The organism is Aestuariivirga litoralis (genome assembly GCF_003234965.1).
Classification (GTDB): Bacteria; Pseudomonadota; Alphaproteobacteria; order Rhizobiales; family Aestuariivirgaceae; genus Aestuariivirga; species Aestuariivirga litoralis.
The window spans coordinates 55154-110002 of record NZ_QKVK01000010.1 but is presented as its reverse complement, the minus strand read 5'-3'; the positions used below and the strand labels follow the sequence as shown (position 1 = coordinate 110002).

General features: G+C 65.8%; 60 protein-coding genes (1 of these 60 running past the window's edge). 26 read left to right on the top strand and 34 right to left on the bottom strand.

Going from position 1 to position 54849, the window contains the following annotated elements:
• Positions 1–125: 125 nt before the first annotated feature.
• Genes DK847_RS18465 through DK847_RS18455 form a run of 3 tightly spaced genes read right to left on the bottom strand, consistent with a single transcriptional unit; the run spans position 126 to position 2444 of the window.
• The gene (locus DK847_RS18465; protein WP_111200020.1) at positions 126–581 is read right to left on the bottom strand and encodes a GFA family protein; all 456 of its coding nucleotides are present in this window, start codon (positions 579–581) and stop codon (positions 126–128) included.
• A 32-nt stretch (positions 582–613) separates the two neighbouring features.
• Complete coding sequence (locus DK847_RS18460; RefSeq protein WP_245414672.1) at positions 614–1231, bottom strand: LysE family translocator; 618 nt, start codon at positions 1229–1231, stop codon at positions 614–616.
• Position 1232: 1 nt separating this feature from the next.
• The gene (locus DK847_RS18455) at positions 1233–2444 is read right to left on the bottom strand and encodes an NADP-dependent isocitrate dehydrogenase (protein ID WP_111200018.1); all 1212 of its coding nucleotides are present in this window, start codon (positions 2442–2444) and stop codon (positions 1233–1235) included.
• 179 nt (positions 2445–2623) lie between these two features.
• On the opposite strand from DK847_RS18455, the gene tmpA reads away from it, so the two are divergent.
• From tmpA to murI, 5 genes are all read left to right on the top strand, one after another.
• A complete protein-coding gene (tmpA, locus tag DK847_RS18450) occupies positions 2624–3766 on the top strand; it encodes a 2-trimethylaminoethylphosphonate dioxygenase (RefSeq protein ID WP_111200017.1) in 1143 nt (380 codons plus the stop codon).
• Positions 3763–4359 carry a (R)-1-hydroxy-2-trimethylaminoethylphosphonate oxygenase gene (tmpB, locus tag DK847_RS18445; protein WP_111200016.1) on the top strand — a complete coding sequence of 199 codons (597 nt, stop codon included), beginning with the start codon at positions 3763–3765 and terminating at the stop codon, positions 4357–4359. The genes tmpA and tmpB overlap by 4 nt, the downstream gene beginning before the upstream one ends.
• Before the next feature lie 112 nt (positions 4360–4471).
• Entirely contained in the window at positions 4472–5713 is a 1242-nt protein-coding gene (locus tag DK847_RS18440) for an MFS transporter (RefSeq protein ID WP_111200015.1), read from the top strand.
• Positions 5714–5734: 21 nt separating this feature from the next.
• Positions 5735–6568, top strand: a complete 834-nt coding sequence (locus DK847_RS18435) for an RNA methyltransferase (RefSeq protein WP_111200014.1) — start codon at positions 5735–5737, stop codon at positions 6566–6568.
• A complete protein-coding gene (murI, locus tag DK847_RS18430) occupies positions 6565–7383 on the top strand; it encodes a glutamate racemase (protein WP_111200013.1) in 819 nt (272 codons plus the stop codon). The genes DK847_RS18435 and murI overlap by 4 nt, the downstream gene beginning before the upstream one ends.
• A 169-nt stretch (positions 7384–7552) precedes the next feature.
• Here the strand turns inward: murI and DK847_RS18425 are convergent, their stop codons facing one another.
• On the bottom strand, positions 7553–8386 hold the full coding sequence (locus DK847_RS18425) for a carbohydrate ABC transporter permease (RefSeq protein WP_111200012.1): 834 nt from the start codon (positions 8384–8386) through the stop codon (positions 7553–7555).
• Between the two features lie 329 nt (positions 8387–8715).
• Between DK847_RS18425 and rpsD the strand changes: the two genes are divergently transcribed.
• The 3 genes from rpsD (at position 8716) to DK847_RS18410 (ending at position 10237) form a co-directional block, all read left to right on the top strand.
• Positions 8716–9333: a 30S ribosomal protein S4 gene (gene rpsD, locus DK847_RS18420; RefSeq protein ID WP_111200011.1), complete on the top strand. Its 618-nt coding sequence runs from the start codon at positions 8716–8718 to the stop codon at positions 9331–9333.
• A gap of 87 nt (positions 9334–9420) precedes the next feature.
• Positions 9421–9948, top strand: a complete 528-nt coding sequence (locus DK847_RS18415; RefSeq protein WP_111200010.1) for a hypothetical protein — start codon at positions 9421–9423, stop codon at positions 9946–9948.
• A gap of 67 nt (positions 9949–10015) precedes the next feature.
• Positions 10016–10237 carry a hypothetical protein gene (locus DK847_RS18410; RefSeq protein ID WP_111200009.1) on the top strand — a complete coding sequence of 74 codons (222 nt, stop codon included), beginning with the start codon at positions 10016–10018 and terminating at the stop codon, positions 10235–10237.
• A 46-nt stretch (positions 10238–10283) separates the two neighbouring features.
• On the opposite strand, the gene DK847_RS18405 is transcribed toward DK847_RS18410, so the two are convergent.
• Positions 10284–11081 carry a phosphocholine cytidylyltransferase family protein gene (locus DK847_RS18405; protein ID WP_111200008.1) on the bottom strand — a complete coding sequence of 266 codons (798 nt, stop codon included), beginning with the start codon at positions 11079–11081 and terminating at the stop codon, positions 10284–10286.
• 71 nt (positions 11082–11152) lie between these two features.
• Here DK847_RS18405 and DK847_RS18400 point away from each other — a divergent pair, with 71 nt between their 5' ends.
• From DK847_RS18400 to DK847_RS18375, 6 genes are all read left to right on the top strand, one after another.
• Positions 11153–11890: a CDP-alcohol phosphatidyltransferase family protein gene (locus DK847_RS18400; protein ID WP_146256187.1), complete on the top strand. Its 738-nt coding sequence runs from the start codon at positions 11153–11155 to the stop codon at positions 11888–11890.
• Positions 11891–12016: 126 nt separating this feature from the next.
• Positions 12017–12313: a hypothetical protein gene (locus tag DK847_RS18395; RefSeq protein WP_111200007.1), complete on the top strand. Its 297-nt coding sequence runs from the start codon at positions 12017–12019 to the stop codon at positions 12311–12313.
• A gap of 100 nt (positions 12314–12413) precedes the next feature.
• Entirely contained in the window at positions 12414–13334 is a 921-nt protein-coding gene (locus tag DK847_RS18390; protein WP_111200006.1) for a heme-dependent oxidative N-demethylase family protein, read from the top strand.
• 82 nt (positions 13335–13416) lie between these two features.
• Positions 13417–14166 carry a trehalose-phosphatase gene (gene otsB, locus DK847_RS18385; RefSeq protein ID WP_111200005.1) on the top strand — a complete coding sequence of 250 codons (750 nt, stop codon included), beginning with the start codon at positions 13417–13419 and terminating at the stop codon, positions 14164–14166.
• A complete protein-coding gene (locus DK847_RS18380; RefSeq protein WP_245414673.1) occupies positions 14163–15959 on the top strand; it encodes a glycoside hydrolase family 15 protein in 1797 nt (598 codons plus the stop codon). The genes otsB and DK847_RS18380 overlap by 4 nt, the downstream gene beginning before the upstream one ends.
• Complete coding sequence (locus DK847_RS18375) at positions 15959–18196, top strand: alpha,alpha-trehalose-phosphate synthase (UDP-forming) (protein ID WP_425358701.1); 2238 nt, start codon at positions 15959–15961, stop codon at positions 18194–18196. Before DK847_RS18380 ends, DK847_RS18375 begins: the two co-directional genes overlap by 1 nt.
• Here the strand turns inward: DK847_RS18375 and DK847_RS18370 are convergent.
• From DK847_RS18370 to purC, 12 genes are all read right to left on the bottom strand, one after another.
• Positions 18193–18462 carry an usg protein gene (locus DK847_RS18370; RefSeq protein WP_111200004.1) on the bottom strand — a complete coding sequence of 90 codons (270 nt, stop codon included), beginning with the start codon at positions 18460–18462 and terminating at the stop codon, positions 18193–18195. The genes DK847_RS18375 and DK847_RS18370 overlap by 4 nt on opposite strands.
• A gap of 128 nt (positions 18463–18590) precedes the next feature.
• Positions 18591–18959 carry a hypothetical protein gene (locus DK847_RS18365; protein ID WP_111200003.1) on the bottom strand — a complete coding sequence of 123 codons (369 nt, stop codon included), beginning with the start codon at positions 18957–18959 and terminating at the stop codon, positions 18591–18593.
• On the bottom strand, positions 18959–20197 hold the full coding sequence (locus DK847_RS18360) for an MFS transporter (protein WP_111200002.1): 1239 nt from the start codon (positions 20195–20197) through the stop codon (positions 18959–18961). The genes DK847_RS18365 and DK847_RS18360 overlap by 1 nt, the downstream gene beginning before the upstream one ends.
• On the bottom strand, positions 20194–22020 hold the full coding sequence (locus DK847_RS18355) for a DMT family transporter (RefSeq protein WP_111200001.1): 1827 nt from the start codon (positions 22018–22020) through the stop codon (positions 20194–20196). Before DK847_RS18355 ends, DK847_RS18360 begins: the two co-directional genes overlap by 4 nt.
• Positions 22021–22023: 3 nt before the next feature.
• Positions 22024–22920, bottom strand: a complete 897-nt coding sequence (locus tag DK847_RS18350; protein ID WP_161957372.1) for a DMT family transporter — start codon at positions 22918–22920, stop codon at positions 22024–22026.
• A 201-nt stretch (positions 22921–23121) separates the two neighbouring features.
• Positions 23122–23442 carry a Grx4 family monothiol glutaredoxin gene (gene grxD, locus DK847_RS18345; protein WP_111199999.1) on the bottom strand — a complete coding sequence of 107 codons (321 nt, stop codon included), beginning with the start codon at positions 23440–23442 and terminating at the stop codon, positions 23122–23124.
• 115 nt (positions 23443–23557) lie between these two features.
• Entirely contained in the window at positions 23558–23791 is a 234-nt protein-coding gene (locus DK847_RS18340; RefSeq protein ID WP_111199998.1) for a BolA family protein, read from the bottom strand.
• 13 nt (positions 23792–23804) lie between these two features.
• The gene (gene purL / locus DK847_RS18335) at positions 23805–25997 is read right to left on the bottom strand and encodes a phosphoribosylformylglycinamidine synthase subunit PurL (protein ID WP_111199997.1); all 2193 of its coding nucleotides are present in this window, start codon (positions 25995–25997) and stop codon (positions 23805–23807) included.
• A gap of 170 nt (positions 25998–26167) precedes the next feature.
• The gene (locus tag DK847_RS18325) at positions 26168–26719 is read right to left on the bottom strand and encodes an NADPH-dependent FMN reductase (protein WP_111199995.1); all 552 of its coding nucleotides are present in this window, start codon (positions 26717–26719) and stop codon (positions 26168–26170) included.
• A 299-nt stretch (positions 26720–27018) separates the two neighbouring features.
• A complete protein-coding gene (purQ, locus tag DK847_RS18320; RefSeq protein WP_111199994.1) occupies positions 27019–27681 on the bottom strand; it encodes a phosphoribosylformylglycinamidine synthase subunit PurQ in 663 nt (220 codons plus the stop codon).
• Positions 27682–27683: 2 nt separating this feature from the next.
• Entirely contained in the window at positions 27684–27923 is a 240-nt protein-coding gene (purS, locus tag DK847_RS18315; protein ID WP_111199993.1) for a phosphoribosylformylglycinamidine synthase subunit PurS, read from the bottom strand.
• The gene (gene purC, locus DK847_RS18310; RefSeq protein ID WP_111199992.1) at positions 27923–28702 is read right to left on the bottom strand and encodes a phosphoribosylaminoimidazolesuccinocarboxamide synthase; all 780 of its coding nucleotides are present in this window, start codon (positions 28700–28702) and stop codon (positions 27923–27925) included. The genes purS and purC overlap by 1 nt, the downstream gene beginning before the upstream one ends.
• A gap of 219 nt (positions 28703–28921) precedes the next feature.
• Here purC and DK847_RS18305 point away from each other — a divergent pair, with 219 nt between their 5' ends.
• From DK847_RS18305 to DK847_RS18275, 7 genes are all read left to right on the top strand, one after another.
• Positions 28922–29245 carry a DUF1476 domain-containing protein gene (locus tag DK847_RS18305; protein WP_111199991.1) on the top strand — a complete coding sequence of 108 codons (324 nt, stop codon included), beginning with the start codon at positions 28922–28924 and terminating at the stop codon, positions 29243–29245.
• A complete protein-coding gene (locus DK847_RS18300) occupies positions 29246–30019 on the top strand; it encodes an HpcH/HpaI aldolase family protein (protein ID WP_146256186.1) in 774 nt (257 codons plus the stop codon).
• Positions 30020–30118: 99 nt separating this feature from the next.
• On the top strand, positions 30119–30352 hold the full coding sequence (locus DK847_RS18295; RefSeq protein WP_146256185.1) for a hypothetical protein: 234 nt from the start codon (positions 30119–30121) through the stop codon (positions 30350–30352).
• Positions 30353–30429: 77 nt separating this feature from the next.
• Positions 30430–31677, top strand: coding sequence for a nicotinate phosphoribosyltransferase (locus tag DK847_RS18290; protein WP_111200029.1), 1248 nt, complete (start codon positions 30430–30432; stop codon positions 31675–31677).
• A gap of 28 nt (positions 31678–31705) precedes the next feature.
• The gene (locus DK847_RS18285) at positions 31706–32158 is read left to right on the top strand and encodes a L,D-transpeptidase (protein ID WP_111199988.1); all 453 of its coding nucleotides are present in this window, start codon (positions 31706–31708) and stop codon (positions 32156–32158) included.
• 82 nt (positions 32159–32240) lie between these two features.
• Complete coding sequence (locus DK847_RS18280; protein ID WP_111199987.1) at positions 32241–32648, top strand: DUF305 domain-containing protein; 408 nt, start codon at positions 32241–32243, stop codon at positions 32646–32648.
• A gap of 42 nt (positions 32649–32690) precedes the next feature.
• Entirely contained in the window at positions 32691–33023 is a 333-nt protein-coding gene (locus DK847_RS18275; RefSeq protein ID WP_111199986.1) for a hypothetical protein, read from the top strand.
• 36 nt (positions 33024–33059) lie between these two features.
• Here the strand turns inward: DK847_RS18275 and DK847_RS18270 are convergent, their stop codons facing one another.
• Entirely contained in the window at positions 33060–33770 is a 711-nt protein-coding gene (locus tag DK847_RS18270) for an outer membrane protein (RefSeq protein WP_161957370.1), read from the bottom strand.
• Between the two features lie 176 nt (positions 33771–33946).
• On the opposite strand from DK847_RS18270, the gene DK847_RS18265 reads away from it, so the two are divergent.
• On the top strand, positions 33947–34543 hold the full coding sequence (locus DK847_RS18265; protein WP_245414670.1) for a dimethylsulfonioproprionate lyase family protein: 597 nt from the start codon (positions 33947–33949) through the stop codon (positions 34541–34543).
• On the opposite strand, the gene purB is transcribed toward DK847_RS18265, so the two are convergent.
• The 11 genes from purB to DK847_RS18210 form a co-directional block, all read right to left on the bottom strand.
• On the bottom strand, positions 34544–35851 hold the full coding sequence (purB, locus tag DK847_RS18260) for an adenylosuccinate lyase (protein ID WP_111199984.1): 1308 nt from the start codon (positions 35849–35851) through the stop codon (positions 34544–34546).
• A 96-nt stretch (positions 35852–35947) separates the two neighbouring features.
• Positions 35948–36691, bottom strand: a complete 744-nt coding sequence (locus DK847_RS18255) for a DUF2259 domain-containing protein (RefSeq protein ID WP_111199983.1) — start codon at positions 36689–36691, stop codon at positions 35948–35950.
• 3 nt (positions 36692–36694) lie between these two features.
• On the bottom strand, positions 36695–36931 hold the full coding sequence (locus DK847_RS18250) for an Lrp/AsnC ligand binding domain-containing protein (protein WP_111199982.1): 237 nt from the start codon (positions 36929–36931) through the stop codon (positions 36695–36697).
• Positions 36932–36943: 12 nt separating this feature from the next.
• Positions 36944–38089 carry a branched-chain amino acid ABC transporter substrate-binding protein gene (locus tag DK847_RS18245; RefSeq protein ID WP_111199981.1) on the bottom strand — a complete coding sequence of 382 codons (1146 nt, stop codon included), beginning with the start codon at positions 38087–38089 and terminating at the stop codon, positions 36944–36946.
• Between the two features lie 191 nt (positions 38090–38280).
• Positions 38281–39393, bottom strand: a complete 1113-nt coding sequence (locus DK847_RS18240; RefSeq protein WP_111199980.1) for a branched-chain amino acid ABC transporter substrate-binding protein — start codon at positions 39391–39393, stop codon at positions 38281–38283.
• Positions 39394–39514: 121 nt separating this feature from the next.
• Positions 39515–40630, bottom strand: coding sequence for a branched-chain amino acid ABC transporter substrate-binding protein (locus DK847_RS18235; RefSeq protein ID WP_111199979.1), 1116 nt, complete (start codon positions 40628–40630; stop codon positions 39515–39517).
• Positions 40631–40763: 133 nt separating this feature from the next.
• Positions 40764–41105 (bottom strand): DUF6867 family protein, encoded by a 342-nt coding sequence (locus tag DK847_RS18230; protein ID WP_111199978.1) that lies wholly within the window; start codon positions 41103–41105, stop codon positions 40764–40766.
• 3 nt (positions 41106–41108) lie between these two features.
• Positions 41109–41831 carry an ABC transporter ATP-binding protein gene (locus DK847_RS18225; protein WP_111199977.1) on the bottom strand — a complete coding sequence of 241 codons (723 nt, stop codon included), beginning with the start codon at positions 41829–41831 and terminating at the stop codon, positions 41109–41111.
• The gene (locus tag DK847_RS18220) at positions 41828–42700 is read right to left on the bottom strand and encodes an ABC transporter ATP-binding protein (RefSeq protein WP_111199976.1); all 873 of its coding nucleotides are present in this window, start codon (positions 42698–42700) and stop codon (positions 41828–41830) included. The genes DK847_RS18225 and DK847_RS18220 overlap by 4 nt, the downstream gene beginning before the upstream one ends.
• Position 42701: 1 nt before the next feature.
• Positions 42702–44096 carry a high-affinity branched-chain amino acid ABC transporter permease LivM gene (livM, locus tag DK847_RS18215; RefSeq protein ID WP_111199975.1) on the bottom strand — a complete coding sequence of 465 codons (1395 nt, stop codon included), beginning with the start codon at positions 44094–44096 and terminating at the stop codon, positions 42702–42704.
• Positions 44097–44098: 2 nt separating this feature from the next.
• Complete coding sequence (locus DK847_RS18210; RefSeq protein WP_111199974.1) at positions 44099–45034, bottom strand: ABC transporter permease subunit; 936 nt, start codon at positions 45032–45034, stop codon at positions 44099–44101.
• A 201-nt stretch (positions 45035–45235) separates the two neighbouring features.
• On the opposite strand from DK847_RS18210, the gene DK847_RS18205 reads away from it, so the two are divergent.
• The 3 genes from DK847_RS18205 to DK847_RS18195 are packed head-to-tail and all read left to right on the top strand — an operon-like array spanning position 45236 to position 50119.
• Positions 45236–45772 carry a PadR family transcriptional regulator gene (locus DK847_RS18205; protein WP_111199973.1) on the top strand — a complete coding sequence of 179 codons (537 nt, stop codon included), beginning with the start codon at positions 45236–45238 and terminating at the stop codon, positions 45770–45772.
• Between the two features lie 20 nt (positions 45773–45792).
• Positions 45793–46938 carry an efflux RND transporter periplasmic adaptor subunit gene (locus tag DK847_RS18200; RefSeq protein WP_111199972.1) on the top strand — a complete coding sequence of 382 codons (1146 nt, stop codon included), beginning with the start codon at positions 45793–45795 and terminating at the stop codon, positions 46936–46938.
• A gap of 10 nt (positions 46939–46948) precedes the next feature.
• Positions 46949–50119 (top strand): efflux RND transporter permease subunit, encoded by a 3171-nt coding sequence (locus DK847_RS18195; RefSeq protein ID WP_111199971.1) that lies wholly within the window; start codon positions 46949–46951, stop codon positions 50117–50119.
• 139 nt (positions 50120–50258) lie between these two features.
• Here the strand turns inward: DK847_RS18195 and DK847_RS18190 are convergent, their stop codons facing one another.
• On the bottom strand, positions 50259–51470 hold the full coding sequence (locus DK847_RS18190) for a pyridoxal phosphate-dependent aminotransferase (RefSeq protein WP_161957369.1): 1212 nt from the start codon (positions 51468–51470) through the stop codon (positions 50259–50261).
• Between the two features lie 58 nt (positions 51471–51528).
• Here DK847_RS18190 and DK847_RS18185 point away from each other — a divergent pair, with 58 nt between their 5' ends.
• Positions 51529–51888: a hypothetical protein gene (locus tag DK847_RS18185; RefSeq protein ID WP_146256183.1), complete on the top strand. Its 360-nt coding sequence runs from the start codon at positions 51529–51531 to the stop codon at positions 51886–51888.
• Positions 51889–51891: 3 nt separating this feature from the next.
• On the opposite strand, the gene DK847_RS18180 is transcribed toward DK847_RS18185, so the two are convergent.
• The 4 genes from DK847_RS18180 to DK847_RS18165 form a co-directional block, all read right to left on the bottom strand.
• Positions 51892–52593, bottom strand: coding sequence for a formylglycine-generating enzyme family protein (locus DK847_RS18180; protein WP_111199968.1), 702 nt, complete (start codon positions 52591–52593; stop codon positions 51892–51894).
• A gap of 11 nt (positions 52594–52604) precedes the next feature.
• The gene (gene nirK / locus DK847_RS18175; protein ID WP_111199967.1) at positions 52605–53765 is read right to left on the bottom strand and encodes a copper-containing nitrite reductase; all 1161 of its coding nucleotides are present in this window, start codon (positions 53763–53765) and stop codon (positions 52605–52607) included.
• Between the two features lie 87 nt (positions 53766–53852).
• Entirely contained in the window at positions 53853–54293 is a 441-nt protein-coding gene (locus DK847_RS18170; RefSeq protein ID WP_111199966.1) for an RrF2 family transcriptional regulator, read from the bottom strand.
• Positions 54294–54342: 49 nt separating this feature from the next.
• A protein-coding gene (locus tag DK847_RS18165) for a GNAT family N-acetyltransferase (protein ID WP_111199965.1) crosses the window boundary here: on the bottom strand, positions 54343–54849 show its 3' portion. Its footprint extends 12 nt past the window's final position; 507 of the gene's 519 nt are visible here — the last part of the coding sequence; the start codon falls outside the window, past its right edge; the stop codon is at positions 54343–54345.

Below are 54849 nucleotides of genomic sequence, written 5' to 3'. Positions count from 1 at the left end.
GTCTACCTGGGCGCTGATGCGGAGGTGCTGTTCGGCCAGGCCGATCCGCAGCCCGTCGTCACCTCCTGGCTCCACCCCGACATCAGGCGCGAGGGGCGGGTGGCCGCTGCGTCGGCGTGTCTGCCTCACTCATGATCCGGATGCTGTCGGCTTTTCAGTTTGGCGAGGTCTTCGGCAGGGATGTCGTCTTCCGTCGTGGTGCCCGGCAGGGTGTGCAGTGTCGCGAAGGCCGGGAGGCAACCCTCCATGCCGTATTGGCGGGCGGGGGTCACCTGTTCCGGGTGGTCGAGCGAGCCGATGGAAACGGCGATGCGCTCGGACGTGTCATAGGCGAAGGTCAGCGGCGTGCCGCAGTCGCGGCAGAAGCCGCGCTGGACGATCTCGGAGCTGCGGAAGAGGGACGGCTCGCCCCTGGTCCAGTGCAGGCCCGTCTTCGGCGTGCCGACGAGGGCGGCGAAGTAATTGCCGAAAGCCTTCTGGCACATGCGGCAATGGCAGATGTGCGGGTTCTCGAAGGGCGCGGTGATGCGGTAGCGGACGGCGCCGCACTGGCAGCCGCCGGTGGCGAGTGTGTCGGTCATGAAGGGTCCTCCGCGTCAGGCGGAGAAAACTATCAGCTTCGCGCCGCGATCACCACTGCCGCACCGGCAATGGCGGTGCCGGAAACGCGGTTCAGCATCTGCATGGCCTGCGGGCTGCGGAAGAAGCCGCGCGCCGCATGGGCTGCAACTGCATAGACGCCGAGGATGGCAAACAGGATGACGGCGATGAGACCAAGCCCGATCGCATAATCCGCGAAGCTCAGATGGCGGAGATCGATGATGGCCGGCAGCACGGCAAGGTAGAAGACGATGGCCTTGGGGTTGGACAGCGTCACCATCAGGCTGCTGACGAAGAGGGTCCAGTGCGACATCGGGCCCCGGTCGGCGGCAGCATCGAGCCTCGCCGGTTCGGCGCGCCACATCTTGAAGGCGAGGTAGAGCAGATAGGCCACGCCCAGCCACTTCACCACCAGGAAGACGCCGGAAAAGGCGGTGGCGAGGGCCGCGAGGCCCGTCGCCGCAAGCGTGTACCAGACGACATCACCGGCATAGATGCCCAGCGCCTGGGCGGGCGCGGCCTTGATGCCGTGCCCCAGGATCTGCCCCACGAAGCAGGCGAGGCCGGGACCGGGCGAGATCACCACCAGCCCATAGGCGATGGCGAAGACGGCGATCCCGTGCCAGTCCACGTTACCCCATGGCCTTCTGCAGATTGGCGTCCACCGCATCGAGGAAGCCCTCGGTGGTGAGCCAGCTCTGGTCCGGGCCGATGAGGACGGCGAGGTCCTTGGTCATCTTGCCTTCCTCGATGGTCTGGACGACGACCTTCTCGAGCGCGTCGGCAAACTTGCCCAGCTTCTCGTTGCCGTCGAGCTTGGCGCGGTGCTTGAGGCCGCCGGTCCAGGCATAGATCGAGGCGGCCGAGTTGGTGGAGGTCTGCTTGCCCTGCTGGTGCAGGCGGTAGTGGCGGGTCACCGTGCCGTGGGCGGCTTCGGCTTCCACCGTCTTGCCGTCGGGCGTCATCAGGACGGAGGTCATGAGGCCCAATGAGCCGAACCCCTGCGCCACGATGTCCGACTGCACGTCGCCGTCATAGTTCTTGCAGGCCCAGACATAGCCGCCGGTCCACTTGAGCGCCGAGGCCACCATGTCGTCGATCAGGCGGTGCTCGTAGAACAGCTTGCGCTTCTCGAACTCCGCCTTGAACTCGGCGTCGTAGATTTCCTGGAAGATGTCCTTGAAGCGGCCGTCATAGGCCTTGAGGATGGTGTTCTTGGTCGAGAGATAGACCGGGTAATTGCGCATCAGGCCATAGTTGAAGGAGGCGCGGGCGAATTCCTTGATCGACTCGTCCAGGTTGTACATGGCCATGGCGACGCCGGCGCCGGGGGCCTTGAACACTTCCTTCTCGATCACCGTGCCGTCCTCGCCGACGAATTTCACCGTCAGCGTGCCCTTGCCGGGGAAGGTGAAGTCGGTGGCGCGGTACTGGTCGCCGAAGGCGTGGCGGCCGATGACGATGGGCTGGGTCCAGCCCGGAACGAGGCGCGGCACGTTGGAACAGATGATCGGTTCACGGAAGATCACGCCGCCCAGGATGTTGCGGATCGTGCCGTTGGGCGACTTCCACATCTGCTTGAGGTGGAATTCCTTCACGCGCGCCTCGTCCGGCGTGATGGTGGCGCATTTGACGCCCACGCCGTATTTCTTGATGGCGTTGGCCGAGTCCACCGTCACCTGGTCGTCGGTGCGGTCGCGGTTCTCGACCGAGAGATCGTAATAGTGCAGGTCCACGTCGAGATAGGGCAGGATCAGCTTCTTCTTGATGAGGTCCCAGATGATGCGGGTCATCTCGTCGCCGTCCAGTTCGACAACCGGGTTCTGGACCTTGATCTTCGCCATGGGGAAAGCCTTCTGTTGCGCTGCGGAAATTGGTGCACCGCCTATAGCAGCCAGAGGGGGGAGCGGCAAATCAGACTGTAGGCGGAGGCGTCATGGCACCGTCACGGTTTAAGGGCTTGAAATCATGCGGGCGGGCGGTCCAGTCTGGTGCCGCTGGCAGGGCTTCGGGAGGGGGTTTCATGCAGGTTTCAGAGCCGAAACTGATCGACGGGGGGGCCGCCGTCGAGCTGACGCTGGGGGGCGAGCGCCACCGATTCCATGCCCTGTGGCTCAGGGACAATGCCCGGGACGAGAAGACGAGGAGCCCGGGCAATGGCCAGCGGCTGATCACCATCCTCGACATCCCAGGGGATACGAAGATCGCCGAGGCCAAGGCTGCGGGTGGCACCCTGTCGCTCCGCTTCGAGCCGGAGGGGCGGGTGATCGACTATGACGGAGGCTGGCTCGCCCGGAATGCCTATGACCGGAACGCGGCGCGCGAGCCCGGCTGGACGCCGGAGGAGGTCAAGCGCTGGGATTCACGGCTCCTCAACCATGTGCCGGTCGAGAGCTGGACCGAGGTCACGACGGACCGCAAGGCGCTGGGCCGCTGGCTTGCCGCCGTGCGCCGCTATGGCTTCGCGGTGATGACGGACACGCCCACCGAGCCCGGCACACTGTGCCAGGTGGCGGAGCTCTTCGGCTATGTGCGCGAGACCAATTACGGCCGCTGGTTCGAGGTGAGGGCGGAGGTGAACCCCAACAACCTCGCCTACACGAATCTCGGGTTGCAGGCCCACACCGACAATCCCTATCGCGACCCGGTGCCGACGCTGCAGATCCTCGCCTGCCTCGAGAACTCGGTCGAGGGCGGCGACTCGATCGTGGTCGACGGCTTCAGGGTGGTGGAGCGGCTGAAGGCGGAGAACCCGAAGGGCTTCGCGCTGCTCTCGGGCCACGCGGCGCGCTTTGCCTATGAGGGCTCGGCGGGTGTGCGGCTTCGTTCCAAGCGCCCGATGATCGAGCTGGGGCCGGATGGCGAGCTGGTCGCGGTGCGCTTCAACAACCGCTCGCTGGCAGCCGCCACCGACATTCCCTATGACGACATGGCGGATTACTACGCGGCCTACCGCCGCTTCGCGGAACTGATCGAGGACCCGGCGATGGAGGTCACCTTCAAGCTGAAGCCTGGCGAACTCTTCATCGTCGACAACACCCGCGTGCTGCATGCGCGCAAGAGCTTCTCCGGCACCGGCAAGCGCTGGCTCCAGGGCTGCTACGCCGACAAGGACGGACTCTATTCGACGCTCTCGGCCATCGAGGAAGAAGGACTGCTGCAATGACCGCGCCCCAGACTGCGCCGAAGCTCGACCGCTCCAACATCGTGGAGTTCATCGCCGACATCTTCGAGCGGCGCGGGGCGGAGTCCTATCTGGGCGAGAAGGTCTCCATGTCCGAGCACATGCTGCAGGGTGCATTGCTGGCCGAGAAGGAGGGCGCTTCGGAGGAACTGGTGGCTGCGGCGCTGCTGCATGACATTGGCCACTACACCTCCGAATTCGGCCCCATGTCGCTGGGTGACGAACGCGACAATTACCATGAGGAGTCGGGTGCCAAGGTGCTGGCACCGTTCTTTCCCGCAGTGATCTCCGAATGCGTGAGGCTTCACGTGCCGGCCAAGCGCTATCTCTGCGCCACGGACAAGGGATATTACGACCGCCTGTCAGAAGCCTCGAAGCACACGCTGATGCTGCAGGGCGGTCCGATGAGCGCGGAAGAGGTGGCAGCGTTCGAGAGCAACCCCTTCCACAGGGAGGCCGTGCGGGTGCGGATCTGGGACGACGAGGGCAAGACGCCCGGCGTGAAGACCCCGGAGTTCCGCCACTACGTGCCGCTGCTCAAGCGCGTGGTGGACCGGCAGGGCAGGGCTGCCTGACAATGTACTTGACCATGAATGTCCGTCATCCCGGCGAAAGCCGGGACCCCGCTTCCTTCCTGCGCCAAAGCGGGGCCCCGGCTTTCGCCGGGGTGACGGGCCCACACGGCGCATGACCTCCTTCCGCGCTGCCTCGCCCGAGACCAACGCCCTCCTGCACCCGAAATTCGTCCTCTACCTGATCGCCATCGGCTGCACCTCCTTCGCGGTGCAGATCATGTCCGTCTCGGTGGGCTGGGAAATCTACGACATCACGCGGGACCCGCTCTATCTCGGCTATGTCGGCCTGGTGCAGTTCCTGCCGCCCCTGCTGCTCGTGCTGGTGACCGGCCTCGCGGCGGACCGCTTCAACCGTCGGCTGATCATGGCCGGCTGCCTGACGCTCGAGGCGCTCTGCGCGCTGGGGCTGCTGCTGTTCACCCTCTCGCATCCGACAAACGTGACGCCGGTCTTCGGCATCCTCGCCGTGCTCGGCGTGGCGCGGGCCTTCATGAACCCTGCCTCCGACGCGCTCGCCCCCAACCTCGTGCCGAAGGAAGCGATCGCCCATGCGATCTCGCTCACCACCATGATCTGGCAGACCGCCAACATCGCGGGGCCGGTGGCAGGGGGGCTGCTTTACGGGCTTGCGGGCGAGGTGGCCTATGGCGTGGCGCTGGCGCTGGTGGCGACCGCCGTCACGCTCATCATCGCCATGGGCGGTGTGCCGCAGCAGCGCGAGACAGACAAGGAGGAGACGACACTCGGTTCGCTCTTCGCCGGCTTCCATTTCATCCGCCGCGAGCGGCTGGTGCTAGGTGCCATCTCGCTCGACCTCTTCGCTGTGCTGCTGGGTGGTGCGGTGGCGCTGCTCCCCGTCTATGCGCGTGACATCCTGGAGGTAGGCCCCTGGGGGCTGGGGCTGCTGCGCGCCGCACCCGGCGTGGGGGCGGTGGCGATGGCGCTCTACCTCGCGCGCTATGGCATCAAGGACCATGCCGGGCGCATCCTCTTCGTCTTCGTGGCACTGTTCGGCTTCTTCACCATGGTGTTCGGGCTGTCGACCTCGGTGCCGCTGTCGATCGGGGCGCTCGTCCTGATGGGGGCCTCGGACATGGTGAGCGTCTATATCCGTGAGACGCTGCTGCAGCTCTGGACGCCGGACGAGGTGAGGGGCCGGGTCAATGCCGTGAACCGCGTGTTCATCGGCGCCTCCAACGAGCTGGGCGAGTTCCGTGCCGGAACGGTCGCCCGGCTGATCGGGGCGGTTGCAGCCGTTTCGCTGGGAGGAGCCGGTACCATGGGGGTGGCCTTCTTCTGGTCGCGCTGGTTCCCGGAACTGCGCACCGCGCGGCGGCTGGACGGGACGGGCTGAGGCCGCTATTCCAGCCCCATCATGGCTGGAACCGACAAGACCAAGAATCAGACGCTGGGGCCTGCGCCCGTGGCGGTGCTGGTGAACCCGCAGCTGGGCGAGAACATCGGCACGGCGGCGCGCGCCATGGCCAATTTCGGCCTGCACGAGCTGCGCCTCATGGACCCGCGCGACGGCTGGCCCAACGAGAAGGCGCTGACCTCTTCCTCCGGCGCCAACTGGATCATCGAGAACGCCACCGTCCACGACACGCTGGACGATTGCCTGAAGGACGTGAGCTACGTCTATGCCACCACCGCCAGGCCGCGCGGCATGATCAAGGAGGTGATCACGCCGGAGCAGGCGGGTGCCGACATGCGGGCCCGTGTCGCCCGCGGCGAGCGCGTGGCGATCCTCTTCGGGCGCGAGCGCACCGGGCTCAACAACGACGAGATCTCCAAGGCCGACGTGATCGTCACCGCACCGGTCAACCCCGCCTTCGCCTCCATCAACATCGCGCAGGCGGTGCTGCTGATGGGTTACGAATGGTACAAGGACCAGGCGGAGAGCCTGGGCCAGAAGACGCCGGAACTCCCCGCCCTCGAAGGCCCGGGACTGCAGACGCCCGACACGCGGCCAGCCACCAAGGAGGAGCTCTATGGTTTCTTCGACCACCTCGAGCGCGAGCTCGACATCGCGGGCTTCTTCAAGACCGAGGACAAGAAGCCGGGCATGATGCGCAACATCCGCAACCTGTTCGGCCGCGCGGAACTGACCGAGCAGGAGGTGCGCTCGCTGCGCGGCATCATCTCCTCTCTCACCCGCGCGCACGAGAAGCGGAAGGAACTGCGCGAGAAGGAAAGGAACGAGGGATGAGCCAGGCGCGCGTCCTGCTGTTCGACAGCGGCATGGGCGGGCTCACCGTGGCGCGCTCGGTGCGGCACGAACTGCCCTTCGCGCATCTCGTCTACTCGGCCGATAATGCCGCTTTCCCCTATGGCGCGTGGGAGGAGCAGGCGCTGGTCCAGCGCATCCTCTTCGTGATGGGCAAGCTCATCGAGCGGGTGGAACCCGACATCGTGGTGATCGCCTGCAACACGGCGTCCACCATCGCGCTCGCGCAGCTGCGGGAAAAATTCAAGGTGCCCTTCGTCGGCACCGTTCCGGCGATCAAGCCCGCCGCGGCGCAGTCCAAGTCGCATATCATCGGCGTGCTGGCGACGCCGGGCACCGTGCGGCGAGAATATACCCACACGCTGATCCACGATTTCGCCTCGCATTGCCATGTGACGCTTCACGGCGCGCCGAAGCTTGCCGAGATTGCCGAGCGCAAGCTGAAGGGCGTTCCGGTGGACCTCGACGAACTGAAGGCCGAGGTTGCGCCGGTTTTCGTCGAAGAGGGGGGAAAGCGCACCGACGTCGTGGTGCTGGGCTGCACGCACTATCCGCTGCTTGCCGACGAGCTGGCCAAGGTGGAGCCCTGGGTGGTGCGCTACATCGACCCGGCACCCGCCATCGCCCGGCGCGTGGCGGATGTGCTGAAGGACGTGGTGCCGAAGGAGCCGACGAAGCCGGTTCCGCCGCATAATTCCGTGCTGCTGACCTCGACGCGCGAGGCCGCCGCGGACGCGCTGCCGGCCTATGCCAAGATGAGTTTCCACCTGCCGGAATTCCTGGACCTGAAGGTCTAGTCCGGGAAAAAAGTCCTTGACAGCGCGCGCTCGATGTGGTATGTTTCGGCATACTCGATAAGTGGGCCTTTACAGACATCATCATCGCCGGGCTTGTCCCGGCGATTCTTTTTCTGGCGGCGGCAAAGGATGCCGGGGCGAGCCCGGGCATGATGAAGCTGTGAGGGTGTCACCCCTTGGCCAGCCCCATCGTCAGCCCACGGACGAGGTGGCGCTGGACGAGGAGGACGAAGAGGAAGGCGGGGAGGATCGACGCGGTGGAGAGGGCCGCGGTGAAGCCCCAGGTCTGGGTGACGACGAGGCTCAGCTGGATGGGAAGCAGGCGGATGGTGCTGGTGAGGAACAGCGCCATGAGGAATTCGGTCCAGGAGAAGATGAAGCAGAGGACGGCCGTGGCGGCGATGCCGGACCTCACGAGCGGCGCATAGATGCGGGTGAAGCACTGGAGGCGGGTGGCGCCGTCGATGGTGGCGGCTTCGCCCACCTCGCGCGGCACGTCGTCGAAGAAGGATTTGAGCAGCAGCACGGCGAAGGGGAGGTTGACGGCGGCATGGGCGAGGATGACGCCCACCCGCGTGTCGCGCAGGCCTGCCTGCGTGTAGGTGAAGACGAGCGGCACCAGCACGGCGATGGGCGGCAGGATGCGGTGGAAGAGCACCCAGAGGAACATGGCGCGCTTCCGGGTGAAGTGGATGAGCGACAGGGCGAAGGCGGCGGGCAGGGCGGCGGCCAGCGTCAGGAGGGTGGCGCCGGTGGCCACCAGGATGGTGTCGAGGATCGCCTGGCGGGAGGTGAAGAAGGCGGGTCCTTCGCCTCCGAGCGTCACGCGGTAGTTGTCGAAGGTGGGGGTGAAGTCGAACCAGGTGACGCTGAAATTCTCGAACACGGCATGGGCCGGCTTGATGGAATTGAGGCCCCACCAGAACAGCGGGAACATGAAGAGGGCAACCGTGGCGATGGCGGCGAGGTCGCGGAGATGGCGGGGGAGGGGGGAATAAGGCATGGAGGTGACATGTTATCAGAGGGGGCCTGTCCTCCCAACTGGCGTCACCCCGGCGAAGGCCGGGGTCCCGCTTTGGGCGGCAACCACATGGAAAGAAAGCGGGATCCCGGCCTTCGCCGGGATGGCGGCAATAGGGGTGGCGACGGCACACGGGGTGGGAATGCTCGGAAATGGCCCGATTTGACACCGCCCGCCGCTTCCCCTATATGCGCCGCAGCACGGAGCTTTCGGGCTCCGTGTTTGCTTGCCCGTGCCCCCTTGGGGGCTGTCGGCCGGGAGACCGGTGCCAGGAGGGTGGGTTCTCACACAACGTCACTTGGAGACCGTAAATGACGAAGCGCGCAAACGCGAAATACAAGATCGATCGCCGCATGGGCGAGAACATCTGGGGCCGCCCGAAGAGCCCCGTCAACAAGCGTGAATATGGCCCCGGCCAGCACGGCCAGCGCCGCAAGGGCAAGATGTCGGACTTCGGCACCCAGCTGAAGGCCAAGCAGAAGCTCAAGGGCTATTATGCCAACCTCTCGGAGCGCCAGTTCCGCAAGACCTATGACGAGGCGATCCGCCTGACGGGCGACTCGTCCGAGAATCTCATCGGCCTGCTCGAGCGCCGCCTCGACATGGTGGTCTATCGCTCGAAGTTCGTGCCGACCATCTTCGCCGCCCGCCAGTTCGTGTCCCACGGCCACGTGAAAGTCAACGGCAAGCGCGTCACCATCGCGTCGATCCGGCTCCGCGCCGGCGACACCATCGAGCTCACCGACAAGGCCAAGGGCCTTGCCACCGTGCTCGAGGCCGTGCAGCTCGCCGAGCGTGACACGCCGGACTACATCGAAGTCGACCACAAGGGCATGACCGCACGCCTGGTGCGCATCCCCGCTCTCTCGGACGTTCCCTATCCCGTCCAGATGCAGCCGAACCTGGTCGTCGAATACTACTCGCGCTAAGGGCTCCGGCCGTCAGCGAACGAACGCGAGGGCCCTGCCGCCGGCAGGGCCCTTTTTCTTTGGCAGGACCACGAGGGAGGCAACGCAATGGCGGCCAGCCGGCAACCCGGACACGAGAGCCTCAAGCAGAAGGCTTTCGAGGAGATGAAGAAATACGCGGCCCTCACGGCCTATCTGTGGGTGCTGTTCTTCCTGCTCGGCATGTATCGCAGGCTGTTGCTGAAGGAGAACGGCATCGACCCGTGGACGCAGAGCTATGCGATCGTCAACGCGCTGGTCTTCGCCAAGGTGATGCTGCTTGGCGAGATCATCGACCTCGGCGCCTGGCTGCGCAAGCGCGTCTTCGTATGGGTGGTGCTGGGGCGCACGGCGCTGTTCACGGCACTGCTGATGGCTTTCCACGTGGTGGAGGAGGCCGTCCGTGCACTGATCAAGGGTGAGGCCGTGGCAAGCAGCATGCTGCACCTCGGCGGCGGCAGCTGGACGGGTGTCCTGGTCTATGCGGGGCTGCTGTTCGTGATGCTGCTGCCGCTCATCACCTTCCGGGAAATCTCCTTCGTGCTGGGCAAGGGCGTGCTGTGGGGAATCATGACGCGGCGCGAGACGAAAAGCTGAAGACGGCGGGGGTGTTGCATTCGGCGGCAAACGGGGGCTCACTGTGGGCAGGCGCCAGGGAGAGCGGATGCCGCAGACGATGCCCTTCATCGCGATGATCGCGGCCCTTCCGGGCCTGGCCTTCTTGCTGGGGGCAGGGCTGATGGCGGCGGGCTTCCTTGCCGCCATCGCGGGCTTCTTCATGGCCATGATGAACACCCAGCAGAAGTTCGAACAGTCCTCGCTGGTCTTCGTTCTGGGCATCGTGGCGCTGGTGGTGGGCGCCTGGCTGATGCGGCTCGCCCCGTGACGGCAGGGGCGATGGCCGGCCACATCCGGCCGCGCTCCCGGCAGCTTTACGCCTTGGCGGCGGCCGACGGTGCCCTGGCGTGACGCCGGATGACCTCCAGCGGCTCGAGGCGCGGGAAGAACAGGCTGCGCGCGCGCTCCAGCATGCGCTGGTCGTCGACCTCGCACCACACGAGGTCAGGCAGGTGCAGGGCGCCCATGGGGCAATCCGGCAGCTGCTCCACCAGGCAATCCTCGTAGAAGGACATGGGCTCGGACTTAACCCGGGCCGGTGCGGCGGCGCGGATGCGGGCGGCGAGGTCGCGGCCGATCTTGAGGATGCCGACATGCTCGCCGAGCGGCGGATCTGCCTCGTCGGAAAGCCGCTTGGAGAGACGGCGCACCGCCGGCAGGGGCAGGCCCGGCCGGCGGTCTGCCCAGCTGTAATACTCATCGCCTGAATCGGTGGTGCCGGAGACGAGGGCGGCATTGTCCATCGGGGCCGCCAGCAGGGCCTCGAGGCCGCGGCGCTCATAGGCAATGTCGGAATCGAGGAGCAGGAAGGGTTCATCCACGGCGTCGAGCGCCACGGCGAGGCTCACCAGCGAGCCATTGTCGGCATAGCGCGGATTGAACCGCGTGGCGAGGAAGCCGCCCGAGGACTGCGCCAGCGCATCATAGAAGTCGGCGCAGTGGCCGGTGACGATGATGGCACGGGAGATGCCGCAGGACCTGAGGATCAGCAGCGACCGCTCGACCAGGGTGACGCCCTGGCAGGGAATGAAGCCCTTGGGCCGCTCGCGGAAGTCATCGCCCAGGCGCATGCCGCGGCCGGCGGCGAGAATGACCGCGGTGGAAACTGCCATGGTAAAATTCCTTGTGACTGTGTAGAGGTGCCGGAGATGATGCGGAGCACATATCAGGAGTCAGGCGCGACATGAAGGCCGTGTCACTGGCGTCGATCATAAGCGACTATCGCGCCCACAAGATGGCGGAGGAACTGACCAGCGACTGGGGTTCGGTGGTGTTCTACCGCTACCCCGCCTTCGTGCTGACCTGGGCCGTGGCGCCGCTCGGCGTGACGCCCAACCAGCTGACGATGGCCGGCGCCCTTCTGGTGCCGCTCATCGCGCTTGCCGCCTGGCTTCTGCCGGTGGGCTGGGCGATGGCGGTGATCACCGTGCTGGCGCTGGCCTTCAACGTGCTCGATTGTGCCGATGGCTCGCTGGCCCGCGCCACGGGGCGGAGTTCGCTGCTTGGGCGCTACCTCGATTTCGCGGTGGATGTCCTCTACCGCAACACCGCCTATGCCGCCTATGGGCTGATCGCCGACCGGATCTGGCCCGGCGCCGCCATTCCATGGCTGACAGTCGGCCTGTGCTGCGGATTGCTGGTCACCTATGCCCGGCTCAACCGGGTCTATGCCGAGAAGCTGTTCCCGCCGCGACAGGCGGCATCGGGGCCCGTACGGCGTAGCGCCTTCGACAGGGTGTTCAGCATTCTCTCCGGCATCGATACACTGCTGCCGCTGGTGGCGCTGATCGCCTGGGCGGCGGGGCTGCTGTGGGTGGCCATGATCTGGTTCCTGTTCTACACGCTGGGCGACGCGCTGGTTGAACTCGCCGGCAACCTGCAGCGGGCGCGCGAGATCGACGACACCACGCCCCGCGCCTGAGCAAATTCAATCATAAGTTGTTTCTCGTGCCGTCTAATCGATTGCGCATGAGCGACAACCTGTAGATGTTTCGCGATGCGGGCCCGCCGCTGGGGCGAGTCGTCGCGAAGCAATGGGGGACGGGTCATGGATATCGTAAGCTTGATCGTTCAGCTGATTGCCGGTGCCGTGGGCGGCAATCTGGCGGGCAAGGCAAATGCGAAGTTCGACATGGGCGGGGCCGCCAACTCGATCTTCGGCGCCATTGGCGGCGTGGTGCTGGGCCAGATCGTCGAGCGGGTGACGGGTGGCGCGGTGACGGCCGACCAGGCCGCTGCGGCCACGCAGGGGATGGACATCGCCGGCATCATCTCCAGCCTGGTGGGCGGCGGCGCCGGCGGCGCCGTCCTGTCGGCCGTCATCGGCGCGCTGAAGAACCGCTGATCGACCACGGCTTTGCATGAGGGCCGCCGGTTCTTGCCGGTGGCCTTTCCTGTGACCAGGGCGGCTTGGCAGGGGCAGAACCGCAGGCGATACTCCGGCCATGAGCATGGCCCCCCGTCACCGCCCCTTCCTCACCGCGGGTGCAGCCTTCGAGATCGGGCTGAAGCCGATGGAGATGGCGCAGTGGCTGGATGTGGGGCCGGACCATGCGGTGTTCATGGCCGCCAAGCGGGCGCGCCTTTCAGGCTGTCCGCCACTCTATTACCGCACGCTGGAGCGCTCACGCCCGGCGCAGGTCGAGTTGCTGCGCCTGGTGGCGGCAAACCTTCTTGCCCACCACGCCGATGCCTTCGCCGGCAGCGAGGCCCTGCTGCAGGACCTGATCGACGGCAGCAGCCATGACCTGACCTCGCCGCAGCGCGAGCCGCTCGCCAGCCTTGGCGACATGGTGGAAGAGGATTTCGTGCTGTTCGGGCACGAGGCGGGCGGTGACGTCGTGATCGCCGCCTCCAATGCCTACACGAGTTCCGGCCGCATCGTGTCCTGCGTCGGGCGCGACATGCGCTTCGCCCATGAGCCGGTGCCGCGCCTCAACGAGGAACTGGGCGCGCGCATCGACCGGGTGATCGGCAATGTGCAGGCGGGAAAGCCCGTGGTGCGCTTCAACTGGTTCGTGACGCCCATTGCCAGCCGGCTGTTTCCCGAGGCTTCGCATCATGCCAACGTGGCGGCCGGTGAAGCCGTGGCGCGGGACCTCGCGGCTGACCATGGCCAGGCTGGCGAGCTTCTGTGGTTGCGCGTCGAGCGCCAGACCTTCCTGCGCCTGCCGGAGACGGGTGCGCTGGCCTTCGGCATCCACACCTATTCCGACCCGCTGTCGTCGATTGCCGCCGAGCGCGACAGCCTGCTGGCGCTGCAACGCCTGCTCGAGAGCTACAGCGAGGCGCGCCTTGCCTATGGCGGCATGCTGGCGACGCGCCGGCCGATCCTGCGCTGGATCGCGGAGCGGTTGTCTGCCTGACGGCCTGTGGTTGAGCGGGCTGCGAACGGAACCTTTCACCCGGTAACGGCGTTGCCACCCCCGCAGCTTTCGAACAGGGGTGATGACGACACGACTCTTGAGGGCCCTGCCGCCCCCGCCGCATGAATTGCTCGCCGGTGCGAGCCTGTTTCTCGACCTCGACGGCACGCTGGTGGACATCGCCGCGCGGCCTGATGCCGTGCAGGTCGACCAGCGCCTGCTGGACCTTCTGGCAAGGCTCTCGACGATGCTCGGCCGCCGCCTGGTCGTGGTGAGCGGCAGGCCGGCTGCCGAGGTTCAGGCCTTCCTGCGCGGCACGGGCGTGGCCGTTGTGGGCAGCCATGGTGCCGAACTGGAGGGCCATGCGTTGCAGCAGGCCGCCCCCGCGCCACCAGACGACATGATGCGCAGCCTTGCCACCTTCGCCACCACACATCCGGGCGTGCTGATCGAGACCAAGCCTTTCGGCATCGCCATTCATTATCGCCTCGCCCCGCAGGCCGGCCTGGCGGCGCATGCGCTGGCGCAGCACGTCGCGGCGCTGCACGGCTTCGCGCTGCAGCCTGGCAAGCAGGTGATCGAGATCAAGTATCACCGCATCACCAAGGGCGACGCGGTGCGACGCCTGATGGCGGTTGCGCCGATGCAAGCGGGGCGGCCGCTGTTCATCGGCGATGACGAGACCGATGAAGCGGGCTTCGCCGCCGCCGCGGCGCTGGGTGGCGACGGCATCCTCGTCGGGCCGCCGCGCGCGACGCAGGCGCATTTCGGCCTCGCCGGCGTGGCGGCGGCGCTGGCATGGCTGGAGGATGCGATGGGGTGCCTGACATGATGCCGGCGCTGGACCTGTGGCTGATCGGCAATTGCCAGGTGAGCGCGCTCATCGACCGCGCCGGGGCCATGGTGTGGGCCTGCGTGCCGCGCGTCGATGGCGACCCGCTGTTCTCCGCCCTGCTGGGGCGGGGGCAGCGAGAGGGTTCAGAGGCCCGTGGCATCTGGTCGATCGAACTCGAAGGCTGCGCCAGCGTGCGCCAGGCCTATCGCCGCAACACGCCGATCCTCGTCAGCACCTTCGACGACGGGGCAGGCAATGCCATGGAGGTGATCGACTTCTGCCCGCGGCGGCAGCGCCTCGACAGGGTCTATCGCCCAACCGCCTTCGCCCGGATCGTGCGGCCGCTGGCGGGCGCGCCGCGCATCCGCGTCAGGCTCAGGCCCACCTTCGACTATGGCGCGGCGCAGGCGGCGCGCACCTTCGGCTCCAACCACATCCGCTATGTGCTCGATGATGCGAGCTACCGGCTGACAACCGATGCACCGGTGTCCTTCATCGGCGAGGAACTGGCCTTCCGGCTGGAACGGCCGCTGCATTTCTTCCTCGGCCCCGACGAGTCCTTCGCGGGGTCCATCTCCTCGGGGCTGGAGGAGATGCTGGAGGACACGGCGTCCGAATGGCAGCTCTGGGCACGCGGGCTGGCAACGCCCCCTGACTGGCAGGATGCGGTGATCCGCGCCGCGATTTCGCTGAAGCTCTGCCAGCATGAGGAGACCGGCGCCATCGTGGCCGCCATCACCACCTCGATCCCCGAGCATGAGGGCTCCGAGCGCAACTGGGACTATCGCTACTGCTGGATCCGCGATGCCTATTACACCGTGCAGGCGCTGAACCGCCTGGGCGCGCTGGACGTGCTGGAGGGCTATCTCGGCTTCCTCCGCAACGTCGTCAACGTGGCGGGCGGCGGGCACGTGCAGCCGCTCTACAGCGTGCTGGGCGAGCCGCGCGTGGCCGAGCGCGTGGCGGCGGGGCTTTCCGGCTATCGTGGCATCGGGCCGGTGCGCGTGGGCAACCAGGCCCATGAGCAGGTGCAGAACGACGTCTATGGCCAGATCGTGCTGTCCAACGTGCAGGCCTTCTTCGACAGCCGGCTGCTGCGCATGTCGGGGCTCGCCGATTTCCAGGCGCTGGAACGGGTGGGCGAGCGCGCCTGGGAGGTGCATGACCAGCCCGACGCGGGACTGTGGGAGTTCCGCACCATCAGCGCCGTCCATACCTATTCCGCCGCCATGTGCTGGGCCGCCTGCGACCGGCTGGCGCGGGCCGCCGAGGTGCTGGGCCTGACGCCGCGGCGCGATCTGTGGGTGGAACGCGCGCGCCACATCAGGACGATGATCGAGCAGGGCGCCTGGCGGGCGGAGGCCGGCACCATGTCGGCAACGATCACCGGCGACCAGCTCGACGCCAGCCTGATCCAGCTTCTCGACCTGCGCTTCTTCGCGCCCGCGGACGAGCGCTTCCAGGGCACGCTGCGGGCGGTGGAAGCAGCACTGCGGCGCGGCCCCTACATGCTGCGCTACGCGACGGAGGACGACTTCGGCATTCCGCGCACCGCCTTCAACTTCTGCACCTTCTGGCTGATCGAGGCGCTGCACATCATGGGGCGCCAGCAGGAGGCGCGCGCCCTGTTCGAGGAGATGCTGTCACGCCGCACGGCGGCCGGCCTGCTGTCCGAGGACATCGACCCGGAGAGCGGCGAATTGTGGGGCAACTATCCGCAGACCTATTCGCTGGCGGGCCTCATCAACTGCGCGCTGCTGCTGAGCAGGCCCTGGAGTGCGGTGCGATGATGAGGCGCCTGCTCGACCTGCCGCTGCGGCTGGGCCCTGCCATCTTCGCCATGCTGGCGCTGGTGGTGCTGCTGGCGCTGACGCTGCTGGCCATCCCACCCTCGAGGCTCCTGATGGAGCAATGGGCCAATGCCGACGTGCTGTCACGCTCGCGGCTGATCTTCGGATCGGTGCAGGGGCCGGTGCGGCGTGCGCTGGCCGATGGCGACGACGAGCGGCTGGCCAGCATCCTCGCCGGCGTGGCGGAGGATGACCGCGTGCTGGCGGTGGGCCTGTGCGACGCGGGCGGCACCATGCGCGGCGCCACCAGCATGATGCCGCCGGACTTCTCGTGCGACAGCGCGGCGCGCTCCGAGGCGGAGAGCTTCTCCCACATCGTGCAGGACGGGCGGCACGTGTTCGTCGCCACCTTCCCGGTTTCCACGCCGGCGGGCAATGCCTATCTGGCGGTGCTGAACGACCTGTCCTACATCGCCGAGCGGACGTGGCAGATCCAGATCTATGTGGTGGCCACGCTGCTGGGCTTCGGGCTGGTGATCGGCGGGGCGGGCGCGGTGCTGATCTTCTATCTGCTGAAGCGCTGGGCGGAGTCGCTGCGCCAGGCGGTGGAGAATGCGCGGCGCGGCAAGCGCCTGCCGGCAGGCCGCGACATGTCCGGCATCGAGCGCCAGATCGCGCTGCTGTTCAAGGAGATCGAGGCGACGCGCGGACGCTCGGAGACGGCGGAGGTGAAGTGGTCGCCGCAGTCGCTGCATGACCTGCTGGCCACCACGCTTCCCGATGCGGAGATCATCATCGTCTCCAACCGCGAGCCCTATATCCACAACCGCAGGAACGGCGCCATCGAACTGCAGACCCCGGCGAGCGGCCTCGTCTCGGCGCTGGAACCGGTGATGCGCGCCTGCGGCGGCACATGGATCGCGCATGGCAGCGGCAGCGCCGACCGCGACATGGTGGACGCCCAGGACCGCCTCGCCGTGCCGCCGTCCGACCCCGCCTACCGGTTGCGTCGCGTGTGGGTGAGCGAGGAGGAGCAGAACGGCTATTACTATGGCCTCGCCAATGAGGGGCTCTGGCCGCTGTGCCACATCGCCTTCGTGCGCCCGGCCTTCCGCGAGGAGGACTGGCGCTTCTACCGCACCATCAACCAGCGCTTCGCCGATGCGGTGGCGGCGGAGGCCACCACGCCGGACCCCATCGTGCTGGTGCAGGACTATCACTTCGCGCTGGCGCCGCGGATGATCCGCAAGCTGCTGCCGGAGGCGACGATCATCACCTTCTGGCACATTCCATGGCCCAATGCCGAGACCTTCGGCATCTGCCCGTGGAAGGAGGAGATCCTCGACGGGCTTCTGGGCAGCAGCATCATCGGCTTCCACACGCAGTTCCACTGCAACAATTTCTTCGACACGGTGGACCGCTTCATCGAGAGCCGCATCGACCGCGAGACCGCGGCGGTGACGCTCGCCGGGCACGAGACCCTGATCCGCCCCTATCCCATCTCCATCGAGTGGCCGCCCGCGGCACTGAAGGGGCAGCTGCCGGTCGAGGCCTGCCGCAGGGCGGTGCGCGAGCGCTTCGGGCTGGCGCCCAGCGCCTGCATCGCGGTGGGCATCGAGCGCTTCGACTATACCAAGGGCATCCTCGACCGCATGCACTCGATCGACGTGCTGCTGACGCTTCATCCGGAATGGCGCGGGCGCTTCACCTTCATCCAGGTCGCCGCCCCGACGCGCAGCAAGCTGGCGAGCTACAGCAGGCTGCAGGACGAGGCCCTCGCGCTGGCCGATGAGATCAATGCGCGCCATGGCCAGGACGGGCACCAGCCCATCCGCCTGGTGGTGCGCCACCATGAGCCGCCGGAGGTGTTCGAACTGTTCCGCGCCGCCGATCTGTGCATCGTCAGCAGCCTGCATGACGGCATGAACCTGGTGGCCAAGGAATTCGTGGCGGCACGCGACGACGAGCAGGGCGTGCTCATCCTCTCCACCTTCGCCGGTGCCTCGCGCGAACTGACCGAGGCGCTGATCGTCAACCCCTACGACGCGCGGTCGATGGCCGAGGCGCTGAACGCCGCGCTGCTGATGCCGGCGGACGAGCAGCAGGAGCGCATGCACCTGATGCGCCAGCAGGTGCGCGAGCAGAACGTCTATCGCTGGGCCGGGCGCATGCTGCTCGACGCGGCGCGCATAAGGCAGCGCCGGCGCGTGCTGGCGCTGGCGGGATCGGCCCTCTAGTGCAGCTTCCACTCCGCGCCGACGTGGCGCAGCTCCACCGGGCCGACGATCCCGGCATGGGCCACGCGCACCTGCGCCAGCGGACCTTCCAGGTTATGCGACCAGAAATCGAGGAACTTGATGAGGCGGGGGAATTTCGGGGCGAGGTCGTAGTCCTGCCAGATATAGGTCTGCAGCAGGTTCTGGAAATCCGGCAGGCGGTACATGATTTCCGCGGTGGTGAGGCTCCAGCCCTGCAGCTGACGTTCGAAGTCCCGGTCGCCCATGTCGTTCCTCCTCGGCAGTTGAGACTCGGCCATGCTGCCAAAGCGGGATTGTCCGCGTCAAGAAGACGCTTCGCATTTGCGAATGAAATCAATATCTTGGCAGCCTCTCTCCGAGAGTGCTGCCAAGGCTACTGGGCGAGGCTCGCGACCTTGGCATCGGCGAAGGCGAAGCAGCCCGCGATCACCGGGCTCACCGGGAGTTCGCGATAGGCGCCGAGAGCGCCCTCGCGCGTGAGCCTGCCGGCAAGGCCCGGTTCGTCACCAGCCACCACCCAGACGAAGGGCAGGCCGCTCTGCTTGACGATGCGCGCATTGGCACGCGCCAGCGCCGAAAAGGCCTCGTCCTGTGGCGTACCTGGCTCGAACACTGCGAGCATAGGGCCACTGGCCTCTGGCGGCAGTGCCGCGTGGCGCATCACCACTGCCATGCCGATGAGCCAGATGGCGATGACGCCTGCAAACAGCGCCAGCGCCAGCCGGTGGCCGGTGAGAGTCATCACGCGGTTGCAAAGCGCGGCGCGCGCTGCTCGCGGATCGGCAGGTTGACGATGAAGGCGAAGACGCCCAGCGCCACGCTCAGCCACCACACGATGTCGTAGGAGCCGAACTGGTCATAGAGCCGGCCTGCCAGCCAGACGCCGAGGAAGGACCCGACCTGGTGGCTGACGAAGACGAAGCCATAGAGCGTTGCCATGTAGCGCGTGCCGAACATGACGGTGACGAGGCCCATGGTCAGCGGCACGGTGGAGAGCCAGAGCAGGCCCATGGAGCAGGTGAACAGCAGCGTCGTCACCGGCGTCACCGGCAGCAGCACGAAGCCCGCGGTGATGGCGGCGCGGATCAGGTAGATGAAGGCCAGCGGCACGTGCTTCTCGCCGCGCCCGCCGATGATGCCGGAGACATAGGAGCCCACCACGTTGAACAGCCCGATCAAACCCATGGCGATGCCGGCAAACTCCTTCGAGATGCCGTGCTCGGCCAGATAGGCCGGCATGTGCACGGTGATGAAGGCGAGCTGGAAGCCGCAGACGAAGAAGCCAGAGACCAGCAGGATGTAGGAGCGGTGCCCGAAGGCCAGCCCGATCGCCGCTTTCATGGTGAGGTCCGCCTCGCCCGGTGTGGGGCGGCTGCCCGAGGTGTTCTGCTTCAGAAGCGGCGCGGCGAAGAGGATGATGAGCAGCGACAGGCAGGCGAGGATGACGAGCGCCTGCTGCCAGCCATAGGCCGACACCAGCATGGCGCCCAGCGGCGCGAAGATGAACTGGCCGAGCGAGCCTGACGCCGTGGCGATGCCGAAGGCCCAGCTCCTGCGGTCCGGCGGCACGATGCGGCCCAGGGCCGCCATGACGATCGAGAAGGACGAGAAGGCGATGCCGATGCCAACCAGCACGCCGCCGCCCAGGTTGAACATCGAGGCGGAGGAGGTCCAGGCCATCATCAGCATGCCGAGGCAGTAGATGACGGCACCGGCCATCAGCACGCGGGCCGAGCCATAGCGGTCCGCCAGCATGCCGGCGACGGGGGTGGCGATGCCCCAGACCAGGTTCTGCATCGCCATGGCGAAGGAGAAGATCTCGCGCGGCCAGCCATGCGCCTCCGATACCGGCACGGTGAAGAAGCCGAAGGTCGAACGCACGCCGAAATTGACGATGGCCACCAGGCAGCCCGCGACGATCATCGCGGTGATGGTGTGGTACCAGGGGATGTGGGTTTCGGCGCGGGCTTCGGTGCTCATGCGGGGTCCATAACGGGCTCGCGCCGCGTGCTCAATCGCGTTTTGCTGATGGGTGCAGCAGCTTTCCTGATGAGTGGCCCGAACTGCGCGATGGCAACCCCGAGGATGATCAGCGCGCCACCCAGCACCAGCGGCCAGGTCAGGTGCTCGCCCAGCAGCAGGATGCCGCCGATCGCCGCCACCACAGGCTGCACGTAGAGGAAAACCCCGGCGATCGAACTGTCCATCGACCCCAGCGCATAGTTCCACGCCGAGGTGGCGAGGAAGGTGCCGAAGACCACGACGAAGCCGACCGCAGCCCATGCGGTGAGGTTCATCGCGGCGAGCGTCTGGGGAAAGTCCAGGGAGACGAAGAACGGCATGGGCAGCGCCGAGATCGCCATGGCGAGGCAGGCCACGGGGAGTGCGCCATATTTGTTGGAGGCCGGGCGGATCACCACCGTGTAGATGCCCCAGCCCATGGTCGAGAGCGTCACCAGCACCAGCCCGAACAGCGAGACATCGCCGGAGGGGGCGATGGTCGAGCCCAGCATCAGCGCTGCCGTGCCGAGCATCGAGACGAAGATGCCGCCGATCAGCCAGGGGGTCAGCCGGTCGCCCGCGAAGACGACGGCGAAGAGCGCGATCCACACGGGTTCGAGCCCGAAGATCAGCCCGGTCCAGCTCGCCGGCACCGACTGCATGCCGAAGGCGGCGAGGATCTGGTAGCCGAGATTGCCGGCAAGTGCCGCGATGGCGATGCGGCCCCAGTCGCGCCATGCGATCTGGCGCACACCGGTGAACAGGCAGACGATGATGGCGAGAAGGCCCGCGGGATAGAGCCTGAGCACCATGGCGGCCTGCGGGTTGAGCTCGGTGATGAGATAGCGCATGGCCACCGGGATCAGCCCCCACATGGTGACGGCGAAGAGCACTGCCGCCAGGGCGGCGAGGCCGCCGCCCAGCGTGAGCCTGCCGCCGAACTGCGCGATGGCCACACCCGCCATGATCAGCGCGCCGCCAATGATCATGCCGCCCGTCACCGTCTCGCCCAGCATCAGGGCACCCGCCGCAACGCCGATGGGCGGCACCAGATAGAGGAAGGCGCCCGCCGCTGCCGCGGGAAGCCGCGCCGCACCATAGTTCCATGTCACCATGGTCAGCGCGGTGACGAAGACCACGAGATAGGCCATCTCCGCCCAGTTGCGCGGCGTCATGCCGGCCAGCGTGGCAAGGGTCGAGGGCCGCCCGAGCAGCAGCACGAGGGCGATGGAGGTGATGACCACCGACATGGCCGTGACCGGCAGCGAGCCATATTTCTGCGACAGGGGCTTGCTCACCACCGCATAGATCGCCCAGCAGGTGCCGGAGACGAAGATCATGGCACAGCCGGTGAGGAACTGCGTGGCATCACCCGTGACGCCGAGGTCGTTCCACACCAGGAACACGATGCCGGCAAAGCCGGTGAAGAGGCCGACGATCACCGCAGGCGTGAGCTTCTCGCTGGCGGCGATGATGCCGACGAGCGCGATGAGCAGCGGTTGCGTGCCGATGATCAGGCTGCCGGTTCCGGCATTGATGCGCTCGAAGCCGAAGGCGGAGCCCAGATTGTAGCCGGTGAAGCCGACCAGCGAGACGAAGATCATGCGCGGCCAGTCGGCCTTCGCGATGCGCCAGCCCCGCGTGGCGATGAGCACGCCGGTGAACAGCAGGCCCACCAGCGCATAGCGGATGGCGAGATGGTCGGCAGGCCCCAGCGCCAGCGACAGCGAGCGGAAGAACACGGGGCTCACGCCCCACACGAGCATGGTGAAGAGGAGTGCCAGGATGGCGCGGATGTCCATCGCCTAGCGCCTCGCCACCAGCGCAGGGCCGAACTGCGCCGCGGCGACACCCGCCAGCATGAGAAGACCGCCCGCCACCACATAGACCGTCACCGCCTCGCCCAGCATAAGCGCTCCTGCCACCACCGCGACGACGGGGATGAGATAGAGGAAGGTTCCGGCGGCGGTGCTGGAGAGGTGCTTCGAGCCATAGTTCCACAGCATGGTGCCGCCGAGCCCGGTGACCAGCACGAGATAGGCGACCTCCGCCCATTGCCGCAGGCTGAGGCTGGCGAAGAGGGCAGGGAGCGGCTGGCTCGCCGCGCCGATCATGATGGGGGCCGCGATCAGCATGGTGATGGCGGTGACGGTGAAGCTGTCATGCTTCGCCAGCAGCGGCTTGGTGGCGATGGTGTAGATGGCCCAGCCGATGCAGCACAGGAAGAGATAGAAGATGCCGAGCGGCGAGACGCTGCTGGGCGCCTCGGCGCGGAGGTCGGGCCAGAACAGCACCGCGGCCCCGGCAATCGCCATGGCGACGCCGAGCAGCACCCAGCGCGTCATCTTCTCGCCCAGCAGGGTGGCGGCGAGGATGGCGATCATCAAGGGCTCGATCATGGTCACCAGCGTGCCCACCCCGGCGGGAACGAGCTCGAAACCGGCATTCACGAACCAGTTGTAGCCCGCCATGCCGGCGATGCCGGCCACGAGGAAGCGCGGCCAGTCGGCCCGCGGAATGCGCCAGGTGCCGAGCCAGGCCAGCACGGTGACGTTGATCAGGCTGAGGCAGAGATAGCGCACCGCCAGCGAATTCTCGTGGCTGAGGGCCAGCGCCAGCGTGCGCATGAACACCGACGAGCAGCCCCAGAACAGCATGGCGGCAACGAGGGCGAGAATGGCGCGGGTCTTGATGCTGTTCATGCGGAATCCCAGGGAAACCCATGGGTGCATGAAGATCGGGCAGCGGTCAATCAGCGAGGCATGCGATGGGCGGGGGCCTGCCGGTACCTTAGGTCTCCCATCATGCCCGGGCCGTCCCGGGCATCCTCTTCGATGTCCGCAAAAAAAGATCGCCGGGACGAGCCCGGCGATGATGCGGTGTGGGGTATGGCAGGATCGGGCTTACGCCACGCCCTTGTCGGCCATCAGCTGCTTCAGCTCGCCCGACTGGAACATCTCCATCATGATGTCCGAGCCGCCGACGAACTCGCCCTTGACGTAGAGCTGCGGGATGGTGGGCCAGTTTGTGTAGTCCTTGATGCCCTGGCGGAGTTCCGCCGAGTCGAGCACGTTGATGCCCTTGAAGGGGACACCGAGGTGCTGGAGGATCTGCACCGAACGGCCGGAGAAGCCGCACATCGGCATGTCCGGCGTGCCCTTCATGAACAGCACGACGTCGTTGGACTTCACTTCGTTGTCGATCTCTTTGGCGATGTCGGTCATTGGTCTCTACCCTTTCATTCCGTCATCCCGGCGAAGGCCGGGATCCAGCTTTCTTTCTTCGGCCCCTGAAGCTGGATCCCGGCCTTCGCCGGGATGACGGCTCCAAGGGAAATACTCATTCCGGCGCGCTCGTCTGCAGCGCCAGCGCATGGAGTTCACCGCCCATGCGGCCCTTGAGGGCGGCATAGACCATCTGGTGCTGCTGGACGCGCGACTTGCCCTTGAAGGCGGCGGAGACGACGTTGGCGGCATAATGGTCGCCATCGCCCGCAAGATCGCGGATGGTGACGGTGGCATCGGGCAGCGCCTCCTTGATGAAGCGCTCGATGTCGGTGGCGGACATGCCCATGGACGAGTTCCCCCTAAAGCTCGCCCGACATGTAGGCCGGGAACCAGCCTTCATGGGCGACGCGCAAATCGGCCACAGATATAGAGGGGCCGGCTTCGATCTTCAATGTAGCCGCGGATGTGACGGTTCCGACCTGCACCACCGCGACCCCGGCCTTGGCGGCCTCCGCCAGCAGCACGGCAGCATTGTTGGGCGAGGTGGTGACGACATAGCGCGCCTGGTCCTCGCCGAAGAGCTGTTCGTGGGTGAGCGCCGAGAGGCTGGCGCCCAGCCCCGAGGCCATCGCCATCTCGATCACCGCGAGGCCGAGCCCGCCGTCGGAGACGTCATGCACGGCGGTGAGCTGGCCAGTGCGGATGATCTGGCGGACGAAGTCGCCGTTCTTCTTTTCCAGTGCGAGGTCGACCGGCGGCGGCGCGCCCTCTTCCTTGCCCAGCACTTCGCGGAGATAGACCGACTGGCCGAGGTGGCTGCCATGGCCGCCGACGAGCAGGATCACGTCATCGGCGTGCTTGAAGGCGATGGTGGCCATGGTGTCGACGTCGGGGATGAGACCGATGCCGCCGATCGCCGGGGTCGGCAGGATGCCCTGGCCATTGGTCTCGTTGTAGAGCGAGACATTGCCCGAGACGATGGGGAAGGCGAGCATGTTGCAGGCCTCCGACAGGCCTTTGATGGCGTGCACGAACTGGCCCATGATCTCCGGCCGCTCGGGGTTGCCGAAGTTCAGGTTGTCGGTGATGGCGATCGGATCGGCGCCCACGGCGGTGAGGTTGCGCCAGCATTCGGCCACGGCCTGCTTGCCGCCCTCGAACGGATCGGCCTCGACATAGCGCGGCGTCACATCGGTCGAGACCGCGATGGCCTTCTTGCCGCGAATGCGGACGACACCGGCATCGCCGCCGGGGATCTGCGCGGTGTTGGAGCCGATCAGGCTGTCATACTGCTCCCACACCCAGCGCCTGGAGCACATGTCGGGCGAGCCGACGATCTTGAGGATGGCGGCCTTCAGGTCATTGGGCGCCGGCACGTCCTTCAGCACCGGCAGCTTCTTCGGCGGCACCCAGGGGCGGTCATATTCCGGCGCCTCGTCGCCCATCTGCTTGATGGGCAGGTCGGCCATCACCTGGCCCTTGTGCTTGATGACGAAGCGCAGCGTGTCGGTGGTCTTGCCGACGATGGCGAAGTCGAGGCCCCATTTGTGGAAGATGGCTTCCGCCTGTTTCTCCTTGGCGGGGTCGAGCACCATGAGCATGCGCTCCTGGCTTTCCGACAGCATCATCTCATAGGCCGTCATGCCCGCCTCGCGGCAGGGCACCTTGTCGAGATCGAGCTCGATGCCGAGATCGCCCTTCGCCCCCATCTCGACGGCGGAGGACGTGAGGCCAGCGGCACCCATGTCCTGGATGGCGATGACGGCGCCGGACGCCATCAGTTCGAGGCAGGCCTCGAGCAGGCACTTCTCGGTGAAGGGATCGCCGACCTGCACGGTGGGGCGCTTCTCCTCCGCCTTGTCGTCGAATTCGGCCGACGCCATGGTGGCGCCGTGGATGCCGTCACGCCCCGTCTTGGCGCCGAGATAGACGACGGGCAGGCCGACGCCCTTGGCCTTCGAGTAGAAAATGGAATCGGCGCGCGCCAAGCCCACCGCCATGGCGTTGACGAGGATGTTGCCATTGTAGCGCGGGTGGAAGTTCACCTCGCCGCCGATGGTCGGCACGCCGAAGGAATTGCCGTAGCCGCCGATGCCGTGGACGACGCCCGAGACGAGGTGGCGCGTCTTGGGGTGTGCGGGCTCACCGAAGCGCAGCGCGTTCATCGCCGCGATGGGGCGGGCCCCCATGGTGAAGACGTCACGCAGGATGCCGCCGACACCCGTCGCCGCGCCCTGGTAGGGCTCGATGAAGGAGGGGTGGTTGTGGCTCTCCATCTTGAACACGATGGCATCGCCGTCGCCGATGTCGATGACGCCGGCATTCTCGCCCGGGCCCTGGATGACCTTCGGTCCCTTGGTGGGCATGGTCTTCAGCCATTTCTTGGACGACTTGTAGGAACAGTGCTCGTTCCACATGGCGGAGCAGATGCCGAGCTCGGTCAGCGTGGGCTCGCGGCCGAGCAGCTTCACGAAGCGCTCGTATTCGTCCGGCTTCAGGCCGTGGCTCTTGACGAGGTCCGGGGTGATCTTGGTGTCATTGGCGAGGGTCATGGGCAGGGGCTTTAGCGCGGGGGCGGGCGAATCTCAAATGCACATTGCGCGGAGTTATGCCCCGATTTTCATCATCGCCGGGCTAGTCCCGGCGATCCTCTTCGGGGCGGCGGGAAAGGATGGCCGGGACACGCCCGGCCATGATGACGGTGGGGGCGGGGCGTAGGGCGTCACCCCTTCACCTTCCCGATCCAGCTTTCGAAGGCCTTCAGGAAGCCCTCCAGGAACCCCTTGGTCTCCGGCTTCACGAAGCCGCCCTTGCCGTCGAGCAGCGTCTGGACCTGCGCGACATAGGCCTCGGGCTGCTGCAGCGTGGGCATGTTGAGGAAGACCAGCGACTGGCGCAGGTGGTGGTTGGCGCCGAAGCCCGAGAGCACGCCCTGCGAGATCGAGATCACCGCCGCGGGCTTGCCGTTCCAGGAGGACTTGCCATAGGGGCGCGAACCCCAGTCGATGGCGTTCTTGAGGACGCCGGGCACCGAGCGGTTGTATTCCGGCGTGGCGAAGAGCACGGCGTCGGAGCCCTCGATCGCCTGCTTGAAGGCGGTGACGCTGGCCGGCGGACTGGCCTCGAAATCCGAGTTGAACAGGGGGAGATCACCGATCTCGACGATGGTGAGCTTCAGGCCCGCGGGGGCGATTCCCTTCAGCGCCTCCACCAGATGGCGGGTGAGGGACTCCTTGCGGAGGCTGCCGATGAGGACGGCGACGTTATGGGGCATGGTGGTCTCCTGTCTGTAACTGAATAGATTACAGATAAGGATGCGGAAGGGTTCCGGGGAGGCATGGGGTGATCACGAGTTCGTGAACGGAGAGCGCCTTCCCTCGTTCCGTCACCCCAGCGAAAGCTGGGGCCCAGCTTCCTTTCTGGAGGCTCAGGGAGCAGCGTAGAGCGGGATTATGGAAGTGTCCGCTAGGGGCATACCTGAAGGTCGCTCAAAGCGAAAAGCAATCGTTACGAACCCCACCAAAGCTGGGCCCCAGCTTTCGCTGGGGTGACAGAGCAGGGGGCAGGCGGCCCTTACGCCGCCAGCAGGCTCTCGAACAGCGGGCGGCAATCGGTCCGGCCGTGCAGCGGCTCGATCATGTTCTCGGGATGCGGCATCATGCCGATCACCGTGCCGGACTCGTTCATGATCCCGGCGATGTCGTTCAAGGCCCCGTTCGGATTGGTGTTTTCGGCGTAGCGGAAGACCACGCGGTTGTCGCCTTCGAGGCGCTTCAGCGTCTCGGGATCGCAGATGTAGTTGCCCTCGCCATGGGCCACGGGGCAGGAGACGATGGTGCCCCTCGCCACCTTGTTGGTGAAGAAGGTCTGGTTGTTCTCGACCTTCAGCTTCACCTGGCGGCAGACGAAGCGCAGGTCCTTGTTGCGCACGAGGACACCCGGCAGGAGGCCCGCTTCGGTGATGATCTGGAAGCCGTTGCAGACGCCAAGAACCTTGAGTCCTTTCAAGGCTTTGGCGCGAATGTCTTGCATGATGGGTGAACGCGCGGCGATGGCCCCGCAGCGCAGGTAGTCGCCATAGGAGAAGCCGCCGGGGACCACGACCAGATCGACCTTCGGGAGCTCCGTCTCGGTATGCCAGACGGAGACGGGCCTGGACCCCGTGACGCTCTCGAGCGCCAGCATCATGTCACGCTCGCGGTTGATGCCGGGGAAGACGACTACGGCGGATTTCATGGTCAGCCAAGCTCGATGTCGTAGTTCTCGATCACGGTATTGGCGATGAGCTTCTCGCACATCGCCTTGACCTGCTCCCGGGCCTTGGCCTTGTCGGTCTCGGCCAGTTCGACCTCGAAATACTTGCCCTGGCGGACCTCGCCGACGCCGCCGAAGCCGAGGTGGCCCAAAGCGCCCTCGATGGCCTTGCCCTGGGGGTCCAGCACGCCGGTCTTGAGCGTGACCTTGATCTTTGCCTTCATCAGTTCAAATCCGTCTTCACGAGCTTGGGCTTGGAGCGTTCGGGCTTCTCGCCCTCGGCGATGATCCCCAAGCGGCGGGCCACTTCCTGGTAGGCCTCGACGAGGCCGCCCATGTCGCGGCGGAAGCGGTCCTTGTCGAGCTTGTCCTGGGTCTTGATGTCCCACAGCCGGCAGGAATCGGGGCTGATCTCGTCGGCCAGCACGATCCGCATCATGTCGTTCTCGTAAAGCCTGCCGAACTCGATCTTGAAGTCGACGAGCTTGATGCCGATGCCGAGGAAGAGGCCCGACATGAAGTCGTTGATGCGGATGGCCATGTGCATCATGTCGTCGATCTCCTGGGGCGAAGCCCAGTTGAACGCGGTGATGTGCTCCTCGGAGACCATCGGGTCGCCGAGCTGGTCGTTCTTGTAATAGAACTCGATGATCGAGCGGGGGAGCTGCGTGCCCTCGTCGATGCCAAGGCGCTTGGCCAGCGAGCCCGCGGCGACGTTGCGCACCACGACCTCGAGCGGCACGATCTCGACCTCGCGGACGAGCTGTTCCCTCATGTTGAGCGAGCGCAGGAAATGGGTGGGGATGCCGAGCTCGTTGAGCCTGGTGAAGATGAACTCGGAAATGCGCTGGTTGAGCACACCCTTGCCCTCGATCACCGCCTTCTTCTGGGCGTTGAAGGCGGTGGCGTCATCCTTGAAATGGACGATGATGGTGCCGGGTTCCGGGCCTTCGTAGAGGATCTTGGCCTTGCCCTCGTAGATTCGGGTGCGCCTGCTGTTCATCTGAAATATCCTCATCAAATCCCTAATCCACCCTCCAGAGCTTTAGCCCCGGACGGCGGTTTTCGCCAGTTCTGTTACGAATCCGGGGAGCAATTTCCCCAATCCTTTCGCGGGTCCTTAACGCAGAGCGCTGCGCTGCACAACGGCCCTTGTCTGAGCGGTTGATTTGGCGGGGAGACGTGGTTATTTCAAGGCCTTGATGTGCAACGGGAGACAGGAATGACAACCTTCGATAAGCGCGAGGAAGGCTTCGAGAAGAAGTTCGCCCTGGACGAGGAGCTGCTGTTCAAGGCCGGGGCGCGCCGCAACAAGCTCCTGGGCCTGTGGGCGGCCGAAAAGCTCGGCCTTTACGGCGCGGAAGCCGAGGCTTACGCCAAGTCCGTCGTCATGGCCGACTTTGCGGAAGCGGGCGACGAGGACGTGTTCCGCAAGGTCAGGGACGACTTCAACGTCAAGTCCATCGCCCTGACCGACCAGCAGATCCGCGCCACCATGGACGAGCTGATGGCCAAGGCCGTGGAACAGATCAAGGCTGGCGTCTAAGTGGGCGCTGCCCATTTCGACCTCAGGTCGCGGCTCGCTTCCGGCGAGCCGTTTCTGTTTAGCTGGATGAGCGTGCCCTCGGCGGCACTCGCCTCCCAGGTGGCGAGGCTGCCCTTTGACGGCGTCTGCCTCGACATGCAGCACGGCATGATCGGCTTCCCGGACGCGGTGGGCATGATCGCCGCCATCAATGCCGCCGGCCGGCCCGCCCTGGTGCGCTCACTGTGGAACGACGCGGCGACGCCCGGCCAGTGCTTCGACGCGGGGGCCTCATGCGTCATCGCGCCCATGGTGAACACCCGGGCCCAGGCCGAGGCGCTGGTGCGGGCCGCCAAGTACCCGCCGATGGGGGCGCGGAGCTGGGGCGGCTATACGGCCTTGCAGGCCTCCGGCCTGACGCCCGCCGAATACCTGCGCGAGGCCAACCGCATGACCATGGTCTTCGCCATGGTGGAGACGGTGGAGGCGCTGGAGAATGTCGAGGCGATTGCCGCGACACCGGGCCTCGACGGGCTGTTCGTCGGGCCCTCCGACCTGTCGATCACGCTGTCGAAAGGGGCAGGAGTGGACAAGACCGGCAAGGAGACGCTGGCCGCCATGGCGCGCGTGGCACAGGCCGCCAGGGCCAACGGCATCGTGGCCGGGGCCTTCGGCGGCAGCGCCGAGGTCATCAAGACCTATCTTGGCCTCGGCTATACCTTCATTGCCGCGGCGGTGGACGTGGACCTGATGCAGTGGGGCGCGGCAGACCTCAACCGGACACTTGCCGGTTGAGGCTGGCCAATCTAGTTTTGGGCTGAAGGCATCCGACCAAACCGTGATGGAGCAGCCATGAACCGCAGGACCATGCTTTCCTTGCTCGGACTTGCTGTCTTGTCCGTGATCGCCGTTCCCGCATTGGCGCCCCTCCGCGCAGCTTTCGCCAAGGACGGCTCGGGCGGCGGCAGTGACAAGGGCGATGACAATTCCGGGGGCGGCGAGGACAAGTCCGAAGACGGCCAGAAGAGCGGCGACCAGGATGGCAGCGAGACCGAGCAGCCGGGCACGGAAGCCCAGCCGGAGGCGGCGACCGAGTGCGCGGCCGGCACGGACTGCAAGAAGGAATAGGCCCCCGCCCTTTTTCGGCAGCCGGGCCAGCCCATGGTTTGACGCTCGGCGCGTTCCGCGCCAAGGTGGGCGCCATCATGGATCAGCGTGCTTCCCTCATTCCCGGCGCTGAGGCGATCCTCGACCGCCTCATCGCCCTTGCGCTCTGCGCCGGCCCCGTCGCCGCGCAGACCGACAAGTACTTCACCAATACCAGCCGCATCGTGGCGGCGAACGGCGATTCGAAGGTCACCTTCGCCGTGTTCATGCGCCGCCGCGTGGTGGCGGCCCTCGAGCCGGCGATCCGCGTGATCCGCCATTTCGTGCCGGACGTGGAGATCAGGCGCTTCTATGCGGAAGGCGACATCGTGCCGTCCGAATCGAAGATGCTGGAGATCACCGGCTCGATGCAGAAGCTCTCCGAGGTCGAGACGCTGATGCTGCAGAAGGTCGGCTTTCCCTGCGTCTCCGCCAACAATGCCTACGAGATGTGCCGCGCCATTCCGTCGGCGGCCTTCATGGACATGCATGCCCGCCATGGTTCGGGTGCCGAGATGAACATCCTCGCTGCCTATGGCGCGGCCGTCGGCTCCGCTGCGGCGAAGCGTGCCGACCCGGAGGTCAGGGGTTTCATCGGCTCTTCGCAGGACCTGACAGCTCCCTTCTTCGGTGCCAGCGCGGGCATGGGCACCATGCCCCATGCCCTGGTCGGCTACACCGATGGCGACGTGCTGAAGGCGATGCAGATGTTTGCCCGGACGCTGCCGGAGGTAAAGAACCTCACGGCCCTCGTCGACTATACGGGCCATGAGGTGACCGACGCGATCCGCTGCGCGCGCTGGTTCTACGACGAGGCGAAGCTCGACGCCCAGGGCAAGAGCTTCGGCGTCAGGCTCGACACCCATGGCGGCCGCTTCGCCGAGGGGCTCGACTACGAGAAGTCGGTGGACACGGTTGGCCAGTGGCTGGGGGTCCATGGCGAATACAACATCGTCGAGCAGGTGCTGGGGGGCAGGGCCTTCCAGCTCGATCCCAACAACATCCTCGTCGACAAGGTGCGCCGCATCCTGTTCGGCAAGGGCGTGTCGGCGGCGGCCATCATCCATGTGCGGCGCGCGCTGGACGGGGCCGGCTACGGACAGGCCACGATTGTGGGATCCTCCGGTTTCGACCCGCAGAAGTGCCAGATCATGGGTGCCGCGCGCGCGCCCCTCGACATGGTGGGGACCGGCAGCTTCCTGCCCGCCACGTTAACCGAAACTTACGCCACGGCCGACATAATCCGCTATGATGGCCATCGCCGGGTGAAGATTGGCCGGGAATTCCTCCATGAGGATGGGGGCTGAACGCCGGGCTGGGGACGGAGACGAAGCAATGAAGAAGCTGCTTGCCCTGTTCGTGGGGCTGATCATGCTGGCAGGGGCCAGCGCGGGCATCGAGGGTGCAACCGCCAAGACCAAGCCCGCACCCGAGGTCGAGATCCTGGTCGACATCTCGAACCAGACCATGACGGTGGATGTCAATGGCTGGACCTATGGCCGCTGGAAAGTGTCGACGGCGCGCGACGGCTACTACACGCCGCGCGGCTCGTGGCGGCCCTTCATGCTGAAGAAGATGCACTACTCGCGCAAATACGACAATTCGCCTATGCCGAATTCGATTTTCTTCCTCGGCGGCTACGCGATCCATGCCACCTATTACATCAACCAGCTCGGCCGCCCGGCCTCGCATGGCTGCATCAGGCTTCACCCGCAGAACGCGGCGAAGCTCTATTCGCTGGTGCAGAAGCACGGCCTGAAGTCGACGCGCATCACCATCAGCAACTGATTGCCCGGCAGGGCCCTGTTCACGGGGGAGGCGGAACACCGCCTCCCCCATTTTCGTTTCTGCTCGAAGCGGAGTTGCAGAGATGAAGAGAACAGCGCTGATTGCCATGGCACTCGTGCTCATGGCGCTGCCGGTGGCCGCCGACGATGTGGCCGTGCCGGCCCGCGGGCAGGAGGCCGCGGAAGACAGCATGCTCGGCATGCTGACGATGAAGGCCGGTTCGGAACTGTCCGAGGCCGACCGCGGCTACATGAAGGCCATGCAGGCCATGCAACAGGCCCTGATGAAGACCGAGATGACGGGCGATGCCAGCGGCGACTTCGTGCGCATCATGATCCTGCACCACCAGTCGGCAATCGACATGATCGACGTGCTCATGGCGCAGAAGGCGGTCGACCCGAAGATCCGTGACATGGCGGGCAGGATGCGCGCGGCGCAGGCTGGCGAGATCGTGACGATGCAGGCCTGGCTGGACGCCCACCCGAAATAGCGGAGGTTGATTGGCCGCGGCCTCCGGCGCTAGACCGGTCGGATGAAGAAAGCCGTGATTCTGCTGGTGCTGGTGGCTGCCGTCCTGGCGGTGTTCCTTGCCTATCCGCTGGTCAACGAGAACACCCGCACGTCATGCAAGGCGCTGGAACGCCGGGCCGTGACGCTGATGGCGCGCGACGGCGGACCCGAGGGTCTGATCATCGCGGCTCTGGCCCGCCAGCTGCTGCGCTCCGGCAAGGGCAAGATCGCCGCCGAGTTCTCGCGCCAGCGCAACCCGGACATCCCGGTGCCGCTGTCCTGCACGCTGAACTACTGGCACAGCCTCATCGACCGCGACTGGCTGGTGACAGCCCTCCAGGACAACCTGAACTGACGTTCGGCCCGGCGCCGGGCGCCGGGCCTTTCCTGGTCAGAAGTTATACTTGGCCGTGGCGCGCACCACGCTGAAGCGATAGTCGACCTCGTTCTTCAGCGTATAGTCCGTATCGCTCATCGAAAAACTGTCGGAGCCGAGATCGACATAGAGGTATTCGAGGCCGAGAGACCACTTGTCGATGCCGTATTCGATGCCGCCGCCGGCGGTCCAGCCGAGGGCCAGCCAGTCGCTGTTGCTCTTGTTCTCGCCGAACCGTGTCTTGGTTTCGAGCGTTCCGTAGGCCAGGCCGCCGGTGCCGTAGATCAGCACGTTGTCCATGGCATAGCCAAGGCGGCCGCGCAGCGTTCCGAACCAGTCTGACTGGTAGGAAAAGTTGTTGGAGACAGCGCCACTTGCGCCGATCAGGCCGGGATAGGTGGTGTTGTGGCTTTCGTCGAAGCCGCCGTAGTTGATGTCGGTCTCGATGCCGAGCACCAGCCGGTCGATCTGCCAGTTGTAGCCCAGCATGCCGCCGCCGGTGAAGCTGGCGCCCTGCTCGTCGCTTGAGCCGTCGCTGTCGCTTATCCAGGCGGCGCTGCCAGTGACCTTGCTGGTGACATTGCTGTTGTTGAAGGCGGCGCCGGCATTCACGCCGGCATAGAATCCGCTCCAGTCATACGAGCCGGTCGGATCGGCCGCTTGGGCTGCCGGTGTGGCGGCTGCAACAGCCAGGGTGGTGGCTGCGGCCAGCAGGATAAATTTCATGAGTATCCCCAAATCAAGTTGCATTGCATGGACCCCCCGCTTGGGGACCACAGTTGTGTCGCTGTGTTTGTTCGATCTGCAACGACGGCGTGTACAACGCGCTACAATTAAGACGAGAATTGGTCGCTGAAATGGCTTTTCTTGACCAGGCGGGGGTAAGGGGATAGCGAGCTCACATGACGCTACGTGACAGCAACCTGCAGCAGCTTATCGATCTCTCGGAGCGGATCATCGCATCCTCCGGAGATCCGCGGGCCATGGCGGCGGGCCAGCGCGTGTTCGAACGCCTGCGCGCCGGGGAGGGACCGATTGGCGCCGTCGCGGCGCAGCGGCTTCCGGTCTGCCATCACAACATCGGGGCGGCATTGGCGGGGCTGGCGGCAGAGGCCTCGCCGCTTCCCGAGATGGCCAGCGCCTTTGCCGCCGTGGAAGGACGGCTCCAATGGACGCGGCGCAGGAACGCCGAAGCGGTGGGCGAGCCATTCTTCAGCGGCCATGCCAATGCCGTGCTGGTTGGCCCCGGCGGCCTCGAGCAGCGCGAGGATGCGTGGATCGGTGTCACCGTGATGGCGCCCGGCATCGTCTACCCCGATCACGACCACCCGCCGGAGGAGGTCTATATCGCGCTGTCACCCGGCGAATGGTGGAATGCGGAGATGGACTGGACCGCGCCGGGGCCGGGCGGGCTCATCTACAACCCGCCGGGCATCCTCCACGCTATGCGCTCGCACGATGAGCCCTTCCTGGCGCTGTGGTTCCTGCCGCTCGGCTGATCAGGCCTCGCCAAAGACGCGGCGGAAGATCGTGTCGGTGTGCTTGGTGTGATAGCCGAGGTCGAAGAGGCTCTCGAGTTCGGCAGCAGTGAGGAGGGCGGAGACGTCCTTGTCCTTTTTCAGGAGCTCGAGGAAGTTGCCTTCGCCGCGCCACACCGGCATGGCGTTGCGCTGGACGGCGGCATAGGAGTCCTCGCGGCTCATGCCCTTCTGGGTGAGCGCCAGCAGCACGCGCTGCGAATGAACGAGGCCGCCGAGGCGGTCGAGATTGCGCTGCATGTTCTCGGGGTAGACCAGCAGCTTGTCGATGACGCCGGTCAAGCGCTTCAGCGCGAAGTCGAGGTGGATCGTGGCATCCGGCCCGATGCCGCGCTCGACGGAGGAGTGCGAGATGTCGCGCTCGTGCCACAGCGCCACGTTCTCGAGGGCGGGGATGACGGCCGAGCGCACGAGGCGGGCGAGGCCCGTGAGGTTCTCGGTCAGCACCGGGTTGCGCTTGTGCGGCATGGCGGAGGAGCCCTTCTGGCCGGGCGAGAAATATTCCTCCGCCTCCAGCACCTCGGTGCGCTGCAGGTGGCGGATCTCGGTGGCCAGCCGCTCGATCGAGGAGGCGACGACGGCGAGGGCCGCGAAATACATGGCATGGCGGTCGCGCGGGATCACCTGCGTCGAGACCGGCTCGGGCGTGAGGCCCATCTTTTCCGCCACGTATTCCTCGACGCGCGGGTCGATGTTGGCGAAGGTGCCGACGGCACCCGAGATGGCGCAGGTGGCGATTTCCTTCCGCGCCATGACGAGGCGCTCGCGGGCGCGCTGGAACTCGGCATGGGCCTGGGCGAGCTTGATGCCGAAGGTAGTGGGCTCGGCGTGGATGCCGTGGCTCCTCCCGATGCACACCGTGTTCTTGTGCTCGAAGGCGCGGCGCTTGAGCGCGGCGAGCAACCCGTCAACATCCTCGATCAGCAGGTCGGCGGCGCGCGCGAGCTGCACGTTGAGGCAGGTGTCGAGCACGTCGGACGACGTCATGCCCTGGTGCACGAAGCGCGCCTCGGGGCCGACGATCTCGGCGAGGTGGGTCAGGAAGGCGATCACGTCATGCTTGGTGACGGCCTCGATCTCGTCGATGCGGGCGACGTCGAACTCGGCATCCTTGCCCTTGTCCCAGATGACGGCCGCCGCCTCGCGCGGCACGACGCCCAATTCCGCAAGCGCTTCCGTGGCATAGGCCTCGATTTCGAACCAGATCCTGAAGCGGGTCTGGGGCTCCCAGATCTGGGCCATTTCTTTGCGGGTGTAGCGCGGGATCATGGGGTCGCCTCTCAAATGGGATGGCGCCCGCTTAACAAATCGCGGGGTCTTGTGCGAGTGCGAAGTTGGCCCTCATCCGCCCTGTCGGGCCCCTTCTCAGTCGCTGATCGTGAAGGGCACCGCGATGAAGCGGTGGTTCAGGCCCTCGAAGCCGCGGGCATAGACGCCGATCAGTGCCACCAGCCGGTCGGTGGTGGGAAAGCCGGTCTGCGCCACCACGGCGGCCACGTCATAGGCGGCGGGACAGTTGCGGCTGTCGGGGATCGCCTTGTCCTCGTGGATGACGCGGCTGGTGTTGGTCTGCAGGTCCTTGAGGCTGACGCGGACGCCGAAGCTGTCGCCATCGCCCTCCGGACACTTGGCCGGGCGGGGCAGCGGGATCTTCTCCACCGCGAGTTCGAAGCGCACGCCGAGCTGGCTCTTCTCGCCGGAGCGCGCGCCGAGGCTTTCATACCAGCGGTCAAAGGTCAGGCGCTCGCGCTCGGGCACGGCTTCGGTCGCCGGGTTGGCGGCGATCAGCTGGGCGGGCTGGGTGATGTCCAGCTCCTTGAGGGAGGGTGCGGCGGCGGCCCGGGCCTGGTCGCGCGCGGCGGCGGGCTTCGCCGTCTCGCTCTCCAGCAGGGCGCGGTAGGGCGAACCCTTGACCCACTCATTCGACTTGAGGTCGACGACGAAGACGTCCCAGTAGGGAAAGCCCGAGCCGTCCTGAACGCCATACTGCTCGAAGGCGAAATAGCGGCTGTCGGGCGAATAGCCGATCGGGTTGAAGGCCGCCCCGTCGGCCGCCAGCGCAGGGGTGGAGCCGAGGATGAGGCAGGCGAGGAGGGCGAGGGCGCGCATGGCTCAGAAGGCCTTGAAGGTGATGAGGGTATAGGTGTCGCGGATCCCCGGGATGGTCTGTATCTGGTTGGAGACGAACTGGCCCACGTCCTCATCCTCCTTCAGGTAGAACTTCACCAGAAGGTCCCAACCTCCTGCAGTGGAATAGATTTCCGACGCGATCTCGGCATCGGCGATGGCCGTGGCCACGTCATAGGACTTGCCGAGTTCGCATTTGATCTGGACGAAGAAGGCACGCATGGGAAGGCTCCGTCAGGGCGTTGTGTCGAGAAGGGGTGGGGCGAGGGTGCGGGCGTCGACCTCGACATAGCGGCCGTCGACCCACTTGAACCAGGCGATGGCGGGCGCCGTGAGGTCGCCCCGGGCATCGAAGCTGAGGGGGCCCACCACCGTGTCGAACCGGTTGCCGCCGCGCAGCCATTCGGCTAGGCGGGTGCTGTCCAGCGTGCCCGTCGCCTCGGCCGCGGCGGCCAGCGCCTGCACGGCGGCATAGGCATAGAGCGTGAAGCCCTCGGGGTTCTGGTCGGCGTCGCGGAAGCGCTGCACGAGGCCCTGGGCCGAGGGAAACTTGCGCGCATCAAAGGTGAAGGACGAGAGCGTGCCCTCGGCCGCCGCCTTGGCCTGGTTGCCATAGTCCTCGGTGACGAGCGAGTCGCCCGATATGATCTGTGCCTGCGAGCCTGCGGCCCGCAGCGCCTGTGCGATGAGGCCGCCTTCGACATAGGAGCCTGCCAGGTAGACGACGCCCGCACCCGACTCCGCCACCTGCCGCGCGAGGGGCGCGAAGTCCTTGGTGCCAGCCTTGAAGGCCTGCTGCAGCGCCGGGGTCACGCCCTTCTGCTGGAGGGCCATCGCGAAGCGGGCGGCAAGTGCGGTGAAGCCCGGCGACTGGTCGCTGAGGATGGCGACCTTGCGGCCGGGGAAGCGGTCCACCACCAGGGCTGCGGCGGCCCCGGCCTGGGCATCGTCGCGCGGCACCAGGCGGACGACGTTCCAGCCGCCCTCGTCGGTGAATTTCGGATTGGTGGAGGCCGGGCTGATCTGCAGGATGCCGGCCTTCTGATAGACCTTGGAGGCCGGGATCGAGGCGCCTGAGCAATAATGCCCGATCACCGCCTTGACGCCTGCCGATACGAAGCCGGTGGCCACGTCGATGGCCTTGCGCGGGTCGCAACCGTCATCGGCGAAGTCCACCGCAAGCTTCTCGCCGCGGATGCCGCCGGTGGCGTTGATGTCGTCGACGGCCTTCTGCACGCCACGCCGCAATTGCTCGCCCAGCGCCGCGTTGGGGCCCGACAGGGGGGCCGCCGCGCCGATCAGGATGTCGGCGCGTGCCGCCGCCAGGTTGAGCAGCAGGGACAGCAGGAAGAGGGCAAGGCGGACGGGCTTCAGCATCATCTGGGGGGCAGTATCGGGCCTTCGACCCAAGGGCGCAACAAGAGACCCGATCGGAGCGATTTCCCTCCCTGTTGTGGGGAGGGGGCAAGGATGGGCGTGCAGGGTGACGGCTGCATGAAACCTGCTTCCGGCATCACCCCAACCTGTCCCCTCCCCGCAAGGGGGAGGGGTGGTCTGGGAGGTTCCGAAGCTTACTGGATGTTGGCTTCGGTGTAGTTGCCGTCCTTGAAGGTGTACCAGACATAGGACGGGTTCACGACGTCGCCCTTCGAGTCGAGCTTGATCTCGCCGATCACGGTCTGGACCGGGTTGCCGGCGCGCAGCCATTCGGAGATCTTCTCGCCATCCGTCGTCTTGGTGGCCTCAGCGGCCGCCTTGAAGAGCTGGAAGGTGGCATAGGTGTAGAGGGTGAAGCCCTCCGGGTCGTAGCCCGCCTTCTTGAACGCGTCGACGATCTGGTTCGCAGCCGGGTTCTTGCGCGGGTCGGGCGCGAAGGTGAAGAACAGGTTGGTGGCCGCCGGGCCCGCGATGGCCCAGAGCTCCGCCGTGTTCATGCCGTCGGCCGAATACATCTTGGCGTTCAGGCCCTGTTCCGACATCTGCTTCAGGATCAGGCCCGCCTCGGGGTGGTAGCCGCCGAAATAGAGCGCCTCGACGCCGGCATCCTTGAGCTTCGACACCAGCGCGGAATAATCCTTCTCGCCGGCATTGATCGACTCGTTCAGCACCTCGGTGAGGCCGGCGGCATTCATCGCCTTCCTCGCTTCATCCGCCAGGCCTTTGCCATAGGCGCCCTTGTCGTCGATGATCGCGACCTTCTTGCCGGCAAAGGCCTTGGCGATGTAGTCGCCCGCCACCTTGCCCTGCGCGTCGTCGCGGCCGCAGACACGGGCCACGTTCCAGCCGCCCTCGTCGGTCAGCTTGGGGTTGGTGGAGGCGGGGGTGATCATCAGGATGCCCTCGTCCTCATAGACCTTGGAGGCGGGGATCGAGGCGCCGGAACACAGGTGGCCGGCGACGAACTTCACGTCATTCGAGGCCATCTGGTTGGCGACGTTCACGGCCTGCTTCGGGTCGCAGGCGTCATCGCCGATCTCGAGGACCAGCTTCTCGCCATTGATGCCGCCGGCGGCGTTGATGTCGTCAACGGCGCGCTGCGCGCCCTGGCGGCCCTGCTCGCCCAGCGCCGCGACCTGGCCGGTGATGGGGCCGACGAAGGCCACGGCGATGTCGGCAAGTGCCGTTCCGGCGTTCAGCGCGGCGGCCAGGCCGATGGCGGCGCCGGCCAGTAGATACTTCTTCATGCACGTTCTCCTTGAATGCAGACTTTCCGCTCCTTCTCCTGGTTCGCCGCCCTGATCTTTTTTTATCAACAAAAAGGGTGCCCGCCTTGCGGCGGGCACCCCGGCTTTAAGCACGGATGGCTTACTTGATCGAGGAATCCTCGAAGTACTTGCCGTCCTTGAAGGTATACCAGACATACACCGGGTTCTGGAGATCGCCCTTCGAGTCGAGCTTGATCTCGCCGAGCACGGTCTGGGTCGGGTTGCCGGCGCGCAGCCACTCCGAGATCTTCTGGTTGTCGAGCGACTTGGTCGCCTCGGCAGCCTGCTTCAGCATCTGGAAGGCGGCGTAGGTATAGAGGGTGTAGCCCTCCGGATCGTAGCCGGACTTCTTGAACTCCTCGACGATCGCGGCGGCTTCCGGAATGTTCCGGGGCTCGGGCGCGAAGGTGAAGATCAGGTTCTCGGCGGCCTTGCCGGCGATGGTCCAGAGCTCGGCCGAGTTCATCGAGTCACCCGACAGCATCTTGGCGTTCAGACCCTGCTCGCCCATCTGCTTCAGGATGAGGCCGGCTTCCGGATGGTAGCCGCCGAAGTAGACGGCTTCGACGCCGGCGTCCTTCAGCTTCGACACGAGGGCGGAATAGTCCTTCTCGCCCGGGTTGATCGACTCGCTGACGGCTTCGGTGAGGCCGGCGGCATTCATCGCCTTGCGGGTCTCGTCCGCCAGGCCCTTGCCGTAGGCCGACTTGTCGTCGACGATGGCAACCTTCTTGCCGGCATAGTTCTTGGCGAGGAAGGCACCGGCCACACGGCCCTGCGCATCGTCACGGCCGCAGACGCGGGCGATGTTCCAGCCACCTTCATCGGTGAGCTTGGGGTTGGTCGAGGCCGGGGTGATCATCATGATGCCCTCTTCCTCGTAAACCTTCGAGGCGGGGATCGAGGAACCCGAGCACAGGTGGCCGGCGACGAACTTGACGCCCTTCGAAGCCATCTGGTTGGCGACGCTCACGGCCTGCTTGGGGTCGCAGGCGTCGTCGCCGATCTCGAGGACCAGCTTCTCGCCGTTGATGCCGCCGGCGGCGTTGATGTCGGCAACCGCCTTCTTGGCGCCCTGGCTGTATTGCTCGCCGAGAGCGGCGAGCTGGCCCGAGATCGGACCGACGGTGGCGACCGTGAGGTCAGCCAGCGCCGAGCCCGCGGACAGCGCGGCGGCGAAGCTGACGGCCACGCCGGTCATGAGGAATTTCTTCATTCGTTTGTCTCCCTGATTACTTGGTCTTTGTCTTCTATGTGGATCTTTCCAGACGAAGTGCCGATCCACCGACGGGCACCTTAGGGACCATATTTGCGCAAACACGGCTCCTTGGAAAGGGGGTAAATGATTGTTAACCTTTGGTCTTCCAGCCCAGCGGGCCGGCTGCCTGGTAGAGCCAGGGGTATTGCCGCACCATTTTCTTGGCGATCGTCATGCGGTAGCCGAGCAGGCAGAAGGCCAGCAGGATGACGAAGTCGGTGATCAGGTAGTGCAGCGAGGTGAGGTCCGCCCCGAACAGCGCGAAGTGCAGGAAGCGCAGGCCGAGGGTGAGCGGGACCATGGCCAGGACAGCCATCCACAGCGGCCGCCACTTTATGGCGAGTCCCCGGCCGGCCAGGAAGGCCGCGCCGCCGCCGAAGAACACGGTCATGATCAGGAAGATCCAGAGATTGTCTTCAACGAAGAGCGACATGGCTCAATGACCTCCCTCGAGATAGGCGGCGCGGACTTCGGGCTTCGACAGCAGTTCCTTGCCGGTCCCCGACATGGTGATGCGGCCGTTGACCATCACGTAGCCGCGATGCGCGAGCTTCAGTGCATGGAATGCGTTCTGCTCGACGAGGAACACGGTGAGGCCCTCGGTGCGGTTCAGTTCCTTGATGGCCTCGAAGATCTGCTTGACGATCAGGGGTGCCAGGCCCAGCGACGGCTCGTCGAGGAGGAGGAGGCGCGGGCGTGACATCAGCGCGCGGGCAATGGCCAGCATCTGCTGCTCGCCGCCTGACAGCGTGCCGCCGCGCTGCGCCTGGCGCTTCTCCAGGATGGGGAACATCTTGAAGGCGCGGGCCAGGTCCTCGCCATAGTATTTGGGGTCGCTCACCGTGGCGCCCATCTGCAGGTTCTCGAGCACGGTCATGCGCGGGAAGATGCGGCGGCCCTCGGGGCTCTGCGAGATGCCGAGCTGGGCGATCTTGTGGACGGGCGTCTTGGTGATGTCCTTGCCGTCGAAGTGGATGGAGCCCGCACGCGCCCGCGGCGTGCCGCAGATGGTCATCATCAGGGTGGACTTGCCGGCACCGTTGGAGCCGATCAGGGTGACGATCTCACCCTGGTTGACATCCATGTCGATGCCCTTCAGCGCCTGGATCTTGCCGTAGAAGGTCTGAACACCCCGGACCTTGAGAAGCGGTTCGGTCATGCTTGGTCTCCCAGGGCTTCGGCCACCGCCTTGGCGGCAAGCGCGTCCTTTTCTTCTTCTTCCTCGTCGACGCCCAGATAGGCGCGGATCACGGCCGGGTCGTTCTTCACGTGATGCGGTGTGCCGTCCGAGATCTTCTGGCCATAGTCGAGCACCACGATGTGGTCGGAGATGCCCATGACCACGCTCATGTCGTGCTCGATCAGCAGGATCGACACGTCGTTCTCGGAGCGGATGGCGCGCAGCAGCTTGTTGAGTTCCTCCGATTCACGCGGGTTCAAACCCGCCGCCGGCTCGTCGAGGCAGAGCAGGCGCGGATCGGTGCACATGGCGCGCGCGATTTCGAGGCGGCGCTGGTCGCCATAGGGCAGGTCGCCCGCCGGATCATCGGCACGGTCGATCAGGCGCACCTTCTCGAGCCACGCCTTGGCGAGCTCGATTGCGTCCCTCTCGGCGCGGCGGTAGTGGCCGCTGCCGAGCACGCCGGCGATGGTATAGCCCGATGCCACCATCAGCTTGTTGTGCTGGGCCACCATCAGGTTTTCCAGAACCGTCATGCCGGAGAACAGGCGGATGTTCTGGAAGGTGCGGGCGACCTTCGCATGCTGGGCGATCTTGAAGTCGTCCATGCGCTCGAGCAGGAATTCCTTCCCGTCCGCGTGGCGCAGTGCGATCTTGCCCTCGGTCGGCTTGTAGAAGCCGGTGATGCAGTTGAACACCGTGGTCTTGCCGGCACCGTTGGGGCCGATCAGCGCGGTGATCTCGTTGCGGTTGGCAACGAAGGAGAGATCCGAGACGGCGGTCAGGCCGCCGAAACGCATCGTCACGTGCTCGACGGAGAGCACCGGGGTCGTGTTCGCGGTTGCCATGTCAGCCGTGTCCTTCCTTGACGAGATCACCAGAGACGGCCTTGCGCTCCTTGAGGAAGACGGTCGGCTGCCTGCGTGTCACGAAGCCTCTTGGCCGGAAGCGCATCATCAGCACCATGGCGAGGCCCACCGCCAGCATGCGGAAGTGCACGGGGTCGGTCCCTTCCGGCAGGTATTGCTGGAACACCGAAAGCTCGCGGAACAACTCGAACGACCCCATGATGGCGATCGCCGCGAAGACGATGCCGATCTGTGAGCCCAGGCCCCCCAGCACCACGATGGCGAGGATGATGGCCGATTCGATGAACACGAAGCTTTCGGGGCTCACGAAGCCCTGGCGGGTGGCGAAGAAGCAGCCCGCGAAGCCGCCGAACATGGCGCCGATGGCAAAGGCCGTGAGCTTGGTGTTCGTGGTGTTGATGCCGAGCGAGCGGCAGGCGATCTCGTCCTCGCGCAGGGCCTCCCAGGCGCGGCCGATGGGCAGGCGGCGCAGGCGGTTGGTCACGAAATAGGTGAGCAGCGCCAGGAGCAGGATCACGTAGTAGAGGAAGACGTAATAGTGGATGCGGTTGAACTCGATGCCGAAGAAGTCCGAGAAGCTTCCCGGTCCGCGGGCGAAGGGCAGGCCGAAGAATGTGGCCTTCGGCACGGTGATGCCCTGCGGGCCGTTGGTGAAGCTGAACCAGTTGATCAGCACCAGGCGGATGATTTCGCCGAAGGCCAGCGTCACGATGGCGAGATAGTCGCCGCGCAGGCGCAGCACGGGGAAGCCGAGGATCACGCCCCACAGCGCCGCCAGCAGGCCGGCGATGGGCAGCGTGATGTAGAAGGCCCAGGGCACCATGCCGTCGCCGAACCAGTAGGGGAAGTAGACGGTGGAGAGCAGCGCATAGGCATAGGCGCCGACCGCGTAGAAGGCGACGTAGCCGAGGTCGAGGAGGCCGGCGAGGCCCACCACGATGTTGAGGCCCCAGGCCAGCATGACATAGGTGAGGATGTAGATCCCCAGGTCGATCGGGCGGCGCTCGAAGCCGAAGAGGAAGGGCAGCGCGAAGGCGAAGGCCACCAGCACGGGGAACACCCAGGGGCCGATGCGTTCCGACAGGCTGGCCTTGGCGGGGCCTGCCGGCTTGGCGGAGGCCGCCACCGGCGAGGGCGCCCGGTTCCACACGAAGAGGTGCATGAACAGGCGCACGCCCAGCAACAGGGCGAGGATGATGAACACCTCGCTCCAGCGCGACACCAGCACCAGCGAGTATTGCGTGATGACCGACTTGTAGGCGACGATCGGCACCATGATCAGCATCGACACGATTGCCGTGCCGATCAGGTCCTTGATGATGGCCGGCCAGTCGTAGGCCTGCGCCTTGGGCGCGGGAAGGTCAGTTGCGGACATGATCAGACCTTCTCCACTTCCGGTTTGCCGAGCAGGCCCTGGGGCATGAAGATCAGCACGATGATCAGCACCGTGAAGGCCGCCACGTCCTTGTACTCGACGGTGAAGTAGGCCGACCACATGGTTTCGATCAGCCCGATCACGAGGCCGCCCAGCATGGCGCCCGGCAGCGAGCCGATGCCACCCAGCACGGCGGCGGTGAAGGCCTTGATGCCGGCGAGGAAGCCGACGAAGAAGTCGGTGACGCCGTAGTAGAGGAAGAACATCAGGCCGGCGAAGGCGGCAAGCGCCGCACCCATGATGAAGGTGATCGAGATGGTGCGGTCGACATCGATGCCGAGCAGTGCGGCCATCTTCTGGTCCTGCTCGCAGGCGCGCTGGGCGCGGCCGAGCGAGGTCTTCTGGATGAGGATGGTGAACACCGCCATCAGGATCAGCGTCGACACGATGATCAGGATCTGCATGTTGGTGAGGCGCACGATGAATTCGCCGGCCTCGGTCACGCGGCGCATGATCTCGTAGCCGCCGGTGACGATGGGCTGCACCGGCTTGGGGCGGCCTTCCTGGTTCACGCGGACGAATTCCTGAAGCACGATCGACATGCCGATGGCGGAGATGAGGGGGGCAAGCCGGAAGGACCCGCGCAACGGCTTGTAGGCCAGCCGCTCGATCGTCCAGTTGTAGGCGGCAGCGACCACCATGGCGATGGCGGCGACGAGGATCAGCGCCAGCAGGATGAGCAGCAACCCGCTGCCGCCTGTCAGGCCGATGCCCAGAACCACCAGAAAGGCGGCCACCGAACCGACCATGAACACGTCGCCATGGGCGAAGTTGATCATGCCGATGATGCCGTAAACCATCGTGTAACCGATGGCGATCAGGCCATAGATCGACCCAAGTGTAATTCCGTTGATCAGCTGCTGGAGAAAATACTCCATGAGCCCCCCTGTATGACTGACTGCGGCGCGGTTTTTTTTGGCTGCCGTAGAATTGTCATAGATGGATCGCTTTTCGAAAACAAGCACGGGGCCCCACCCGTCAAGGTAGCGAAATTCTACCTTGGGCCTCTTGTACTCTATTCCGAGACGATATATATCGCCCCGTTATATCGGATTGGCATATATCGGATCGGAATTCGCATGAACGTCAGGACTCTCTGCCTCGGCGTCCTCTCTTCCGGGGAGGCGTCGGGCTACGAGATCAAGAAGGAGATCGAGGAGGGGCTGTTCAGCCACTTCATCGACGCGAGCTATGGCTCGATCTATCCGGCGCTGACCCAGCTGGCCGGCGAAGGCCTGGTGACGGTGCGGGCCGAGGAGCAATCGGGCAAGCCCGACAAGAAGGTCTATGCCATCACGCCCAAGGGCACGGATGCGCTGGCGCGTTCAATCTCCGTCGTGCCGGGGCGGGACAAATACAAGTCTGAGTTCCTGTTCCAGATGCTGCTGCAGGAGTACATCACGCCCGCCACCATGGTGGCGGCCATCGACAAGCAGCTTTCCGATCTGCGGGCCGATCTCGCCCGTATCGACGAATGCAAGTGCGCCGAGCACCCCCATGCCGGGGCGCGCTTCGTCGCTGACTATGGCAGGGCCGTGCTGACAGCCGCGGTCAATGTCCTCACCGAAAAGAAGGCAGAGCTGCTGCGCGAAGCGACATCGCAGGCAGCCGAATAGAACATCCGGGAACGAAGCACATGATCCGCCGCATCCTCTATCTCCTCCTCGTCACCGTTCTGCTCGGCGGCCTCGCCGGGGCGATCGCCTTCTATGCCTTCGACTTCAAGCCGAAGATGCTGGCAACGGTGATCCTCGGCGCGCCGCGGCCGCCGGAAACCATCTCGGCCGAGCCCGCGCGCACCGACACCTGGCAGCCGCAGATCGCCGCCATCGGCAGCGTCACCGCCTTCCAGGGCATCGACATCACGCCGAAGGTGGGCGGCATCGTCAACGAGATCAACTTCGAGTCCGGCCAGGACGTGAACAAGGGCCAGCTCCTGGTGAAGCTCGACACCGAGACGGAGGAGGCGGACATGCGCTCCATCGTGGCCGAGATCACCAACAACGACACCGAGCTGAAGCGCCGCGAGGGCCTGGTCTCCAAGGGGGTCGTGGCGGTGACCGAACTCGACTCGCTCAAGACCAAGCAGCGCGTGCTGCAGGCAACGCTCGACCGCCGCCGCGCCGAGGTGGCGCAGAAGTTCATCTATGCCCCGTGGGCGGGCCGCGTGGGCCTGCGCGACATCGCGGTCGGCAGCTACATCGCTCCCGGCCAGAAGATCGTCTGGCTGCAGCAGATCGACCCGATCTACGTCGACTTCAGCGTGACCGAGTCCGACTATGCCCGCATCAAGGAGGGCCAGACGGTCAACGTCAGCCTCAACGCCTATCCGGACCAGAGCTTCACCGGCAAGATCGTGACCACGGATGCGCGCCTCTCCGACACCAACCGCATGATCATGGTGCGCGCCGAGATCGACAATCCGGACAAGAAGCTGGTGCCCGGCATGTATGCCAATGTGCTGGTGGACGTGGGCGAGCCTGAGAAGGTCGTCACCGTGCCGCAGACCGCCGTCACCTATTCGCTCTATGGCGACAACATCTTCGTGGTGAATGCCACCAAGGTGAAGGACAAGGACGGCAAGGACGTTGACGAGCTGGTGGTCGAGCGCCGCTTCGTCAAGGCCGGCCCCGTGCGCGATGGCCGCGTCTCCATCATCAGCGGCATCAAGGATGGCGACAAGGTCGTCACCGCCGGCCAGAACAAGATCGACCAGGGCAGCAAGGTGAAGATCGACAATTCGATCGCGCTGAAGCTGCAGGACACGACGACGATCCAGTAGGAACAGGGCGATGCATTTCACCGACATCTTCGTCAAGCGCCCCGTCCTCGCGACGGTCGTCAGCTTGCTCATCCTGCTGGCCGGCCTGCAGGCCGTGCTCAAGCTGCCGATCCGCCAGTTCCCGGAGGTCTCCGACACCAAGATCGAGATCACAACGGTCTATCCCGGCGCCAACGCCGACCAGATCAAGGGCTTCATCACCACGCCGCTGCAGCAGGCCGTGGCCTCGACCGAAGGCGTCGACATCATCGAGTCGCGCTCCTCGCAGAATGTCTCGACCATCACGCTGAAGCTGCGGCTTGACGCCAATGCCGACCGCGCGCTCGCCGACGTCCTTTCCAAGGTGAACGAGGTGAAGGGTGTCCTGCCGGAGGAGGCGAACGACCCCGTCGTCAAGCGCACCACCGGTGCCGGTTTCGCGCTGATGTATATCAGCTTCAAGTCGGACCAGATGTCGGCGCCGCAGATCTCGGACTACCTCGACCGCGTGGTGAAGCCGAAGCTGCAGGCGATCAACGGCGTGGCCTCGGCCGAAATCCTCGGCGGCTCCACCTTCGCCATGCGCGTCTGGCTGGACCCGGAGAAGATGGCCTCGCTCAGCGTCACGCCGCTCGACGTGCGCAATGCGCTGGCGTCCAACAACTTCACCACCGCCGCGGGCGAGGTGAAGTCGGATTTCACCCAGCAGAACATCAATGCCCAGACCTCGCTCGAAACGCCCGAGCAGTTCGAGCAGCTGGTCGTCGCCACGCGCGGCGACACGGTGATCCGGCTGGGCCAGGTGGCCACCGTCGACCTCGGCCCCGAGAACTATGACACGCGCTCGGCCTTCGACGGGCTCAAGGCCGTGTTCATGGGCATCCAGACCACACCCGACGCCAACCCGCTCACCGTCATCAACACGGTGCGCGAGACGATGCCGGAAATCCAGCGGCTGCTGCCCACGGGCCTCGAGGCCAACATCGCCTATGACGCGACGCTGTTCATCAATGCCTCGATCTGGGAAGTGGGCAAGACGCTGCTCGAGGCCGGCATCATCGTCATCGTGGTGATCTTCCTGTTCCTCGGGTCCTTCCGCTCGACGATCATCCCCGTCGTCACCATCCCGCTCTCGCTCATCGGCGTGGCGCTGGTGCTGGTGGCCTTCGGCTATTCGATCAACCTGCTGACGCTGCTCGCCCTTGTGCTTGCCATCGGCCTCGTCGTCGATGATGCCATCGTGGTGGTGGAGAACATCCACCGCCACATCGAGGAGGGCATGACGCCATTCGACGCGGCACTGCGCGGCGCGCGCGAGATCACCGGCCCGGTCATCGCCATGACCATCACGCTGGCCGCCGTCTATGCGCCGATCGGCTTCACCTCGGGCCTGACCGGCGCGCTGTTCCGCGAATTCGCCTTCACGCTGGCGGGTGCGGTCATCGTCTCCGGCGTCGTGGCGCTCACGCTCTCCCCGATGATGACGTCGAAGATGCTGAAGCCGCACGAGAAGCTCTCGTGGTTCGGCCGCCTCGTCGAGCGCGTCTTCGGCGGGCTGCAGCGCTTCTATCGCCGCCGCCTCGACGGCACCATCAAGCAGCGCGCGGTCTTCGCCTGGGTTGCGGTGCTGACCATCGTGCTCTCCGGCGTGCTCTACAACGCCATCGGCCGTGAATTGGCGCCGGCGGAGGACCAGGGCGTGCTGTTCGCCTTCGTCAATGCGCCCGAGCACACCAATCTCGACTATCTCACCACCTATACCGATGACCTGACCAAGATCATGATGGCGATACCGGAGCGCGAGAACCTCTTCGCCATCGACGGTTTCCCCAACACGCACCAGGCCTTCATGGGCCTGATCCTGAAACCGTGGGACGAGCGTTCGCGCTCGGACCTTACGGTGATGGGCGAGCTGCAGCCGAAGTTCAAGGATGTCTCGGGCGTCAACATCTTCGCCACGGCGCCCTCCGCCATCCCCGTGGGTGCGGGCGACCTGCCGATCGAGTTCGTGCTCACCTATCCGGGTGACTACACGCGCCTGGCCGACACCCTCGACAAGCTGAAGGCGGAGGCCGACAAGTCCGGCCTGTTCATCTTCACCAACGCCGACCTGCGCTTCCAGACGCCGCAGGTGGAGCTGGTGGTGGACAAGGACCGCGCCAATCGGCTGGGCGTCACCATGCGCGACGTCGGCGCCACGCTGGCGACGCTGCTCGGCGGCAACAACGTCAACCGCTTCACGGTCGATGGCCGCAGCTACCAGGTGATCCCGCAGGTGCCGCGCACCGAGCGCTCCTCGGTGGACCAGATCCTGAGCTACCGGGTGCGCGCCACGGACGGGCAGATGGTGCCGCTCTCGGCCTTCACCGAGGTCTCGAAGACGGTGCAGCCCAATGGCCTCGCCACCTTCCAGCAGCTGAACTCCGCCATGCTGCAGGGTGTGCCGTTCCCCGGCCGCACCATCGGCGAGGGCATCACCTTCCTGCAGCAGAAGGCCGACGAGATCATGCCGCAGGGCATGGCCTATGACTTCAAGGGTGAAAGCCGCCAGTTCGTCAAGGAAGGCAATACGCTGGCCATCACCTTCGCGGTGGCGCTGCTGCTGATCTACCTCGTCCTGGCCGCACAGTTCGAAAGCTTCCGCGACCCCTTCATCATTCTCATCGGCCTGCCGGCCACGGTGTTTGGCGCACTGCTCGTGCTATTCATCCTGGGCGAGGTCAATGGCGCGATGATGAACAACCCGCCGATCAACCTGGGGTCCGGCACCATCAACATCTATACCCAGATCGGCCTCGTGACCCTCATCGGCCTCATCGCCAAGCACGGCATCCTGATGGTGGAATTCGCCAACAAGCTGCAGGAGACGAAGGGCTATGACAAGGACACGGCCATCAAGGAAGCCGCGGCCACGCGCTTGCGGCCCATCCTGATGACAACGGCCGCCATGGTCATCGGCGTGACGCCGCTGCTGATCGCCAATGGTGCGGGTGCCAAGAGCCGCTTCGACATCGGTGTGGTCATCGCCGCCGGCATGACCATCGGCACGCTGTTCACGCTGTTCATCACGCCGGCGATCTATTCCTACGTGGCAAGGGACCGCCGCCACATGCATGACCGCGAGAATGCTTCGGACGTGCTGGCCCCGCATGTGGACCACCCGGCCAACGACATGCGGCCGGTGCCGAAGGCGGCGGAGTAGGGGCTTCGGCTCCGCCTTCACAAAGTTCATCATGCCCGGGCTTGTCCCGGGCATCTTTTTTGGTAGCTGCGAAAAGGATGGCCGGGACAAGCCCGGCCATGATGAGGTGAGGGAAGCGATGGCGTGCGTTCTCGTCGCCCTAGACCAGGCTCCCCAGCCCCGTCTGCATCCGCGCCATGGCCTTGCCGATCTCGGCCTCGCTGCAGGCGAACGACAATCTGATCGAGCCCGGCGCGCCGAAGGCGGAGCCCGGCACCGTCGCGACATGGTGCTGGTCCAGCAGCCAGTCGCAGAGCGCGTCGGTGGTGTCGAGCACGTGGTTGCCTGCCTTCTTGCCGAGCAGGGCTGATACATCGGGGAAGGCGTAGAAGGTGGCCGGGATGTTGCCCATCCGCACGCCCGGGATTGCGTTGAGACCACCCTGCACCATGTCACGGCGGAGCTGGTATTCCTGGCGCATGCGCTGCACTGAATCGCGCGGGCCCTCGAGCGCCGCGATCGCCGCGCGCTGCACGAACTGGTTGGCGCCAGCCGAGATGGCGCTCTGCATGCGGGCCATGGCCCTGGCGATGGGTTCGGGGGCTGCGGCATAGCCCAGCCGCCAGCCGGTCATGGCGAAGCCCTTGGAGAAGCCGTTCACCGTGATCGTGCGCTCGCGCATGCCGGGGAGCGCCCCGAAGGAGTGCATCTCGCCGTCGAAGATGATGTATTCATAGATCTCGTCCGACATCACCATCAGCTGCGGGTGCCGGCGCACGACGGCGGCGAGTTCCTCGAGCTCGGCCTTGCTCCACACCGCTCCCGACGGGTTCGACGGGGAGTTCAGCACGATGAGCTTGGTCCTGGGCGTGATGGCGGCGGCGATGCGGTGGGCCGGAACCTTGTAGCCTTCCTCGACGCCCGCATGCAGCACCACGGGTGTGCCGCCGCAGAAGCGCACGGTGATCTCGTAGGACACCCAGAAGGGCGCCAGCATGATCACCTCGTCACCCGCCTCGATGATCGACAGCATGGCATTGGCAATGGCCTGCTTGGCGCCATTGGCGAGCACGATCTCGCCCGCCGCATAGTCGAGCCCGTTCTCGTGCTTCAGCTTGTGCGCGAGGGCGGCGCGCAGCTCCGGAATGCCCATCACGGGCGAATAATGCGTGAAGCCCTTCTTCATGGCCTCGCTGGCGGCGGCCTGGATGTTGTCGGGGGTATCGAAGTCGGGTTCGCCCAGCGTCATGCTGACGACATCGGCCCCCTTGGCGCGAAGTTCCCGGGCGCGTTGCGACATGCGGATGATGGCGCCTTCATCGGCGGTTTTTGATCGGGAAACGAGCAGGGCGGCGGGGTCGAACTGGGTCATGGCCACCCTATACGTCACCGCGCTTGCCCGGTCGAGGTGCGGCGGGCATAAGGCGCCCATGCGAAAACACATCCCCGGCTTGATTCTTCTTGCGGCAGCGCTTGGCCTCGCGGCCTGCGGCGAGTCGCCCGACGTGCGGGTCACCCGCAACAAGCCGGCCTCGCAGGTGGTGATGAAGCCGCGCAGCGAGCCGATCTTCTACAATGGCCGCACCTATCAGCTGGACTTCGCCCCCAAGGGTCCGAACCTGTTCGACATGGCGGTCTCGGGCATGGGGCCGAAGCAGCAGAAGGACGCCGTGGCGGTCGCCACCTCGTCGCTCGGCTATTACGCCTGCCCGACGGGGCAGAAGGGCCGGCTGCAGGGCAACCCCGTCTATGCCGATGCCAAGTGGCGCATGCAGGCCAAGTGCGGCTGAGGCTCAGTCCTCGCTCACCAGGCGGAACCCGACATGGTTGGGCGGCGTGCCCGCCGCGCAACCGCCGCTGAACGGATCCCGGACGAAGATCGGCAGCGCCGTCTCGTGCAGACCCTCCACGGTGTAGGCGGGGCAGCGACTTGGCTCGAAACCATCCTTGGCGCAGCTGTCGGTCCACTCCCACACATTGCCTGAAAGGTCGGCGATGCCGTTGGGCAGAGCGCCGAAGCCGCCGCTCGGGCGGATGACGCCGGACACAGCCGGCATCGATCCATAATCCGCGGCCCAGGCGAGGCGCGGATCGTCGAACATCTTCCTGTAACTCCTGCGGGGGAGGGCGGCGGCGATCTCTCGCCACTCCGCCGCCGTCGGCAGGCGGAAGTCTGCGCCCCCCTTGCCATTCGTCCAGGCGAGATAGGCCTCGACGTCGAAGCGGTTCACGCCGGTCATCGGCAGCTCGGGTTCGGAGGACGGGATCGGCCCGGTGAGGTCCTCGCAGGCGCCCGCATCCGCGCAGGCCCTCCATTCGCGCCTCGTCACCTCGCGGGTCATCACCTGCAGGCTGGTGCCGCCCGGCATGGCCACGGGGCGGAAGCGGATGTCGTCGAGCCGCGGATGGCCGAGGCCGAGGAAGGCGCCGACGGCAAGGCCCGAGAGCCCCGCCGCGGCGGCCGTCCATTTCAGCATGCTCACCAGGGCAAGCACGTGCCGTCTCCTCAGGTGGCCTGGATCGGGGCCGGCTTCTGCACCTGGGTCATCAGGTCGTCGTCCCACTCGCCTTCCACCACCACATGGGCGGTGGCGCCCAGCATCACGGCCTCGATCAGGTTATGGTTCACATAGGCGTAGATGCCGGGCTGCCTGAAGGTATAGGCCATGGCGCCGGCCGAGCCGCCGCGGATCAGCCAGGTCTCGAGGTTGGTGTCCGGCTTGTCGTTGAACGAACCTGCCTCCCACACCAGGTCACCGTGGCCGCCGATCAGGTGCGGACGGGTGTCGCGCGTGGCCTGGGCATGGATGAACAGCACCGTCTCGCCCACCTTGGCCTTCATGGCGCCTTCGCCGGTGAGCGCGCCCACCTTGCCGTTGAACACTTCATGCGTGGGAGTGAGGGTGCGCATCACCTCCAGCGCGTCGGCCATGTCGTCGCCGGCGTTCTCGTACTTGACGAAGCTGCCGTCCTTGTCACGCGGGATGTAGAAATCCTGCTCGCCGATGAAATAGGCGCGGTCATAGGCATAGGGCTTGCCCGCGGCATCCTTCAGGCCGTCGCGCGGCAGCACCATGATGGCGCCGTTCATGCCATGGGTGACGTGATAGGGGATCATGATGTCGCCGGGCGCGCAGTGATAGACGAAGACGCCGGGCTTCGTCGCCTTCCAGCGCAGCACCACTTCCTCGCCGGGCTGCACCTTGGTCAGCGCCCCGCCGCCCAAGGCGCCGGTTGCGGCATGGAAGTCGATGTTGTGTTCCATCAGGTTGGTTGCGAGGTTCTGCAGCTTGATCTCGACATAGTCGCCCTCGTGCACCACCATCATGGGGCCCGGCACCGAGCCGTTGAAGGTGAGGGCCCAGATCTCGGTGCCGTCATCATCGATCTGCATCTTCTTCTCGATGATGGGCAGCGTGATCTCGACGACGCGGGGGCCCCCCTCCGCCTTCTGCTGGTGCTCGGGCACGAAGGGCGGGTCGACCAGCACCTGCTTCACCCGCGGCAGCTTGGCGATCTCGGCGGCGAGCGCAGGGTTGGCGGTTGTCTCCATCTGCTCATCGGCCTGTGCCGTGCCCGTGGCGGCCAGGGTGGCGAGGCCCGCAAGGCCGGTGACCTTGAGAAAGCCCCTGCGGCTTCCGGCGGCCTGCGTGAGGATGTTGCTCATGTTCGTCTCCTGTTGGCGAAATTTGTTGTATTGAAAATACAAGTTATTCGCCGCAAGGAATTGACGAGGATCAAACAGGGTGCGGATTTATGGGGCGGAAAGGCCCAGGTGGCGCAGCAGGGCGTCGGGCTTGGTGCAGACGTCGGCAATCGTGTATTTGCCCAGCACGTCGAAGAAGGCGCGCTTGGCCTCCGAGATCATGCCCTTCAGCTTGCAGGCCGGCGTGATCACGCATTTGTTGCGGTCGGGGTCGAAGCACTCCACCAGTGGCTGTCCGTCTTCGCCGAACTTCACCACCTCCGAAATGAAGATCCGCTCCGCCGGCCGCGCCAGCGTGAAGCCGCCGGACCGCCCGCGCTGGGTGACCAGGAAGCCCGCCCGCCCCAGTTCGTTGATCACCTTGATCAGGTGGTTGCGCGAGATGCCATAGGCGGTCGCCACCTCGTCGATGGTGACCTTGTTGGGATGGCGGATCGCGGCCTGGATGAGGACGCGCAGGGAATAATCGGTGAAGACGCTGAGGCGCATGGCGGGAAGTTATAATGGAAATGCAACTTCCGGCAAAGCGCCCAAAAGGCTAACGTAGCCTTGCGTAGATTGCATCATCCGCCCAGGCGCCCTTGAACCACTCGCTCTGGCGGAAATGTCCTTCCTTCACGAATCCGGCCTTCTCCAGCACGCGGCATGACGCAACGTTACGTGGATCCACCGACGCGGTGATGCGATGGATCGGAAAGCGCTCGAAGGCGTAAGCGGCAAGTCCTGCAACCGCCTCGGTCGCGAGGCCGCGGTTCCAGAAGGCGCGCGCCAGGGTGTAACCGATGCGCGCCAGCCGCCCGTCATCGGCGTGGATGTTCAGCCCGCAATCGCCCGCGAAGCTGCGGGTTGCCTTGTCCTCGAGTGCGAACTGGAACCAGCCGGGCTGGCCCGGTTCCTTGCCGGCCAGATCGTCGATGAACCGGCGGCCATCATCTTCGCTGAAACTCTCCCAGCCCTGGAAGCGGGCCACCTCCGGGTCGCTCCGCATGCTGACGAAATCCGTGAGATCGCGCGGCGCAAAGCGCCGGGCGATCAGCCGCGGTGT

Bases quoted from the DNA above. Each gene is read 5' to 3' on its own strand.
- DK847_RS18465 (WP_111200020.1), bottom strand. From the start codon at position 581: ATGACCGACACACTCGCCACCGGCGGCTGCCAGTGCGGCGCCGTCCGC.
- DK847_RS18455 (WP_111200018.1), bottom strand. From the start codon at position 2,444: ATGGCGAAGATCAAGGTCCAGAACCCGGTTGTCGAACTGGACGGCGAC.
- tmpA (WP_111200017.1), top strand. From the start codon at position 2,624: ATGCAGGTTTCAGAGCCGAAACTGATCGACGGGGGGGCCGCCGTCGAG.
- tmpB (WP_111200016.1), top strand. From the start codon at position 3,763: ATGACCGCGCCCCAGACTGCGCCGAAGCTCGACCGCTCCAACATCGTG.
- DK847_RS18440 (WP_111200015.1), top strand. From the start codon at position 4,472: ATGACCTCCTTCCGCGCTGCCTCGCCCGAGACCAACGCCCTCCTGCAC.
- DK847_RS18435 (WP_111200014.1), top strand. From the start codon at position 5,735: ATGGCTGGAACCGACAAGACCAAGAATCAGACGCTGGGGCCTGCGCCC.
- murI (WP_111200013.1), top strand. From the start codon at position 6,565: ATGAGCCAGGCGCGCGTCCTGCTGTTCGACAGCGGCATGGGCGGGCTC.
- DK847_RS18425 (WP_111200012.1), bottom strand. From the start codon at position 8,386: ATGCCTTATTCCCCCCTCCCCCGCCATCTCCGCGACCTCGCCGCCATC.
- rpsD (WP_111200011.1), top strand. From the start codon at position 8,716: ATGACGAAGCGCGCAAACGCGAAATACAAGATCGATCGCCGCATGGGC.
- DK847_RS18415 (WP_111200010.1), top strand. From the start codon at position 9,421: ATGGCGGCCAGCCGGCAACCCGGACACGAGAGCCTCAAGCAGAAGGCT.
- DK847_RS18410 (WP_111200009.1), top strand. From the start codon at position 10,016: ATGCCGCAGACGATGCCCTTCATCGCGATGATCGCGGCCCTTCCGGGC.
- DK847_RS18405 (WP_111200008.1), bottom strand. From the start codon at position 11,081: ATGGCAGTTTCCACCGCGGTCATTCTCGCCGCCGGCCGCGGCATGCGC.
- DK847_RS18400 (WP_146256187.1), top strand. From the start codon at position 11,153: ATGAAGGCCGTGTCACTGGCGTCGATCATAAGCGACTATCGCGCCCAC.
- DK847_RS18395 (WP_111200007.1), top strand. From the start codon at position 12,017: ATGGATATCGTAAGCTTGATCGTTCAGCTGATTGCCGGTGCCGTGGGC.
- DK847_RS18390 (WP_111200006.1), top strand. From the start codon at position 12,414: ATGAGCATGGCCCCCCGTCACCGCCCCTTCCTCACCGCGGGTGCAGCC.
- otsB (WP_111200005.1), top strand. From the start codon at position 13,417: ATGACGACACGACTCTTGAGGGCCCTGCCGCCCCCGCCGCATGAATTG.
- DK847_RS18380 (WP_245414673.1), top strand. From the start codon at position 14,163: ATGATGCCGGCGCTGGACCTGTGGCTGATCGGCAATTGCCAGGTGAGC.
- DK847_RS18375 (WP_425358701.1), top strand. From the start codon at position 15,959: ATGAGGCGCCTGCTCGACCTGCCGCTGCGGCTGGGCCCTGCCATCTTC.
- DK847_RS18370 (WP_111200004.1), bottom strand. From the start codon at position 18,462: ATGGGCGACCGGGACTTCGAACGTCAGCTGCAGGGCTGGAGCCTCACC.
- DK847_RS18365 (WP_111200003.1), bottom strand. From the start codon at position 18,959: ATGACTCTCACCGGCCACCGGCTGGCGCTGGCGCTGTTTGCAGGCGTC.
- DK847_RS18360 (WP_111200002.1), bottom strand. From the start codon at position 20,197: ATGAGCACCGAAGCCCGCGCCGAAACCCACATCCCCTGGTACCACACC.
- DK847_RS18355 (WP_111200001.1), bottom strand. From the start codon at position 22,020: ATGGACATCCGCGCCATCCTGGCACTCCTCTTCACCATGCTCGTGTGG.
- DK847_RS18350 (WP_161957372.1), bottom strand. From the start codon at position 22,920: ATGAACAGCATCAAGACCCGCGCCATTCTCGCCCTCGTTGCCGCCATG.
- grxD (WP_111199999.1), bottom strand. From the start codon at position 23,442: ATGACCGACATCGCCAAAGAGATCGACAACGAAGTGAAGTCCAACGAC.
- DK847_RS18340 (WP_111199998.1), bottom strand. From the start codon at position 23,791: ATGGGCATGTCCGCCACCGACATCGAGCGCTTCATCAAGGAGGCGCTG.
- purL (WP_111199997.1), bottom strand. From the start codon at position 25,997: ATGACCCTCGCCAATGACACCAAGATCACCCCGGACCTCGTCAAGAGC.
- DK847_RS18325 (WP_111199995.1), bottom strand. From the start codon at position 26,719: ATGCCCCATAACGTCGCCGTCCTCATCGGCAGCCTCCGCAAGGAGTCC.
- purQ (WP_111199994.1), bottom strand. From the start codon at position 27,681: ATGAAATCCGCCGTAGTCGTCTTCCCCGGCATCAACCGCGAGCGTGAC.
- purS (WP_111199993.1), bottom strand. From the start codon at position 27,923: ATGAAGGCAAAGATCAAGGTCACGCTCAAGACCGGCGTGCTGGACCCC.
- purC (WP_111199992.1), bottom strand. From the start codon at position 28,702: ATGAACAGCAGGCGCACCCGAATCTACGAGGGCAAGGCCAAGATCCTC.
- DK847_RS18305 (WP_111199991.1), top strand. From the start codon at position 28,922: ATGACAACCTTCGATAAGCGCGAGGAAGGCTTCGAGAAGAAGTTCGCC.
- DK847_RS18290 (WP_111200029.1), top strand. From the start codon at position 30,430: ATGGATCAGCGTGCTTCCCTCATTCCCGGCGCTGAGGCGATCCTCGAC.
- DK847_RS18285 (WP_111199988.1), top strand. From the start codon at position 31,706: ATGAAGAAGCTGCTTGCCCTGTTCGTGGGGCTGATCATGCTGGCAGGG.
- DK847_RS18280 (WP_111199987.1), top strand. From the start codon at position 32,241: ATGAAGAGAACAGCGCTGATTGCCATGGCACTCGTGCTCATGGCGCTG.
- DK847_RS18275 (WP_111199986.1), top strand. From the start codon at position 32,691: ATGAAGAAAGCCGTGATTCTGCTGGTGCTGGTGGCTGCCGTCCTGGCG.
- DK847_RS18270 (WP_161957370.1), bottom strand. From the start codon at position 33,770: ATGAAATTTATCCTGCTGGCCGCAGCCACCACCCTGGCTGTTGCAGCC.
- DK847_RS18265 (WP_245414670.1), top strand. From the start codon at position 33,947: ATGACGCTACGTGACAGCAACCTGCAGCAGCTTATCGATCTCTCGGAG.
- purB (WP_111199984.1), bottom strand. From the start codon at position 35,851: ATGATCCCGCGCTACACCCGCAAAGAAATGGCCCAGATCTGGGAGCCC.
- DK847_RS18255 (WP_111199983.1), bottom strand. From the start codon at position 36,691: ATGCGCGCCCTCGCCCTCCTCGCCTGCCTCATCCTCGGCTCCACCCCT.
- DK847_RS18250 (WP_111199982.1), bottom strand. From the start codon at position 36,931: ATGCGTGCCTTCTTCGTCCAGATCAAATGCGAACTCGGCAAGTCCTAT.
- DK847_RS18245 (WP_111199981.1), bottom strand. From the start codon at position 38,089: ATGATGCTGAAGCCCGTCCGCCTTGCCCTCTTCCTGCTGTCCCTGCTG.
- DK847_RS18240 (WP_111199980.1), bottom strand. From the start codon at position 39,393: ATGAAGAAGTATCTACTGGCCGGCGCCGCCATCGGCCTGGCCGCCGCG.
- DK847_RS18235 (WP_111199979.1), bottom strand. From the start codon at position 40,630: ATGAAGAAATTCCTCATGACCGGCGTGGCCGTCAGCTTCGCCGCCGCG.
- DK847_RS18230 (WP_111199978.1), bottom strand. From the start codon at position 41,105: ATGTCGCTCTTCGTTGAAGACAATCTCTGGATCTTCCTGATCATGACC.
- DK847_RS18225 (WP_111199977.1), bottom strand. From the start codon at position 41,831: ATGACCGAACCGCTTCTCAAGGTCCGGGGTGTTCAGACCTTCTACGGC.
- DK847_RS18220 (WP_111199976.1), bottom strand. From the start codon at position 42,700: ATGGCAACCGCGAACACGACCCCGGTGCTCTCCGTCGAGCACGTGACG.
- livM (WP_111199975.1), bottom strand. From the start codon at position 44,096: ATGTCCGCAACTGACCTTCCCGCGCCCAAGGCGCAGGCCTACGACTGG.
- DK847_RS18210 (WP_111199974.1), bottom strand. From the start codon at position 45,034: ATGGAGTATTTTCTCCAGCAGCTGATCAACGGAATTACACTTGGGTCG.
- DK847_RS18205 (WP_111199973.1), top strand. From the start codon at position 45,236: ATGAACGTCAGGACTCTCTGCCTCGGCGTCCTCTCTTCCGGGGAGGCG.
- DK847_RS18200 (WP_111199972.1), top strand. From the start codon at position 45,793: ATGATCCGCCGCATCCTCTATCTCCTCCTCGTCACCGTTCTGCTCGGC.
- DK847_RS18195 (WP_111199971.1), top strand. From the start codon at position 46,949: ATGCATTTCACCGACATCTTCGTCAAGCGCCCCGTCCTCGCGACGGTC.
- DK847_RS18190 (WP_161957369.1), bottom strand. From the start codon at position 51,470: ATGACCCAGTTCGACCCCGCCGCCCTGCTCGTTTCCCGATCAAAAACC.
- DK847_RS18185 (WP_146256183.1), top strand. From the start codon at position 51,529: ATGCGAAAACACATCCCCGGCTTGATTCTTCTTGCGGCAGCGCTTGGC.
- nirK (WP_111199967.1), bottom strand. From the start codon at position 53,765: ATGAGCAACATCCTCACGCAGGCCGCCGGAAGCCGCAGGGGCTTTCTC.
- DK847_RS18170 (WP_111199966.1), bottom strand. From the start codon at position 54,293: ATGCGCCTCAGCGTCTTCACCGATTATTCCCTGCGCGTCCTCATCCAG.